A 57,671-nucleotide genomic window follows, 5' to 3' on the forward strand; every position below is an offset into this window, starting at 1 on the left:
CCAGCTCCCCTCGGGTTGTTGCATGTCCCGCCTCCGCTAGGTTCCACTCAACTGGAGGACACGCAGACCAAAACTAAAACTGATGAATCAGCTCTTGACTTAAACAGCCCCATACAAGCTCTGGGGCGGCACGGGGTCCGATCGCTACGTGTTCAACTCGGACATGGGTCAGGACATCGTCTATGACTTCAAGGTCAAGCAGGGCGAGATGCTGCTGATCCGCCATGATATCAACCATTCCAGCATCGTCGATTTCAACACGCTCAAGCCGCACATGAAGCAAGTAGGCAAGAACGTCGTCATGGATCTCGGTAAGGGCGAATGGCTCGGTGGCGATGATCAACTGACCTTGGCCAACATCCAGATGAAGGACCTGAAGGCAGAGCACTTCTACTTCTACTGGTAAGCGCTCCTCATCCACCAAATGAAAGCGGCCGAAGAGGGCATCTCCGGCCGTTTGCATTTCCATCAGGCACGCCCATCGTCTGGAACAAGCCGTCTCCCGCCATCGTTCTCCGGCGGAGCCGGGCAATTGTGCCTGGTTCAATGAGAGATGAAAGCCATGGCACGCTTGTCCTGGAAGCAGAGCGAGAACGATGCCTCCATCAGGGAAGCAATCGATCTGGTGCGCGAGCATGGGGAATCCCTGCCGTCAATTGCCGATGAAGAAGCCTTCGGCGCCATGTTCGATCGCTTTGCCGATGCCAAGGTCGTGCTCCTCGGTGAAGCCACCCATGGCACATCGGAATTCTACCGGGCGCGAGCCGCCATCACGAAGCGCCTGATAAAGCATCACGGTTTTTCCATCGTTGCCGTCGAAGCCGACTGGCCGGATGCGGCGCGCATCGATGCTTATGTCCGCCATCGCCATGTTCCCAATGGCGACGATGCCGCCTTCCAGCGTTTCCCCACCTGGATGTGGCGCAATGAGGAGGTCGCCGATTTCGTCAACTGGATGCGCGCGTACAACAAGGAGCGAGGGGAGGACGAACGCGCCGAGTTCCGTGGCCTCGACGTTTACAGTCTGAACGCTTCCATCCGCTCCGTGCTGGACTATCTCGATAAAGTCAATCCGGAGGACGCCAAAGAGGCGAGGGGGCGCTATGGTTGTCTCAGTCCCTGGCAGTCGGATCCTGCGCAATACGGCCGGGCTGTCCTGACCGGGCAGAAGAAGCCTTGCGACGAAGCGCTGCTGCGCCAGCTCCAGGATATTCTCGACAAGCGTCTGGAGTATCTTCAGGCCGATGGCGGCGAGGAATTCTTCGATGCGGTGCAGAACGCCAAGATCGTTCATGCGGCCGAGCATTATTATCGGATCATGTATGAGGGCGCGACGGAATCCTGGAACCTGCGCGACAGGCACATGTTCGAGACCCTGCAAAGCCTCCTCGCGCGACGCGACAACGCCAAGGCGGTCATCTGGGCCCATAATTCCCACATCGGCAATGCCGCTGCCACGGCCATGGGATGGCAGGGCGAGTTCAACATCGGCGAGCTTAGCCGCAAGGCCTACCGCAATGAGGCCGTGCTGATCGGCTTCGGAACCGATCGCGGCACGGTGGCGGCAGCGGACAACTGGGACGAACCGATGCAGGTCAAGGATGTGCGACCCGTCCGGCCGGACAGCCACGAGCGCATTTTCCGGGGTACGGACCTCGGCTGTTTCCTGACCGACTGGCGCGAGACCGGCCAGACAGACCTGACGGAGATTCTCTCCCGGCCACGCTTGGAGCGGGCCATCGGAGTGATCTATAGGCCGGAGACGGAACTCTACAGCCATTACTTCGAGGCCATTCTGGCAGAGCAGTTCGACGCCTTCGTCTGGTTCGAGGAGACCAGCGCGGTAACCCCGCTCACCCATGCCCATGGCAAGGGTATGCCGGAGACCTATCCGTTTGGGCTCTAACGGCAGCCGTCATCCCGGGGCGGCGAAGCGGAACCCGGGATCGCATGACGAGAATGGCGCTTGATCCTGCCGACGATCCCGGATCGGCTCTGCCGTCCGGGATGACCGCGAAAGGATGGGCGACATCCATCCGCCTTGCTCCGGCAGGCCACCCCTGCTAACTGACGCGCAACTCCATTCAACTCCATCACATCAGCAGGGCTTTTCCCGTGTCCCGTCAGTTCATCTACCACATGCGTGGCCTCTCCAAGACCTATTCGGGCGGCAAGAAGGTCTTGGATAACATCCATCTCTCCTTCTACCCGGATGCCAAGATCGGTGTGCTCGGCGTCAACGGCGCCGGTAAGTCGACGCTGCTGCGCATCATGGCCGGCACCGATACGGACTGGACCGGCGAGGCCTGGGTCGCCGAGGGCGCCCGCGTCGGCTACCTGCCGCAGGAGCCCCAGCTCGACCCGTCGAAGAATGTCCGCGAGAACGTCATGGAAGGCGTGGCCGCCAAGAAGGCGATCCTCGACCGCTACAACGAACTCGCTATGAATTATTCCGAGGAGACGGCGGACGAGATGACCCGTCTCCAGGACGAGATCGAGGCCAAGGGCCTGTGGGATCTCGATTCCCAGGTCGATCAGGCCATGGACGCCCTGCGCTGCCCGCCGGACGACTGGTCCGTGGACAAGCTCTCGGGCGGTGAGCGTCGCCGCGTGGCCCTGTGCAAGCTGCTCCTGGAGCAGCCGGAACTTCTGCTCCTCGACGAGCCCACCAACCATCTCGACGCCGAGACCACTGCCTGGCTCGAAGGTCATCTGCGCAATTATCCGGGCGCGATCCTGATCGTCACCCACGACCGCTACTTCCTCGACAACGTGACGGGCTGGATCCTCGAGCTCGACCGCGGCCGGGGCATTCCCTACGAGGGCAATTACTCGTCCTGGCTCGAGCAGAAGCAGAAGCGCCTCGCGCAGGAGGGCCGCGAGGAAGAATCGCGCCAGCGCACCATCGAGCGTGAGCGCGAGTGGGTGTCGGCCTCGCCGAAGGCCCGTCAGGCCAAGTCGAAGGCCCGTATCCAGCGTTATGAGGACCTCGTGGCCAAGGCCAGCGAGAAGGGCCCTACGACCGCCCAGATCATCATCCCGATCGCCGAGCGCCTCGGCAACAACGTCATCGAGTTCGACAACCTCCAGAAGGCTTTCGACGACAAGCTTCTCATCGACGGCCTGTCCTTCAAGCTGCCGCCGGGCGGCATCGTCGGCGTCATCGGCCCGAACGGCGCCGGTAAGACCACGCTGTTCCGCATGATCACGGGGCAGGAGCAGCCGGACGAGGGATCGATCCAGATCGGCGAGAGCGTGAAGCTCGGCTATGTCGATCAGAGCCGCGATTCCCTCGATGCCAACAAGACCCTCTATGAGGAGATTTCGGGCGGCAACGAGGTTCTCTATCTCGGCAAGCGCGAGATCAATGCCCGCGCCTATTGCTCGGCCTTCAACTTCAAGGGGTCCGACCAGCAGAAGAAGGTCGGTGTGCTCTCGGGCGGCGAGCGCAACCGCGTGCACCTCGCCAAGATCCTGAAGTCGGGCTCCAACGTCCTGCTCCTCGACGAGCCGACCAACGACCTCGACGTGGATACCCTGCGCGCGCTCGAAGAGGCGCTGGAGGATTATGCCGGTTGCGCCGTGATCATCTCGCACGATCGCTGGTTCCTCGACCGTATCGCCACCCACATCCTCGCCTTCGAGGGCGACAGCCATGTGGAATGGTTCGAGGGCAACTTCGCCGATTACGAGGAGGACAAGAAGCGCCGCCTCGGCACGGATTCCACGATCCCGCACCGGATCAAGTACAAGAAGTTCTCGCGGTAATCCTTCTCACAGGACAGATTTGGGAAAGGCGGATGCGGCTCTTGAGGCCCTCCGCCTTTTCTTTGCCCAGGCTCGCCGACGCGAATTGAATCAACCCAGTTGGGTTCTTCAACGAAACAGTGTATGACCTTTGAGGCACGAGACATAAGAAGAGAGTCCACGTGCCAGTCGATCACATCTCCACCTTCCAATCCGTTGCCACCCCTGAAGAAGCCGTCGAGCGGCTGATCGAGCTCCATGACAGCGCCATCGAGGCGCAGCGCCAGGCTCTGGAGCATTTTTTCGCCACCGGCACGCCGCCCACGCCCTTCGAGCGATCCCGCTTCCGCTATCCGGAACTGCGCCTTGATTACCGGTCGGCCTCTCTGCCGCCCGTCAAGCAGCGCGCCTATGCCAAGTTCCAGGGGCCTGGCGTCTATGCGACGACCATCACCCAGCCGGCCTTTTTCCGAAGCTATCTGCTGGAGCAGCTGAACTATCTCGTCCGCGATTACGGGGCCACCATGGAGGTGGGCGTCAGCGACCAGGAGATTCCTTACCCTTACGTCTTCGAGCGCGGCGACGAGCTGGGTCGGGGGGCACATTCCGCCTCCGAACTCGCCCAGCATTTCCCAACCCCGCTTCTTGCCAAGGTGGGCGATGAGATTGCCGACGGGACCTGGATCTTCCATGAGGACGAGCCTCGGCCGCTGGCCCTGTTCGACGCGGCCCGGGTGGATTATTCGCTGCGCCGCCTTGTGCATTACACCGGCAGCGACTGGCGTTGCGCCCAGCCCTGGATCCTGCTCACCAACTATCACCGCTATGTGGACCAGTTCATCCGCTGGGCCGTGAAGGAGCTGGCGAACGAGGAGGGGCCCTTTACCCGGCTCGTCCTGCCGGGCGGCATCACCATCGAACGAGGGCTCGATGAGGCCGTGGTCGAGGAGCTGATCGGCTCATCGCCCTGGCACCGTTTCCAGATGCCGGCCTACCACCTCATGCGCAAGGACGGGCATGGGGTGACCCTGGTCAATATCGGTGTTGGCCCATCGAATGCGAAGAACATCACCGATCACCTGGCGGTGCTGCGGCCCCATTGCTGGCTCATGGTCGGCCACTGCGGAGGCCTGCGCCAGTCGCAGTCCATCGGCGATTACGTGCTCGCCCACGGCTATCTTCGGCGCGACCACATTCTGGATAGCGCCGTCCCGCCGGAGATCCCGATCCCGGCGCTCGCCGAGATCCAGGTCGCCCTGCAGGACGCGGCTGTTCAGGTCACCGGCGAGCGGGGCGAGGAGCTGAAGCGGCGCCTGCGCACCGGCACGGTCGTGACCTATGACGACAGGAACTGGGAGCTGCGCTGGAGCCAGGAGCGGCGCCAGATCAACCTGTCCCGCGCCATCGCGGTGGACATGGAAAGCGGCACCATCGCGGCGCAGGGCTATCGCCTGCGCGTCCCTTACGGCACGCTGCTCTGCGTCTCGGACAAGCCCCTGCACGGGGAGATCAAGCTGCCGGGCGCGGCCAACGCCTTCTACGAGCGTGCCGTGAGCGAGCACCTCATGATCGGCTTGGCGGCGCTCGACATCCTGAAAGGCCAGCGGTCCTCGCTGCACTCCCGCAAGCTGCGCAGCTTCGACGAACCGCCGTTCCGCTAAGCAGCCGATTCATCGGCAGCCGCCTCGTCATCACCGGCCTTGTGCCGGTGATCTCGCTTGAATGAGGCGCAGCGCTTTCCCCTCATGGCTGGAATAAACCCGGCCATGACGTCACGATTGTCATCCCCGGCGAGCGCAGCGAGGGAAGGGGATCCACTCATACGCTCAGCGCTATGGTTTCTCTTCCCCTCCGCTGACGCTCCGGCCGGAAATGACAACGATGGTCGCCCCCGAGGCCAAGCCTCCGCTTGCCCTCTCTTCAAAATAGATATAAATATATCTTTATATGTAAGAGCGAGATTTGGAAGAGCGAGATTTGGCTGTGCCTGACACCCCGTCTCCATCGCTGGATCTGACCCTGGACGTCCTGCGGGCCGCCGCCGAGGAAACGCGCCTGCGGATCCTTGCTTTGCTGACGGAAGGGGAACTCTCCGTTTCCGACCTCACGGACATCCTCGGGCAATCCCAGCCGCGCATTTCCCGCCATCTGAAGCTTCTCGTCGAGGCCGGTCTCGTGGAACGGCACCGGGAAGGGGCCTGGGCCTTCTTCCGCCTTACCGACCGGGGCGTGGCCCTGCGCATCATCCGACCGACCCTGGAAAGCCTCGACCGGTCCGATCCGCAATTGCTGGAGGATCGCACCCGGCTTGAGGCCGTGCGGGCCCAGCGCTCGCAGGCGGCGCAAGCCTTCTTCTCCCGCCTGGCGCCGGATTGGGACCGCATTCGCTCCCTTCATGCTCCCGAAGCAGTGGTCGAGGCGGCGGTTCTGGATGCCCTGGGACCGGCCAGGATCCGCAATCTCGTCGACCTCGGCACCGGCACCGGCCGCATGGTGCAATTGCTGGCACCGCGTGCCAGTCGGACGGTCGGACTCGATGCCAGTCACGCCATGTTGTCAGTGGCACGTGCCAATCTCGAGAAGGCGGGTCTGAGGGGCATCGAATTGCGGCAGGGGGACATCTATGCGCCCCCGTTCCCGCGCAACACCTTCGACCTCGTCGTCATCCATCAGGTGCTGCATTACCTCGACGACCCGGCCCGGGCGATCCGGGAGGCCGCGCGCCTCGTCGCGCCGGGTGGACGGATTCTCGTGGTAGATTTCGCGCCTCACAATCTCGAGTTCCTGCGTGAAGCGCAGGCCCATCGCCGCCTCGGCTTCGCGCCTGCCCAGGTTGCCGGCTGGCTCGACGAGGCGGGGCTCGATTGCACGCTTAACCGGGAGATCGCTCCGCCACGGACGGGTGACGAGCAATTGACCGTATCCCTTTGGCTTGGCCAGGATCGCCGTGTGGTGACGGATTGGCCTTTGAGTGAACCCGACAGAGAGGTCGCCTGATGTCACCGCTCCTTCGCCCCAGCCGGCAGATCTCCTGTCCGATCAAGGTGTCCTTCGAATTCTTCCCGCCGAAGACGCCCGAGATGGAGACGACGCTCTGGTCTTCCATTCAGCGTCTGGCTCCGCTCAATCCGCAATTCGTTTCCGTCACCTATGGCGCTGGCGGGTCTACCCGCGAGCGCACGCACGCTACGGTCTCGCGTCTCGTGCAGGAAACCCATCTCAAGCCTGCCGCGCATCTGACCTGCGTCGCCGCAACGAAGGAGGAGGTGAACGAGGTTGTTCAGTCCTACTGGGATGCGGGCGTGCGCCATATCGTGGCTTTGCGCGGAGATCCGGTCTCCGGCATCGGCACGGCCTACACTCCACATCTCGGCGGATATCAGCAGACCTGCGATCTCGTCGCCGGCATCAAGGCCATCGGCGATTTCGAAGTCTCCGTCTCCGCCTATCCGGAGAAGCATCCCGAAGCCGCTTCGCTCGATGCGGATATCGACGTACTGCAAGCGAAGGTCGATTGCGGCGCGGACCGGGCCATCACCCAGTTCTTCTTCGACAACGACCATTACTTCCGCTATCTCGACCGCGTCCGTGCGCGCGGCATCGACATTCCCGTCGTGCCCGGCATCGTGCCCGTGCAGAATTTCAAGCAGACGGCGAACTTCGCATCGAAGACCGGCGCGAGCGTGCCCGATTGGCTCGCCGCCCGCTTCGAAGGCCTGGACAACGATGTCGAGACCCGCAAGCTCGTCGCCGCCGCCGTTGCGGCCGAGCAGGTGATCGACCTCGTCGATCGCGGCGTGAACGAGTTCCATTTCTACACCATGAACCGCGCCGATCTGGTCTATGCCATCTGTCATCTGCTCGGGCTGCGCGATCAGAGCGTGAAGGTCGCGGCTTAAGTTTTCAGGTGCCCGGTTCGCCGGGCATTCTTTGTGTGTGTCCTACAGAAATTGCGCCGACGGTCGAACAACTCGGCTGCGGTGAAACGAGAACAGATCGAATGGCTGCGTATATTCCTCGCCCCGCCAATGGCACTGACGTGATCAAGGCGCTCCGCGAAGCCGCTTCGAAGCGGATCCTCGTGCTCGACGGTGCGATGGGAACGGAGCTGCAGCGCTCGCGCTTTTCGGAAGAGGATTTCAGAGGCGAGCGCTTCAAGGACTGGAAGCAGGACGTCAAGGGCAACAACGACCTTCTGATCCTCACGCAGCCGGATGCGGTCCGCAATGTGCATCTCGACTATTTCCGTGCCGGCGCGGACATCGTCGAGACCAACACTTTCTCCGGTACCTCCATCGCCCAGGCTGATTACGGCATGGAGGAGATCGTCTACGACCTGAATTTCGAGGGCTCACGGCTCGCGCGGGAGGCCGCTCTCATCGCGCAAGAGGAAGACGGCCGTCGCCGTTTCGTCGCCGGCGCCATCGGTCCGACGAACCGCACGCTCTCGATCTCGCCGGACGTGAACAATCCTGGCTATCGCGCCGTGACCTTCGATCAGGTGCGCGACGCTTATGCCGATCAGGTGAGGGGACTGATCGACGGTGGTTGCGAGATCATCCTGATCGAGACGATCTTCGATACGCTCAACGCCAAGGCGGCCATCGTCGCGACGCATCAGGTCTTCGCCGAGAAGGGCGTGAAGCTGCCGATCATGATCTCGGGCACAATCACGGATCTCTCCGGCCGTACGCTCTCGGGCCAGACGCCCACAGCCTTCTGGCATTCGGTGCGGCACGCGGAGCCGTTCTCCATCGGCCTCAACTGCGCGCTCGGCGCACGTGAAATGCGCGCGCATATCCAGGAAATCGGCAAGGTCGCCGACACGCTGGTCTGCGCCTATCCGAACGCGGGCCTGCCCAACGAGTTCGGCCTCTACGACGAGCGCCCCGAGGCGACCGCCAAGATGCTGGCGGAATTCGCCGACGCGGGTCTCGTCAACGTGGTCGGCGGCTGCTGCGGCACGACGCCGGATCACATCCGCGCCATCGCGGAGGCTGTCGCCGGCAAGGCACCGCGCTCGGTGCCGAAGATGAAGCCGCTCATGCGCCTGTCGGGTCTCGAACCCTTCAACCTCACCTCCGACATCACTTTCGTGAATGTGGGCGAGCGCACGAACGTCACGGGCTCGGCCAAGTTCCGCAAGCTCATCACCAACAACGATTATGCCGCCGCCCTCGACGTGGCGCGCGATCAGGTCGCGAATGGCGCGCAGATCATTGACGTCAACATGGACGAGGGCCTGCTCGATTCCGAAAAGGCGATGGTCGAGTTCCTCAACCTCGTTGCGGCCGAGCCCGATATCGCCCGCGTGCCGGTGATGGTGGATTCCTCCAAGTTCCATGTGATCGAAGCCGGCCTCAAATGCATCCAGGGCAAGGCCATCGTGAACTCGATCTCCATGAAGGAGGGCGTGGAATCCTTCATCGAGCAAGCGAAGATCTGCCGGTCTTATGGTGCGGCTGTCGTCGTCATGGCCTTCGACGAGCAGGGTCAGGCGGACACGCTGGAGCGCAAGGTCGAGATCTGCACGCGCGCCTACAAGATCCTGACCGAAGAGGTCGGCTTCCCGCCGGAAGACATCATCTTCGATCCGAACGTGTTCGCGGTCGCGACCGGCATCGAGGAGCATAACGGCTACGGCGTCGCCTTCATCGAGGCGACGCGGATCATCCGCGAGACGCTGCCGCATGCGCATATCTCGGGTGGCGTGTCGAACCTCTCGTTCTCGTTCCGCGGCAACGAGCCGGTGCGCGAGGCCATGCACTCCGTGTTCCTGTTCCACGCCATCAAGGTCGGCATGGATATGGGCATCGTGAATGCCGGCCAGCTGGCCGTCTACGACGAGATCGATCCGGAACTGCGCGAGCTCTGCGAGGACGTGGTGCTCAACCGCCGTCCCGATGCAACGGAACGCTTGCTGGAGGCTGCACCCCGCTTCAAGGGCGACGGCGCGGGCGCCGTCAAGGCCGCCGATCTCGAATGGCGTTCCTGGGCGGTCGGGAAGCGCATCGAGCATGCCCTCGTCAACGGCATCACCGAGTTCATCGAGCAGGACACCGAAGAGGCGCGCCAATCGGCCGAGCGTCCGCTGCACGTGATCGAAGGCCCGCTCATGGCCGGCATGAACGTGGTGGGCGATCTTTTCGGTGCCGGAAAGATGTTCCTGCCGCAGGTGGTGAAGTCTGCCCGCGTCATGAAACAGGCCGTTGCCTATCTCATGCCGTTCATGGAGGCGGAGAAGGAAGCCAATGGCGGCGGTGGCGAGCGTTCCGCCGCCGGCAAGGTGCTGATGGCGACCGTGAAGGGCGATGTGCACGATATCGGCAAGAACATCGTTGGCGTCGTGCTCGCCTGCAACAATTACGAGGTTCTCGATCTCGGCGTCATGGTGCCGGCTCAGAAGATCCTGGAGACGGCGCGCAAGGAGAAGGTGGATGTGATCGGCCTCTCCGGCCTCATCACGCCGTCCCTCGACGAGATGGTGAACGTGGCAAGCGAGATGGAGCGGGAGGGCTTCGACATTCCGCTTCTCATCGGCGGCGCCACCACGAGCCGCGTGCACACGGCGGTGAAGATCCACCCGAACTACAACAAGGGCCAGGCCGTCTACGTGACGGATGCGAGCCGCGCGGTCGGCATCGTGTCCTCGCTGCTCTCGCCCGAGATGAGGGACGGCTATGTGGACACCCTGCGCTCCGAATACCGCAAGGTGGCCGATGCGCATGCGCGCTCCGAGGCCGACAAGCAGCGTCTGTCCATCGAGAAGGCGCGCGCCAACAGGCTTGCCATCGACTGGTCGGCCTATCAGCCGCCTAAGCCCACCTTCACCGGTGCGCGCGTGTTCCGCAGCTACGATGTGGGTGAACTCGTGCCCTATATCGACTGGACGCCGTTCTTCCAGACCTGGGAGCTGAAAGGCCGCTTCCCGGCAATCCTCGAAGACGAGAAGCAGGGCGAGGCCGCGCGCCAGCTCTGGGAGGATGCTCAAGACATGCTCAAGCAGCTCGTGGACGAGCGCTGGTTCAATCCGAAGGCGGTGATCGGTTTCTGGCCTGCCAATACAGTCGGCGACGATATCCGTCTCTTTACCGGCGAGAGCCGCTCAGAGCAGCTTGCAACCTTCCACGGCCTGCGCCAGCAGCTCTCGAAGCGCGACGGCAAGCCCAATCTCTGCCTGTCCGATTTCATCGCCCCGGCCGAGAGCGGAAAGCCCGACTGGATCGGCGCCTTTGTGGTGACTTCCGGCATCGAGGAAGTGCGCATCGCGGAGCGCTTTGAGCGCGCCAACGACGATTACCGCTCGATCATGGTCAAGGCGCTCGCCGACCGTATCGCGGAAGCCTTCGCCGAGCGCATGCACGAGCGTGTGCGCAAGGAGTTCTGGGGCTATGCCGCGGATGAGAGCCTTTCGAACCAAGGCCTGATCGGCGAGGAGTACCAGGGCATCCGCCCGGCGCCCGGCTATCCCGCTCAGCCCGATCACACGGAGAAGGCGACGCTGTTCAGCCTGCTCGGCGCCGAGCGCAGCATCGGCGTGACGCTGACCGAATCCTACGCCATGTGGCCGGGCTCCTCCGTGTCGGGCCTCTACCTGTCGCATCCGGACGCCTACTATTTCGGCGTCGCCAAGGTCGAGCGCGATCAGGTTGAGGATTACGCGGCGCGCAAGGACATGAGCGTGGCGGAAGTCGAGCGCTGGCTCGCCCCGATCCTCAACTACGATCCGGCAAGCTATCGCGTCATGGCGGCGGAGTAGCTCCGCACCACGTGCGTCATCCCGGACGGCGAAGCCGATCCGGGATCGTCTCACGAGAATAGCGCGAGAGTCCCCTCCCTCCTTGTGGGGGAGGGCTAGGGAGGGGGGTGCTGGCGCCGGAGCCTGACAGGTCAGCGCTCACACCCCCCTCTCCAACTCTCCCCCACAAGGAGGGAGAGGGCTTGGTAGCGCTTTATCCTGCAGGCGATCCCGGACCTTCGCTTCGCTCGTCCGGGATGACACGCGTAAGATATCACTCCCGCCGCAGCGCCTCGATGGGATCGAGCTTCGCCGCGCGTTGCGCCGGATAGAACCCGAAGAAGATGCCCACCAGCGCCGAGAAGCCGACTGCAAGGATGATGGCGTTGGTTGACACGAGCGAAGGCCAGCCGGCGAGTTGCGCGACCAGATAGGCAGCGCCTGCGCCGAGACCGATGCCGAGGGCTCCGCCGATGGTGGAGAGCGTCGTCGCCTCGATCAGAAACTGGCTCAGGATGTCGCGCGGGCGCGCGCCCACCGCCAGACGCAACCCGATCTCGCGGGTGCGCTCGGTCACCGAGACCAGCATGATGTTCATGATGCCGATGCCGCCGACGAGCAGCGACACGGCCGCAACAGCCGCGAGCAGCATGGACAGGGTGTTGGCGGAGGCGGAGGCGGTGTTGGCGATCTCGGTCAGGTTGCGGATCGAGAAATCGTCCTCCTGATCGCCGTTGATGCGGTGCCGCTGGCGCAAGAGCTCCGTCATGCTCTCGATACCTGGTTCGATGTCGCTCTCATTGGCGAATTTTACGAAGATCGAGCCGACGGAACCGTCTTTCGCATAGTTGCGGCCGATCACACGGCGGCGACCGGCATCGAGCGGCACGAAAACCACGTCGTCCTGGTCCTGGCCGAAGGCCGATTGGCCCTTCGGCGCCATCACGCCGATAACCCGGAAGGGCACGTTGCGCACGCGCACGATCCGGTCGATGGGATCGTCCTCTCCGAAGAGATTTTTGGCCACCGTCTGGCCGAGCAGGATGACGATGTCGCCGCGACGAACCTCTTCCGGATCGAAGGTGCGGCCGGTGGCGACATCCCATTCGCGGGCGGAGAACCAGTCGAGATCGATGCCGTAGATGCGCGTGCCCCAGTTGCTGCCGCCGGCCACAACCTGCGCACCGCCCTGCACGAAGGGCGCTGCTGCCACCACGCCGTCGACCTCGCGCCGTATCGCGTGCGCGTCGTCGTCGGTCAGCGATGAGGCCGCGCCCGCGCCGAGCCGCGCCCCGCCCTGCGTCACGTTTCCGGGCGTGACGATGGCGAGGTTGGCGCCGAGCGAGCGGATCTGCTGGTCGACGAGATTGCGTGCGCCCGAACCGATCGCCACCATGGCGATGACGGCCGCGACACCGATGACGATGCCGAGCATGGTGAGCAGGCTGCGCAGGGCATTCGCCATGATGGCCGAGAGCGCGGAGCGGATGGCTTCGATCAGTCTCATTCCGCGGCCTCCTGCGTGAGTGCGCGCGCATCGACCGGGATCTGGCGGTGATCCTCGATCACGCGCCCGTCCCGGAACCGCACGAGGCGGTGCGCGTGGCGTCCTACCTCCGCGTCGTGCGTGACGAGCACGATGGTCACACCCTCGCGGTTGAGCTCCTGGAACAGGCCCAAGATCTCGTTCGCCGTGCGGCTGTCGAGAGCGCCGGTCGGCTCGTCGGCGAGCAGCAGGCTCGGGCCGTTGACGAGCGCGCGCGCAATCGCGACGCGCTGCTGCTGTCCGCCGGACAATTGCATCGGCCGGTGATGCGCGCGCTCGGCAAGGCCGACACGGCCAAGCGCCTGCAGGGCGCGCTCGCGGCGTGTCCTGCGGTCGAAGCCCGCATAGATCATCGGCAATTCCACGTTGCCGAGTGCATCGACGCGAGGCAGCAGGTTGAACTGCTGGAAGACGAAGCCGATCTCGCGGTTGCGCAGACGTGCCAAGCCGTCGGCGTCGAGGCTTTCGACGGCGGTTCCGGCGAGCCGGTAATGGCCGCCGGTCGGCTTGTCGAGGCAGCCGACGAGATTCATGAACGTCGATTTGCCCGAGCCGGACGGACCCATGACGGCGACGAAATCGCCCTTCTCGATGTCGAGGGAAACGCCATCGAGGGCCACGACACGACCGGCATCGAGATCGTAGACCCGCCTCAGATCGCGCGTTTCGATGAGAGCCACATCGTGCTCCTTAGAACATGCGTGGCGGACGTGGGCGGCGGTTCGACGACGAGCCGTTCGCATCCTCCGCCGCATCGGCGCGCTGGGCTCCGACGATGATCGCAGCGCCTTCCTGCACATCGCCGCGCATAATCTCGGTATAGGCCCCGTCCGTCACGCCGAGCCGCACATGCACCGCCTGCGGATTTCCGTCCTGCCCGACAATGTAGATGCGTCCGCTGGTGCCTTCGTCCAGCTGTGCTTCCGTATCCTGGTTGCGCGCGCGCCGCCGCGGCGACTGTCCGTTCTGCGCAACGGTTTTGGATTCAGCTGAAGCGACAGCGATACTCGGCCGATAGCGCAGAGCCGCATTCGGAACGCGCAGCACGTCCTCGCGCTCGTCCGTGACGATCTGGAGGTTCGCCGTCATGCCGGGGAGAAGTGCCTGATCCAGGTTCCTCACGCCGATGACGGCGGTGTAGGTCACCACGTTCTGGACCGTCTGCGCGGAGAGGCGCACCATGCGCACGCTGCCCTCGAAGGTGCGGTTCGGATAGGCGTTGACGGTGAAGCTCACCTTCTGCCCGTCCTTGAGACGGCCCACATCCGCCTCATCGATATTGGCGTAGATGTCGATCTCGCGCAGATCCTGCGCGATGGTGAACAGGGTCGGGGCGGAGAGGGATGCGGCGACGGTCTGGCCGAGTTCGATGTCGCGCTTGACCACGACGCCCTCGACCGGGGATTTGATGTCCGTGCGGGCAAGATCGATCTCGATGTCCTTGAGCTTCGCCTGCCGCTGCAGGATGATCGCCTCGGCCGACTTGACGCCGGCCTCGGCCAGCGCGAGGTCCGCCTTGAGGCCTTCCGTCTCCGCCTTGTTGGAGGCGATCTGCGCTTCGGCCGATGTGAGGTTCGCTTTCTGAATGTCGAGCTGCGTTCCGGCCTGTTCCAGCGCCGTCTGCGTTCCCACCGCACGGGTGGTGAGTTCACGCTGCCGGTCGAGATTGCGCTGCGCTTCCGTCAGCTGCGCCTGCGCCCGGTCACGCTGCGCGGCAAGGTCGTTCGCCTGGGCTTCGGAGCGCTGCAGGGCGGAGCGCGCCTTGTCGATCTGCGCGCGCTTGGTCTCGAGATCGGCTCTCGCCTGGGCAAGATCTGCCAGCGCCGCGTCGCGGCGCGACTTGATCTGCTCGGCGTAAAGGCGGGCCACCACCTGGCCTTCCTTCACGGGCGTGTTGTAGTCGGCCAGGATCTCGACCACTTGACCGGAAAGCTGGGAGCCGACCAGCACCGTCGTGACGGGATTGAGCGTGCCGGTGGCGCGCACGCTTGCCGTGATCGGGCCGCGATCCACCGTGCCGAGGCGATAGGCCTGATCGGAGGCATTGCCGCCCGTCGGCTTCCACAGCACGAAGCCGGCCGTCCCTGCCACGAGCAAGATGCCGATCACCAACAACCAGACGCGACGCACCGAAAAACCCTCTCTCCTGCGCATCGTGCGGAAAAGTGGATCCGGTTTTCCGCTCCGAACGATGCGCTCTTCCAATAGATGAGCATCGAATTGATCCTAAAAGTGGTTTCCACTTTTAGGTCCGATGCTCTGACACAGGATGTCATGAAGGGTGATTGTGGCCGATTTTCCGGGACGTTACGAGTTAACTCTTTGTCATGCGGCAAGCTGTGGCCGCGTGGCGATCAAGTTGCGCAGGGTCATGATGGTCGAGGCATCCGCCACGCCGTCGACGCGCTCGGGCCGGAAATGGCGCTGGAAGGCGGCGACGACCTTTTCCGTGTCCTCGTCGAAGACACCGTTGATCTTCACGCCGTAGCCATACATGGCAAGCATCGCCTGCAGGGCTTCGATGGGCATGCCCTGATCGCCGCGCGAGAAGAAGCGGCCGTCGCTCGTGGCGGAAGGAGTGACCCAGTGGCCGACACCAGCCTCGTGCAGGCGCTGCCAGGGAAAAAGCTCGCCCGGATCGACCTTGCGGCCGGGCGCGACGTCGGAATGGCCGAGCACCCGGGTCGCGGGAATGCGCCAGCGGGAGACGATGTCCTTGGCCAGTGCGGCAACGCTTTCGATCTGCGCATCGGGGAAGGAGGGAAGGCCGCCCGGATGGCCGGGATTGGCGATCTCGATGCCGATGGAGCTGGAATTGATGCCGGCCTCGCCGTCCCAATAGGAGAGGCCCGCATGCCAGGCCCGGCGCATCTCAGGCACGAGCTGGAGAACGCGCCCGTCGCCGAACACGAAGTAATGGGCCGAGACCTGCGAAACCGGATTGCACAGCCATTGCAGGGCTTCGCCTTCGTCCGGCATGCCCGTGTAGTGGAGGATGAGCATGCTCGGGCGCTGGCCGTCCTTGCGCTCCCCATGGTTGGGCGACGGAAACACCTTGCCGGCGACCGGGCTTTCCGGGGAAAGAGCGCTCATGCCGTCACCTGAGGTTCCGCTCGGCGGCGATGCGTTCCCAGGCGGCGTTGATGGCGGCCACGCGCTCGGTTGCGATCTTCACGGCTTCGGGCGGCAGGCCGCGGGCGATCTCCCGGTCGGGATGGTTTTCGGCGACGAGCCTGCGGTAATGCCGCTTGAGCTCCTCGTCGCTCATGCCCCGGTCGGCCTTGAGGATGAGATAGGGATCATCCGGTCGCCGCACATGGCGCGCCGCGATGCGCTCGAAATCCTTGTCAGAGAAGGAAAAGATCGTCGCCACGTCCCTGAGATAGACGTACTCGGCCTCGTGGATCGCCTCGTCCGCCTTGGCGATGTGGAACAGGCCGTCGAGCACGTCCTCGAGCAGGGCAGGCTCTTCCTTGAATTCGTCGCCGATCTGGCGGGCATAGGCCTCGAAACCATCGGAGGTCTGCATGGCGAGGTTGAACAGGCGCTCGACCTTGCTGTGCTCGTTTTCCGGCACCTCGACGATCTGCTCGAAGGCCCTGACCTCGACATCGACCACGACGCCGTCGGCCTTTGCCATCTTGGCGGCGAGCGCCACGAGACCCATGGTGAACAGCACATCGCGCGGCGGCTTTCCGAAAGGAGCGCCCTCGCGGTCAATGAGAACGTGGCCTGCCACACCGCCCAGGAGAGCACCGATCGGCCCGCCCAATGCGAGCCCGATGCCAGCGCCACCCAGCTTACCCCAAATCGACTGAATCATCTTGCGATTAGTCGTACGCTCAAGTGCAGGCAAAAGAAAAGGGGCCGGGAATGTCCCGACCCCTGAATTCGGTCCCGAATGCGCGATCAGCGGCAGTAAACGTTGCCGTAGACGTCCTGATACGTGCCGTAGGGGCAGGCCGGGCGAGCCGGAGTGGTTGCCGCGCCGACGATCGCGCCACCGGCAGCACCGATGGCCGCACCCGCCAGAGCGCCGCTGCCACGGCCCGTGGCTGCACCGCCAATGGCCGCACCGGCAAGGCCGCCGATCGCCGCGCCACCGACTGCGCGCTCGCCGGGGGTATTGCAGGCTGCCATCGAGAGGGTGAGGGCACCGGCGGCAATGGCTGTCATGATCTTCTTCATGGAGGCTTCCCTGTTGTTGAGCGGGCTGTAGGCTGCCCATTCCTGTTTAGCTTGACCTTACGCTGTCGCCAACTCCCGGGAGGAGAAAGAGTTCCTCCCCATTCCGGATAAGCTGTCGAAAAATTTTCAAATTCGGCCGAGGCTAGAATCGAGGCCGCAAAGCCAGGCAGCGTAGAGGGAACACGGTCAAGCTTGAACGTTTTCTGAACAAATATGCGGCCTGCGGAGCCACATCTTCGCCTTATTTGGCCGTCACCGACCGCGCCTTCCGATTTATGCCGGCTGGAGTCTCGGTTTGACTTGGCAACATCTGCTCAGACCCCTCGCGATTGCGTTTCTTGGTGCCGCGGCACTGATCTTGGCTGCAGAGGCCCGGGCGGAGGGAGGGAATGCCGATAACGTCATTTCCCCCGACAAGGCCGAGGAATTCCTGAATGCTGCGGCCGCCGAGGCTGCAGCCGTCGCCGAGGAAGAAACCGCCGCGGCAGCCGAGTCCGAGAAGCCTGCGAAGGCCGCCAAGGGATCGGACAAGAAGAAGCCAAAGGACAACTCTATCGCGGCCAAGGCCGACAAGGCTCAGGATGGCAAATCCCAGTCCAAGAATGCCGTAAAGGCTGCCGCTTCGTCGGACGAAGAGGAGGCTGGCAACCAGACCGCTTCGCTTCCATCAACGCCAATGGATGCCAGGCTGAAGCTCCGGCAATCCGACGCCGTTCGTGGCAATGCGATCAAGCCGCTGATCGTCCGCTATGCATCCGAGAACGGCTTGCCCTATGAGCTGGCGGATGCCGTGATCCGACTCGAGAGCCGCTACAATGCCGGCGCCCGCAACGGCCCGAACATGGGCCTGACCCAGATCAATGTCCGCACTGCGCAATCGCTCGGCTATCAGGGTCCGGCAACGGGCCTTCTCGATGCGGAAACCAATCTCCGTTACGGTTTGAAATATCTTGCCAAGGCGTACAAGCTCGCCGGCGGTGACACCTGCGGCACCATCCTGCGCTATCAGTTCGGTCACCGCACGCAGGCCATGACGGGTGCATCGCGCGCCTATTGCGCCAAGGTGAAGGTGTTGACGGCCGCGGCCGATTAACCTTCGGCCTTGACGCGGGGCTGCCTTTTGCACCACATCCCTACCGTCAGCTGGCCGGGCGGCCGCTTCGAGTTCATCTCGGGGAGGAAAGTCCGGGCTCCATGGAAGCAAGGTGCCGGATAACGTCCGGCGGGGGAAACCCCAGGGAAAGTGCCACAGAGAGCAGACCGCCCCGCAAAGGTTCTCGGATCTCGGGGTAAGGGTGAAAGGGTGCGGTAAGAGCGCACCGCGGACGCAGCAATGCGGACGGCAAGGTAAACCCCACCAGGAGCAAAACCGAATAGGGACGACAGGCGTTCGCGCCAGGCCTGCTTCCAGGCTCGTCGTCCGGGTTGGTTGCTTGAGGCGGTCAGCGATGACCGTCCCAGAGGAATGGTCGCCACGTCCAAGGTCTTAGACTTTGGGCTCTACAGAACCCGGCTTATAGGCCGGCTGACCCCATCTTTCCACAGGCCTGAAATTTGCAGGAAAGCGGAGCAAACCTTTGCTCTGCTTACGATTCATTAACCGTAAATGCGTCTCATGGAGAGAGCATGCCATGAGGCGTGTGCTCCACCTCCGTTCCGTTGACGCCCATAGTATCCCATGTTATCCCAAATCATCCCGTCGACGGTGTCTTCCGAAGGGGGCGTCAAGCACTCAAGAAATGCTGACACCCTGCTTCTGAAAGTAGCGTCATCACCGGCTGCGGGTGGCGGATCCTCAAGATCTGCCTTGGGGCTGACAATCAGGAGCGTGCGAGCTGCGGCCAATGAACCGCTTCGTGTCCAATTTCACCAACAAGTTGGATTCGAAGGGTCGCGTCTCGATCCCAGCATCCTTCCGGGCCGTGTTGGCCAGGGACGGATTCGAGGGGCTCTACGTTCATCCGGCGCTGGATGCGCAGGCCTTGGACGCAGGCGGCAATACGCTTCTGAACGAGATCGATGCGTTCTTGTCGACGCTGTCGCCCTATTCGGACGAGCGGGATCAGCTGTCGACGGCGTTGTTCGGGACAAGCGAGATTCTGAAAGTCGATCCGGAAGGGCGTGTCATCCTGACGGATACGGTAAAAGTGCATGCCGGGATTGGCGATACGGTGACGTTCGTCGGACTCGGTCACAAGTTCCAGATTTGGGAGCCCGAGCGTTTCCGTGCGCACTTGGAGGAGGCGCGCACGAAGGTCCGAGACCTGAAGAAAGCATTGGGAAGTCGAGTTATGGAGCCAAGGTTAGTGCAGAACACCTCACCAGGCGTACGGGAACGATGATGGGACGCGGCGACGGCCCAGGAGCCGGAGCCGCTGGCGGACCGTCCCGTCACGTTCCTGTTCTCCTGGAGGAGGTGTGCACGGCGCTTGATGTGAAGCGCGGCGGCACATTCATCGATGGCACGTTCGGCGCCGGCGGATATACCCGCGCCATTCTCGATGGGCATCCCCAGAACAAGGTTGTTGCGATCGACCGCGATCCCGATGCGATCACGGGCGGGGCTTCCCTTGCCGTCAAGTTCAAGAAGCGCCTGATGCTCGTTCCCGGTCGCTTCGGCGATCTCGATGAACTTGCGCAATCGCAGGGTTTCGAGAGCGTCGACGGTGTCGTGCTCGATATCGGCGTGTCGTCCATGCAGCTCGATCAGGCCGAGCGCGGCTTCTCGTTCCGCAACGAGGGCCCGCTCGACATGCGCATGGAGCAAAGCGGCCCGAGCGCGGCCGATCTCATCAACGAATCATCCGAGGCCGAGCTTGCCGACATCTTCTACCATTACGGCGAGGAGCGTCGCGCCCGCGCGGTCGCCCGCGCCATCATCGAGATGCGCCGCCGCCAGCCGTTCGAAACCACGCGCCAGCTGGCCGATCTCGTCGCCTCGCTGATCCGGCAGGAGCCTGGCGGCATCCATCCGGCGACACGCGTGTTCCAGGGCCTGCGCATCGCGGTCAACGATGAACTCGGCGAATTGGTGCGCGCGCTGCACGCGGCTGAGCGCATTCTGAAGCCCGGCGGTCGTCTCGTCGTCGTCACGTTCCATTCGCTCGAAGACCGCATCGTGAAGCAGTTCTTCGCTGCCCGTACCGGGCGCGCGGCCACCGGCTCGCGCCATCTGCCGACGGCTGCCGCACCGGAGCCCACTTTCGATGCGATCACCAGAGGTCCTGTTGGACCGAGCGAGCAGGAAATGGCGCGCAATCCGCGGGCGCGTTCCGCGAAGCTGCGGGCCGGTGCACGCACCGACACGCCGCCGCAGGAGCCTTTGAGCGCCATCACCATGCTGGCCGAGCTGCCGCAGACGGCTGAAAAACGGGGAGGGCGCCGATGATCCGGCTGCTCCACATCATTGCGATCTCTGTTCTCATCGCATCGGCAGGCTATGCCTATTCGATCAAGTACGACACGCTCTATTATGCCGAGCAGGTCGCGAAGCTGAAATCCAAGGTGCAGCGCGAGCGCGAAGCCATCGCGGTGCTGCAGGCCGAATGGCAATATCTCGACCGCCCCGACCGTCTGCAGGAAGCCGCCGACAAGCATCTCGATCTCCAGCCCCTGAAGATCCAGCAGCTCGCGCGCCTGTCCGACCTGCCGAACCGTCCCTCGCGTGAGGACGAGATCGGCCGCAAGCTCGAAGCGCTCGGGCTTCTCGGGCCGACATCGACGCCGAAGGACAAGAATTCGGACGCCCGCACCCCGACGACCCAAACCCCGAGACGGTGAGCCTCGTGTTGCAAGAGCCCCAAACCGAATGGCAGGATAAGAAACCCATACAGAAACGTGGTGTGCTCGGTCACGCCCGCGAGCTGTTTCGTCTGCGTCACGACAAGAGCACATCACGCGTCGGCCTTGCGGCGGCCTGCTTCGTCGGACTGTTCAGTCTCATTGGCGGACGCCTCGTCTATCTCGCGGTTACCAGCGAGAACACCAGCGAGATGCGCCGCGTCGCGTCTTCCGAGATTTCCGCTGCGCGTCCCGACATCGTCGACCGCAACGGCGAGATCCTCGCCACTGACGTGAAGATGGTCTCCGTCTTCGCCGAGCCGCGCAACATCGTCGACAAGGACGAGGCGGTCGAACTCTTGACCGCCGTTCTGCCCGACCTCGACGCCACGGATCTGCGCAACAAGCTCGGCACCAAGAAGGGCTTCGTCTGGGTCAAGCGCGAGATCACGCCGCGCCAGCAGGCGGAGGTGCATCGCCTCGGCATTCCCGGCATCGGCTTCCTGCCGGAGAACAAGCGCGTCTATCCGAACGCGGAGGCGGCCGCGCACGTGCTCGGCTTCGCCAACGTGGACAATGTGGGCATCGCCGGCATCGAGAAATACATCGACAGCATGGGCCTGCAGGATCTCAACGGTGCAGGATTCAACATCTCCGCCGCCGACCTGAAACCGATCCAGCTTTCCCTCGATCTGCGCGTGCAGCACGCGCTGCGCGACGAGCTTGCCAAGGGCATGGCGAAGTTCAAGGCCAAGGCCACCGCCGGCGCGATTCTTGACGTCAACACCGGCGAGATCATCGCCCTCGTGTCGCTGCCGGACTACGACCCGAACAACCCGGTCGATGCGCTCGACAAGGACCGGATCAACCGCATCAATGTCGGCGTGTTCGAGATGGGTTCGACCTTCAAGGCCCTGACGGTCGCGATGGCGCTCGATTCCGGCAAGTACAATATCAACTCGACCTTCGATGCGCGCTCGGGCCTGCGCTATGGCCGCTTCACCATCGGCGATTACCACCCGACGCGGCGCGTTCTCAGCACGCCGGAAGTATTCGTGCATTCTTCCAACATCGGCACCGCGCGCATGGCGCTCGGCATCGGCGTTGAGGGACACAAGACGTTCCTGCGCAAGATGGGCCAGCTCTCGCGTCTCGAAACCGAGATGCCGGAAAACGCCCTGCCGATCATTCCGCCGCGCTGGGGCGAGCTCAACACCATGACCATCGCCTTCGGCCACGGCCTCGCGGTCGCACCGCTCCAGGCGCTCATGGCTGTCGGCGCGCTGGTCAATGGCGGCGTGCTGATCAAGCCGACCGTTCTCAAACGCAACGAGGCCGAAGCGCGCCAGAACGCGCTGCAGGTTCTGAAGCCCGAGACGAGCGAGGCCATGCGCTATGTGATGCGCCTCAACGCATCGACCCCGGAAGGCTCGGCGGGCTCCGCCTCCGTCGCGGGCTTCTTCGTCGGCGGCAAGACCGGCACCGCCGAGAAAGTGATCAACGGCCGCTACGCCAAGAACAAGAACTTCACCACCTTCACCGCCGTCGTTCCGGCCGACAAGCCGAAATACGTGTTCCTCACCATCATGGACGAGCCGCAGGCGGTGGAAGGCACCTATGGCTTCTCGACCGCAGGCTGGAACGCAGGCCCCGTGACCGGCAACGTGATCGAGCGCGTGGCGCCGCTGCTCGGTGTGCCGCCGCGCTTCGAGCCGCCGGCGCAGCCGTTCCCGCTGATGTCGCGCCTCGGCGCCTGGGGCAGCAACCGATGAGCGCGCGGACCATGCATCTCGGCGATCTTGTCGATCTGGCGCAGGGGCATGAGCATGCCCCTCTCGCCATTTCGAAGATCGCTTCCGACAGCCGCAAGGTGGAGCCCGGCACCCTGTTCTTCGCCATGCCCGGCACGAAGGTGGACGGCATGAGCTTCGTGCCGCAGGCCGTGGCGGCAGGCGCCGTCGCCATTGTCGGCGAGGCGGAGCGTCCGTCGGACCTGTCGGATCATATCGCTTATGTTCAGGTGGACGATGTGCGCCGCACGCTGGCGCTTGCGGCCGCACGATTCTATCCGAAGCAGCCGGAAAAGATCGTCGCCGTCACGGGCACCAGCGGCAAGAGCTCGGTGGCCGATTTCGCGCGCCAGCTGTTCGCCCATCTGGGACACAAATCCGCCAGCGTCGGCACGCTCGGCATCATCACGTCGGATGGAGCGGCCTATGGCTCGCTCACGACGCCCGACCCGATTTCCCTGCACGAGAGCTTCGACCGTCTGGCGAATGATGGTGTGACCCGGCTTGCCATGGAAGCCTCCTCGCACGGCATCGATCAGCGCCGACTCGACGGCGTGCATTTGGATGCTGCGGGTTTCACCAATCTCGGCCGCGATCATCTCGATTACCATGCCACGACGGAAGCCTATGCGGCGGCGAAGATGCGCCTGTTCGACACTCTTCTGCCAGGCGATGCGCCTGCCGTCATCAACGCAGACGGGCCTTATGCCGATGTCTTCCTGCAAGGCGTGCGGAATCGCGGTCTGAAGCTCGTCACCACCGGCAGTATGGGCGAGACGCTTCGTCTCGTCGAAGCCCGCGCAGAAGGTTTCACGCAGGCGCTGACAGTCGAGGCCTTTGGGAAAACCATCCGGACGACCCTGCCGCTTCTCGGAGCCTTCCAGGTTGAGAACGCGCTTGTCGCCGCAGGCCTCGTGCTCGCCGTCGAAGGCGAGAGCAGGGCGGCAGAGGTGTTCGAGGGCTTCAAGTCTCTCAAGGGCGTGTCCGGCCGTCTGGAGCAGGTCGGCGAGGTGGACGGTGCCATTTGCATCGTCGATTACGCGCACAAGCCTGATGCGCTCGCCCATGTGCTCGATGCCCTGCGTCCCTTCGTCAAGGGACGTCTCGTCTGCATCGTCGGCTGCGGCGGCGATAGGGATCGTGGCAAGCGCCCGCTCATGGGACGCATTGCCTCCGACAAGGCGGATGTTGTCATCGTCACGGATGATAATCCTCGCTCGGAAGACCCGGCCGCAATCCGCGCCGAAGTTCTCAAAGCTGCGCCCGGCGCCCGTGAGATCGGCGATCGGGCTCAAGCCATCCGCACGGCCGTGAACGAGCTTCGCGGAGGCGATATTCTGGTCGTGGCCGGAAAAGGCCATGAAACGGGCCAAATCATCGGCGACCGGACCCTGCCGTTCTCGGACCACGACGAGGTCCGGGCGGCCATTGCGGAGAGGCAGGGATGAATTCGCCCCTTTGGACACGAGACGAGATCGCAGCCGCCACCGGCGCCCGCATCGGCGCCGGCTTCGCGAAAGGCACAGGCGCGTCCATCGATACGCGCACGCTGGAGCCGGGCGATCTCTATTTCGCCATCAAGGGCGACGTTCATGACGGGCACGATTTCGTGCGGGCCGCGCTGGATAAAGGCGCATCTGCCGCCGTCGTGTCAGAGGAAAAGGCTCCTGCCTTTCAAGGCTCCGACAAGCTCATCGTCGTGCCGGACGTACTCGAGGCCATGCGCCAGATGGGCCGTGCCGCGCGCAAGCGCACCGATGCGAAGATCGTTGCCATCACCGGCTCCGTCGGCAAGACCGGCACGAAGGAGGCCATGCGCCTCGCATTGTCGCGCCAGGGCGCGACGCATGCGTCGGTCGCGTCCTACAACAATCATTGGGGCGTGCCGCTGACGCTGGCCCGGATGCCGCGCGAGACCGCATTCGGCGTGTTCGAGATCGGCATGAACCACGCCTACGAGATCTTGCCGCTGACCGGCATGGTGCGCCCGCATGTGGCGGTGATCACGACCGTCGAGCCGGTCCATATCGAGTTCTTTCCCTCGCTCTGGGGCATCGCCGATGCCAAGGGCGAGATCTTTTCCGGCCTTGAGCCCGGCGGCACGGCGGTGATCAGCCGCGACAACGCCTATTTCGAGCGCATGCGCGCCCATGCCTCTGCATCCGCGGCAGGCCGTGTGATCACCTTCGGCGAGCACGAGGCGGCGGATATCCGCGCTCACCGCATCATCGTGAAGCCCGATCATTCCGTGGTCGATGCCACGATCTTCGGTCAGCCTCTGACCTACAAGATCGGCACGGCGGGTCGGCACATCGCGCTCAATTCCTTGAGCGTGGTCGCAGCCTCCCACGCGCTCGGCGCCGATCTTGCGCTGGTGGCGCTCTCCTTCGCCGAACTCAAGCCCCCGGTCGGGCGCGGCGAGCGGACCATGCTCACCATCGGCGACGGTGAGGTGCTGCTGATCGATGAGAGCTACAATGCCAATCCGGCCTCCATGCGCGCGGCACTCGCCAATCTCGGCGCCGTCGAACTCGGCCGCGGCGCGCGGCGCATCGCCGTTCTCGGCGACATGAAGGAATTGGGCGAGACGGGTCCGCGCCTGCATGCGGAACTCGCAGAGGCGATCGAAGCGAACAAGATCGACTTGCTGTTTGCCGCCGGTCCCCTGCTGAAAAGCCTCGTCGATGCTTTGCCGAAGGCGAAGGTCGCAGCATATGCACAGACTTCCGCCGAACTGGTCGATGCGGTCTGCGCGGCTGTGCGTCCCGGTGATGCCGTCACCGTCAAGGGCTCGCTCAGCATGAAGATGGCCCTGGTTGTCAAAGCTTTGAAAGACCATTACGGCGCGAGCCCGACCGCCCACGCGCTGAAAGGATGATCGATGTTCACCTGGTTGGCTGAGCTCAGCCCTTACTTCAGCCCCCTCAACGTCTTCCGCTACATCACGTTCCGCACCGGCGGCGCGACCGCGACCGCCATGCTGATCGTCTTCCTGTTCGGCCCGTGGATGATCTCGCTCCTGCGCCTGCGCCAGGGCAAGGGCCAGCCGATCCGCGAGGACGGGCCGCAATCGCACCTGCTGACGAAGCGCGGCACGCCGACCATGGGCGGATTGATGATCCTCGCGGGCGTGCTGATCTCGACCCTGCTCTGGGCGAATCTCGAAAACCATTATGTCTGGATCGTTCTCTTCGTCACCGTGGGCTTCGGCGCCATCGGCTTCTATGACGATTATCTGAAAGTCACGAAGCAGTCGCACAAGGGCTTTTCCGGCCGCTCGCGCCTTGCCATCGAGGCGCTGATCGCGGCCCTTGCCTGCATCGCGATTTCCTACATGGCGACGCCCGGCCTTGCCAACAAACTGGCGCTACCCTTCTCGAAGGACCTGATCTTCAATCTCGGCTGGTTCTACATCGTCTTCGCCGGCTTCGTCATCATCGGCGCCGGCAACGCGGTGAACATCACCGACGGCCTCGACGGCCTTGCCATCGTGCCGGTGATGATCGCGGCAGGCACCTTCGGCTTCATCGCCTACCTGTCCGGTAACGCGGTGTTCTCCAACTACCTGCAGATCCATTTCATCCCCGGCACCGGCGAGTTGGCAGTGCTCTGCGGCGCGCTCATCGGCGCGGGGTTGGGCTTCCTCTGGTTCAATGCGCCGCCGGCTCAGATCTTCATGGGCGATACGGGCTCGCTGGCGCTCGGCGGCATGATCGGCACCATCGCGGTCGCGGCCAAGCACGAGATCGTGCTTGCCATCGTCGGCGGCCTCTTCGTGCTGGAGATCATGTCCGTCATCATCCAGGTCACGTCGTTCAAGCTCACGGGCAAGCGCGTCTTCAAGATGGCGCCGATCCACCATCATTTCGAGCAGCTGGGCTGGACCGAGCCGCAGGTGGTGATCCGCTTCTGGATCATCGCCGTCGTGCTCGCGCTCACCGGTCTCGCCACCCTCAAGCTGCGGTAAGACGCATGATCCCCGTCACCACCTTCGCTGGCAGAACGGTCGCGCTCTTCGGCCTCGGCGGCTCGGGGCTCGCGACAGCGCTTGCCCTGAAGGAGGGCGGGGCGCATGTGATCGCCTGCGACGACAACCCGGCAAAGATGGCCGAGGCCAACGCGAAGGGCATCGAGACCGCCGACCTGCGCAAGGCCGACTGGTCGCGCTTCTCATCCCTCATCCTCTCGCCAGGCGTGCCGCTGACCCATCCCGAGCCGCACTGGTCGGCGACGCTGGCGAGGCAAGCCAGCGTCGAGATCATCGGCGACATCGAGCTGTTCTGCCGCGAGCGGGCAAAGATCGCCCCGAATGCGCCCTTCGTTGCGATCACCGGCACGAACGGCAAGTCCACCACGACGGCCCTCGTCGCGCATATCCTGCGCGAGGCCGGCCGCGACGTGCAGATGGGCGGCAACATCGGCACCGCGATCCTGTCGCTCGAGCCGCCGTCGGACAGCCGCATCCACGTGGTCGAGTGCTCCTCGTTCCAGATCGACCTCGCGCCGTCGCTCGCGCCGACGATTGGTGTTCATCTCAACCTGTCGCCGGATCACATCGACCGGCACGGGACGATGGACCTCTACGCGGCCATCAAGGAGCGACTGGTCGCGAGGGCGGGCCTCGCCGTCATCGGCGTCGACGACCCGATGAGTCGTGCGATTGCCGATGCCTGTGCGGCGAAGGGTGTGAATGTCGCCCGCATCTCGGTCGAGCCGTTAAGCGGGAAGGGCGTCTTTGCGGACGGTGAAACGCTTGTCGGCGTGACGGATTCCGACGCTGCTCCCATCGCCAATCTGTCGGGCATCGGTTCTTTGCGCGGTGCACACAATGCGCAGAACGCCGCCGCGGCAGTCGCGGTCGCTTTGGCGTTGAATGTTTCTCCGGAGCAGATCCGCTCCGGCCTGCAGACCTTCCCTGGCCTGCCGCATCGCATGGAGGAGGTCGGCCGCATCGGATCGACCCTTTTCATCAACGACTCGAAGGCCACCAACGCGGATTCCACCGAGAAGGCATTGAAGTCCCTCGACGACATTTTCTGGATCCTCGGCGGCAAGGCGAAGGAAGGCGGCATCGAGCCGCTGACATCCTATTTCCCGAAGATCCGCAGGGCCTATCTCATCGGCGCGGCCTCGGATGAGTTTGCCGAGACGCTCGGCAGCGCCGTTCCCCATGTCCAGAGCGGCACTCTCGATAAGGCTGTGGCACAGGCGGCAGCGGATGCCCAGGCGCTCGGTAGCTCCGCCGTTGTGCTGCTGTCGCCGGCCTGTGCGTCCTACGATCAATTTCCGAATTACGAAGTGCGCGGAAATCATTTCCGCGATCTGGTCCGGGCGTTACCCGGCATCGAAGCCAAGGGGGCTTAGACATGGTGTCACGTGCGGAACGCTCGGCCTTCGGCGATTGGTGGTGGACTGTCGATCGTCTGCTCCTCGCAGGTCTCGCCATCCTCATGCTGGCGGGCCTTGTCTTCCTCATGGCGGGCGGCCCGCCTGTCGCAGAGCGGCTCGGCCTCTCCACCTTCCACTTCGTGAACCGGCAGGTGATGTTCCTCATCCCGGCGCTCGCGATCATGATCCCAGTCTCGTTCCTGTCGCTTCGCCACATCCGGCGTCTGGCGCTGCTGGTCTATGCGGTCGGCATGGTGCTGATCCTGCTGGCGTTCCAATACGGTCCCGAGATCAAGGGTGCGCATCGCTGGATCATGATCGGCCCGCTCGGCCTGCAGCCGTCGGAGTTCGTGAAGCCCGCTTTCGTCGTGCTCTCCGCCTGGGCCTTCTCGGAAGGCGCGCGGCGCAAGGACGTACCGGGCACCCTGCTGGCTTTCCTGCTTCTGCCCGCCACCATCATCCCGCTCATCCTCCAGCCCGATTTCGGCCAGACCATGCTCGTCACCATCGTGTGGTGCGGCCTGTTCTTCATCGCGGGCCTGCACTGGTTCTGGGTGATGGGCCTCGGCAGCGCCGGGCTTGTCGGCATTGTGGCGGCCTATGAATTCCTGCCGCACGTGCGTGCCCGCATCGAGCGCTTCCTCGACAAGGAATCCGGCGATACCTTCCAGGTCGACACGGCGATGGAATCCTTCTCACGTGGCGGCTGGCTCGGGCGCGGGCCGGGCGAGGGCACGGTCAAACGCATCCTGCCCGATGCGCATACGGACTTCATCTTCGCCGTGACGGCCGAGGAATTCGGCATCGTCGTGTGCATCGCGCTCCTGGTGGTCTTCGCCTTCATCGTGCTGCGCGGCCTGACGCTCGCGCGGCGCAGCGAGGATACGTTCTGCCGCCTCGCGGCCACAGGCCTCATCTTCATGTTCGGCCTGCAGGCCTGCATCAACATGATGGTGAACGTGCATCTCATGCCGGCCAAGGGCATGACGCTACCCTTCATCTCCTATGGCGGCTCGTCGCTTCTGTCGCTCGCGCTCGGCATGGGCTTCCTCATCGCGCTCACACGGCGGCGTCCGCGCGCCGAGATGATGGACCATTACGGCCAGGACAGGGCGCATTGATGAGCGCTCCTCTCATCCTCCTGACCGCCGGCGGCACTGGCGGTCATCTGTTTCCGGCCGAAGCGCTGGCGAATGCGTTGAAGGCCTCCGGCGCCAAGGTGGCGCTCGCCACCGACAAGCGCGCCAATGCCTATGCCGGCTCGTTCCCGGCCGACGAGATCGTTGAGGTCTCTTCCGCGACGCCCTCCGGCCGCTCGCTGCCGCAGATAGCGAAGGCCGCGCTGTTGCTGGGGCGGGGAACATTGAAATCGGCTTCTCTCATTCGGCAGATGAAGCCCGATGTCGTCGTCGGCTTCGGCGGCTATCCCACCGTGCCGCCGGTTCTGGCCGCATCCTTCCTCAAGGTGCCGACAGTGATCCACGAGGCGAACGGCGTAATGGGCCGCGCCAACCGCCTGCTCGCCCGCCGCGCCAGCGTGATCGCCACGGGCTTCGCCGACATCAAGGGCGTTCCCGCGAATGTGCCGGGCAAACTCGTCCACACGGGCAACCCGATCCGTCCCGCGGTTCTGGAGGCGGCGAAGCATCCCTATGCGAGCCTGACGCCGAACGGAAAGCTTCATCTCCTCGTGGTCGGCGGCAGCCAGGGCGCGCGGGTGATGAGCGATGTGGTGCCGTCCGCAATCGAAATGCTTCCACCGGATCTGCGCGCACGCCTCGTCGTCACTCAGCAGGCAAGGGGCGAGGATCTGGATCGGGTGCGCGAGCATTACCGGAATCTCAATGTGGAATTCGAGGCAGAGCCCTTCTTCAAGGACCTGCCGCAAAGGCTGGCCCAGGCCCATCTCGTGGTCTCGCGGTCGGGCGCCTCGACGGTGGCGGAACTGGCGGTGATCGGCCGCCCCTCGATCCTTGTGCCCCTGCCGGGCTCCCTCGATCAGGACCAGGCGGCCAACGCCAAAACCCTTGGAGATCTGGGCGCTGCCATCGTTTGTCCGCAATCGGACTTCACCCCTGAGCGCTTGGCAAACGAAATTCAGCTCTTTTTTCAAGAGCCTGACCGCTTGACCAAAGCCGCCGCCGCTGCACATAGCGCCAGGATTACGGATGCGGCGGAGCGTCTGGCGCAAGCCGTTCTTACCCTCATTCCTTCGAACAATAACGGAAAAAAACCATGAAACTGCCGCCGAAGCTTGGTCCCATTCACTTCATCGGCATCGGCGGCATCGGCATGTCGGGCATCGCCGAGGTCATGCACAATCTGGGCTACACGGTGCAGGGCTCGGACGCTGCCGACAATTACAACGTCAGGCGCCTCAACGATAAGGGCATCAAGACCTTTATCGGCCACAAGGCCGAGAATGTGGACGATGCGGAAATCGTCGTGGTCTCGACCGCGATCAAGCGCGACAACCCGGAGCTGATCGTCGCCCGCGAGAAGCGCCTGCCCGTCGTGCGCCGCGCCGAGATGCTGGCCGAACTCATGCGCTTCAAGTCCTGTGTCGCGGTGGCCGGCACCCACGGCAAGACCACCACGACCTCGTTGGTTGCGACTCTGCTCGATGCAGGCGGGCTCGATCCGACTGTCATCAACGGCGGCATCATCAATGCCTACGGCACCAATGCCCGCATGGGCGACGGCCAGTGGATGGTGGTCGAGGCGGACGAATCCGACGGCACCTTCCTGAAGCTGCCGGCGGACGTCGCCATCGTCACCAACATCGATGCCGAGCATCTCGACCATTTCGGCACGTACGACGCGATCAAGGACGCGTTCCATTCCTTCATCAACTCGATCCCGTTCTACGGTTTCGCGGTGATGTGCATCGACCATCCGACCGTGCAGGATCTCGTGGGTCGCATCGAGGACCGGCGCATCATCACTTATGGCGAGAACCCGCAGGCCGACGTGCGCATCATGGATGTCGATCCGCGCGGCGGACAGACCAAGTTCCGTGTCATGATCCGCGACCGCCGCCCCGGTTTCCGTCTCGAGCTGGAAGACCTCGTGCTGCCGATGCCGGGCGCCCATAACGCGCTCAACGCAACCGCTGCGATTGCCGTCGCGCACGAGCTCGGCGTCTCACCCGATGCGATCCGCAAGGCACTTGCCGGCTTCGGCGGCGTGAAGCGCCGCTTCACCCGCACCGGCGACTGGAACGGCATCACCGTGTTCGACGATTACGGCCACCATCCCATCGAGATCGCAGCGGTGCTGAAAGCTGCACGCGCCGCGACGGACGGACAGGTCATCGCCGTGGTGCAGCCGCACCGCTACTCGCGCCTGTCGTCCCTGTTCGACCAGTTCTGCACCTGCTTCAACGATGCGGATGCGGTCATCGTCGCTCCCGTTTATGCGGCGGGCGAGCAGCCGATTCCGGGCGCCGACCGCGACGGCCTCGTGTCGGGCCTGAAGGCGCGCGGCCATCGCAACGTGATGGCGCTCGAAAAGTCGGAGGACCTCGCAGGCCTCGTGAGGGGCATCGCACAGCCGGGTGACTACGTGATCTGTCTCGGGGCCGGCAACATCACCCAATGGGCCTATGCGCTGCCGGGCGAGCTCGAGCATCTGGGTGAGAAGGCTGCCTGATGTTTGCCGATATCGTTCCCGACCTGAAAGCCAGCATGCCCGAACTGCGCGGTAAGCTGGAGGCGAATGCGCCGACGGCGCCGCTGTCGTGGTTCCGCACAGGCGGTCCGGCGCAGGTGCTGTTCACACCGGTCGATGCGGACGATCTCGCATACTTTTTGCAGCACCTCGATCGCAGCGTGCCGGTTCTCGTCGTGGGCCTCGGCTCCAATCTTCTCATTCGCGACGGTGGATGGGAAGGTGTGATCATCCGTCTGGGCAAAGGCTTTGCCGATGTGTCGGTTGAGCCGGGGCATCGCGTGCGTGCCGGCGCCGGCGCGCCCGACGTGAAGGTGGCGCGCGCGGCGGCTGAGGCTGGCATCGCTGGTCTCTCGTTCCTGCGCGGCATTCCCGGTGCCATCGGCGGGGCGCTGCGCATGAATGGCGGCGCCTATGGCGGCGAGACGAAGGACGTGCTCGTCGAGGCGAAGGGCGTCACGCGGACCGGTGAGGCGGTGAGCTTTACCAATGCGCAGATGGGCTTCACCTATCGCCATTCGAGCGTGCCGGACGATGTGATCTTCACGGAAGCTCTCTTCGAGGGCCGATCCGGCAATCCGGACGAGATCCTCGCCGAGATGAACGCGATCACCGAGGCGCGTTCCTCGACGCAGCCGGTCAACACCCGCACGGGCGGCTCCACCTTCAAGAATCCGCCGGGCAGGAAGGCGTGGGAGCTGGTCGACGCTGCGGGCTGCCGCGGGCTTCGCATCGGCGATGCTCAGGTCTCCGAGATGCATTGCAACTTCCTGATCAACCATGGCTCCGCCTCCGCGGCCGATATCGAAGGCTTGGGCGAGGAGGTACGCCGCCGCGTCCGCGAGGCGTCGGGCGTGGAGCTCGAATGGGAAATCAAGCGGGTCGGACTGGCGAAGGCCTGATCCGAATCACTTAATCAATCATCCCGGCTTGCCGGGGCGCATGACGGGAGAGACCCATGGCGAAGCATGTTGCCATCCTCTATGGCGGCTGGTCGGCGGAGCGCGAGGTGAGCCTGGCGTCGGGCCGGGCCTGCTGCAAGGCTCTCGAAGAGCTGGGCTACAAGGTCACCCCCATCGACGTGCAGCCCGACATCGCCACCGTGCTTCAGGCCGTAGCGCCGGATGTGGTGTTCAACGCGCTCCACGGCCGTGTGGGCGAGGACGGAACCATCCAGGGTCTGCTCGAAATCTTAAGGATTCCCTACACCCATTCCGGCATTCTCGCCTCGGCGCTCGCCATGCAGAAGGACAAGGCCAAAATGGTTATGGCCGCGGCCGGTGTGCCGGTTCCCCGGGGCATGGTCGTTAACCGTTTGGAGGCGGCGAAAAGCCACGTCCTGCCGGCGCCCTACGTGATCAAGCCGGTCAACGAAGGCTCGTCCGTCGGCGTCATCATCGTCCGCGAGGACCGCTCCCATCCGCCCCAGGAACTGACCCGTGAGGACTGGGCCTTCGGCGAGCAAGTCCTTGCGGAATCATATGTTGCGGGCCGGGAACTCACCTGCGCGGTCATGGGTGACAGGGCCCTTGGGGTCATCGATATCCAACCCGCCACCGGGGTCTTCTACGATTACGATGCGAAATATGTGAAGGGGGGCTCCATTCACGTCCTCCCGGCAGAAATTAAACCGAATATTTACCAAAAGGTCCAAGAGTTGGCGTTAACGGCGCATCAAGCGCTCGGCTGTCGGGGAATCAGCCGCGCCGACTTGCGGTACGACGACACTCCTGAAGGAACCGGGGAACTCGTCGTTCTGGAGGTCAACACGCAACCCGGCATGACCGAGACGAGCTTGGTGCCAGAACTGGCAGCCCATGCGGGCTATTCATTTGGCGAGCTTGTGCAATGGATGGTGGAGGACGCTACCTGCAACCGATGACGGCCTACCCGGCCGGATTCGCCGTTGCGCGTTCTGCCTCCGGAGGCAGGGCGGCAGGTGCCTCCCACTTCAAGAAGCCCTCGCGAATCAAAAAGATCTTCGGCTCCTCGCGCAGCGTGCGCCGGCGCTCGGCGAGCGTCCCGCTCGAGCGGCGTCTTCCCCGCTTTCTCGGAACGGGCTTAGCTCTCGGCTTCTTCGGTGCTGTGGTCGGATTCGGTCTCTGGCAGGGTGGTCATATCGATGGCTTCATCCATGAGCACGGCGAGCCGCATCATGCCCTGGCCCGTGTGGTCGGCCTCGGCCTCGAGCAGGTGACGATCTCCGGCATCTCGCAGATGACCGAGAGCGAGGTTCTCGCAGCAGCGGGCATCAATTCCAAGCTGTCGCTGGCCTTCCTCGACGTGAGCGATCTGCGCGAACGCCTGGAACGCGTGCCGATGGTCAAGTCGGCGACCGTGCGCAAGCTTTATCCGAACGAACTCGTCATCACGCTCACCGAGCGCGAGGCGCACGGCATCTGGCAGCATAACGGCGAGCTCTTCGTCATCGCCGCCGACGGTACGGTGATCGACCTGATGCAGGACGAGCGCTACCTCGATCTGCCTTTCGTCGTGGGCGAGGGCGCCAACACCCGCAGCAAGGATTATCTCGCGCTGCTCGAAGCCGCAGGCCCGCTCAAGAGCCGCATTCGAGCCGGCACGCTCGTCGCCGGACGGCGCTGGACGCTCAAGATGGATAACGGCATGGACGTGCGCCTGCCGGAGCTCGGGGCCGCCGATGCGCTGGCCCGACTCGTGAAGCTCGAACACGAGCAGAAGATTCTGGAAAAGGACGTGTTGGCGGTCGATCTGCGCATGGCGGATCGTGTCGTCGTCCGCTTGACGGAAGAGGCAGCCCTGGCCCGCGCCGAGGCACTCAAGAAAAAACCAATGCGCGGCAAGGGGGTCGATACATGAGTCTCTCGGGTCACGGTTTGACGCCTCGCTTGAAGCCGCTGTCCGCGCGCAAGAGCGCCATCCTCTCGGTCCTGGATGTGGGCACGAGCAAGGTCGTCTGCGTCGTGGCGGAATTGAAGCCGGCCGACGAGGTCGAGTCGCTGCGCAGCCGCACCCACGTGGCGCGCATTCTCGGCATCGGTCATCAGCGCTCCATGGGCCTGAAGGGCGGCGTGGTCGTCGATCTCGAAGCCGCCGAAAGCGCGATCCGTCAGGCGGTTCACGCTGCCGAGCGCATGGCGAAGGTCGAGATCCAGTCGGTGATCGTCAATCTTACCGGCGGGCGTCTCGCGTCGGAGCATTTCGAAGCGCATATCCCCGTGCGCGGTGCGGTCAGCTCCGGCGACATTCATCGTGTGCTCGATGCCGCATCGAGCTACGACCTGCGTCGTGGAAGGACCGTTCTTCACGCGCTGCCGACCGGATTCTCGCTCGATCAGCAGAACCACATCGTCGATCCCGCCGGCATGATCGGCGAGCGTCTCGGCGCGGACCTGCACGTGGTCACCTCCGAGGCGGCGGCCGCACGCAATCTCATGCTCGCGGTCGAGCGCTGCCATCTCGGCGTCGAGGCCGTGATCGCCACGCCCTATGCGGCAGGTCTCTCGGCTCTCGTTGACGACGAGGCCGATATGGGCTGCGCGGTGGTCGACATGGGCGGTGGCACCACGAGCGTCGGCATCTTCTCCAACGGCCATCTGGTGCATTCCGATGCCATCGCTGTCGGCGGTCATCACGTGACCATGGACATCGCGCGCGGTCTCACGACCCGCGTGTCCGCAGCCGAGCGGCTCAAGACTCTCTACGGTTCCGCCATCACTTCGAGCGCGGATGACCGGGATATGATCGCGGTGCCGCAGGTCGATGAGGACGAACGTGACGTTCCGAATCATCTGCCGAAATCGCACCTCGTTCGCATCATCAAGCCGCGGGTCGAGGAAGTTCTCGAACTCGTGCGTGACCGGTTGAAGGGCGCGGGCTTTGCGGCCCAGGCCGGACGACGGGTTGTGCTGACGGGCGGCGCAAGCCAGCTCGTCGGGCTGCCGGAAACGGCGCGCCGCATCTTGCAGGGCCAGGTTCGTGTCGGGCGTCCGCTCGGCATCAAGGGTCTGCCTGAAGCGGCAAAGGGCCCTGCCTTTTCGGCAGTGGTCGGCCTCCTGGTTTATCCGCAGGTGGCACATATCGAGTATTTCGAGCCGCGCTCCAGCGGCTTGTTTCAGAGTACGGGAACCGACGGCTATTTCTCGCGAATGGGCCGGTGGATTCGCGAGAGTTTTTAAGACGAGTAACGCGTTGGCGCGGCGGGCCATCGTGATGAGTTCAAGTCAACAAGGGTCAGCGTCCGCCAAACGCTCATCAGTATAAAGGCCAGAAGAGGCACAGGTCATGGCTATCAATCAGCAAGCTCCGGACATCCGGGAACTCAGGCCGCACATCACGGTTTTCGGCGTCGGCGGTGCCGGCGGCAATGCCGTGAACAACATGATTGAATCCGGTCTCGAAGGCGTCGAGTTCGTGGTCTCGAACACCGACGCTCAGGCACTGGCCTCCTCAAAGGCTCAGCGCGTGGTCCAGATGGGCATTCAGGTCACCGAAGGCCTCGGCGCCGGCTCGCAGCCGGAAGTCGGCCGCGCGGCGGCTGAAGAGGTGATCGACGAGATCCGCGATCAGCTCGCAGGCTCGCACATGGTGTTCATCACCGCCGGCATGGGCGGCGGCACCGGCACGGGCGCAGCCCCTGTCGTGGCCCGTGCGGCCCGCGAACTCGGTATACTGACCGTCGGCGTCGTCACCAAGCCGTTCCAGTTCGAAGGCGTGCGCCGCATGCGTCTGGCGGAAGCCGGCATCAACGAGCTGCAGCAGGCGGTGGACACGCTCATTGTGATCCCGAACCAGAATCTGTTCCGTGTCGCCACGGAGAAGACGACCTTCGCGGACGCCTTCGCGATGGCCGACCAGGTGCTCTACTCCGGCGTTGCCTGCATCACCGACCTGATGGTGAAGGAAGGCCTCATCAACCTCGACTTCGCCGACGTGCGCTCTGTCATGCGCGGCATGGGCAAGGCCATGATGGGTACGGGCGAAGCGTCCGGCGAGAAGCGCGCCATCCGCGCGGCTGAAGCGGCCATCGCGAACCCGCTCCTCGACGACGTGTCGATGAAGGGTGCGCGTGGTCTGCTCATCTCGATCACCGGCGGCAACGATCTCACCCTCTACGAGCTCGACGAAGCAGCCACCCGCATCCGCGAGGAAGTGGACCAGGATGCCAACATCATCCTCGGCGCGACCTTCGACGAGAGCCTGGAAGGCATCATCCGCGTCTCCGTCGTGGCGACAGGAATCGACCATGCCATGCTGGAGAACGGCGGCGATCTGACGGCGACCGAGCAGCGCATCTCCGAAGTGGCCGAGCGCCTGCGCGCCGAGGCCCGGGCCCGCGCCACGACCACCCAGGTGACGCCAACTTTTCGTTCCGCCGCCCAGCCTGAACCGGTGAAGGCGGCTCCGATCCTGACCCAGGGCACGCCCGTTCTGGCTCCGGCCCCCGTTGCGGCTCCTGTCGCGGCGGCTCAGCCGGTCGAGTCCGCTCCGCAGCCCATGATTCGCGACGACGTGGTTCTCACGCCGGCTCAGCCCCGCCAGGCGGTGGCCTACGAGGCTCCGGCTCCGCAAGCGCCGATCTATGAAGAGCCGGTGGAGCAGGGCGCTTTCATCCCGCCGCAGGCGGAGCGCGCCATGCGTCCGGCCCGGATGCCGCGAATCGACGAGCTGCCGATGCCGGCGCAGAATCAGATCCGTGCCAGCCGTGGCGAGGAGACCGCTCATGAGCATAAGCCTTCGCTGATCCAGCGCCTTGCGACCATCGGCTTCGGCCGCCGCGAGGAGCCCCAGCACGCTCCGGCCGAGCCACGTCAGGAAGCGCCGCGTCAGGCCATGTCTTCGGTCCATGCCGAGTATGCCCGCCGGCCCATGCCGCCCCAGGCCCAGCGTCCTCAACAGGCCCCGATGGCCCCGGCTCCCCGGGCTCAGTCGGAAGACGATCAGCTGGAGATTCCCGCCTTCCTGCGTCGCCAAGCCAACTAAGCTTGGCCTGACGCCTGGTCATAGATGTTACAAAAGGCCCCCAGCCCGATACGGCTGGGGGCCTTCTTCGTTAAAAAATCATTAATATCAATGGCTTGCGAGTTATCCAAATTGTAACACAAAGTAAGAAAGCGTGATTTGGCCTAGCCTGACAGCAGGACTAAGGTGCCTCCACGTTAAAGGGGCAGCGCTAATGAGAAGCCTGCCGGTCGGAAGTCACAACGCAGCAACTGCACCTTCCCCGGCGAAATAGGCTCAGTTTGGCGACAAGGGTAGTTGAGGTTCAGGAATAATGAAGCAAAGCCAGCAAACCACGCTTCGCGCTGCCGTGACCCTCGTTGGAACCGGAGTTCATTCCGGGGATGAAGTGAAGATGATCCTTCATCCGGCTGAAGTGAATCATGGTATTGCTTTCCTCCGCACCGGCTTGCCGGGCGGCCTGGACCGACTGATCGACGCTCGGCATCTGGCGGTGACCGCCACCGAGCTTTGCACGGTGATTGGCGACCGCGATACGGGCGCGGTCGCCACCATCGAACACCTCATGGCGGCGCTTGCCGGCCTCGGCATCGACAACGTGCTCGTCGAGATCGACGGGCCGGAGGTTCCGATCCTAGACGGCAGCTCCGCCCCCTACATCGATGCCATCGACCAGGTCGGCATCGCAATTCAGGGCGCCACCCGCCGTTATCTGAAGGTTCTCAAGCCGGTCCGTGTCACGCAGGGTAAGGCGTTTGCCGAGCTTCTTCCCAATGACCGCGCCTTCCGCCTGGACGTGGAGATCGATTTTCCGACTCCGGTGATCGGTCGCCAGCGCAAGGTCGTCGACCTTTCTCCCTCCGTCTTCCGTCGTGAGATCTCCCGCGCCCGCACCTTCGGCTTCATGCGCGATGTGGAGAAGCTCTGGAGCGCCGGCTTCGCCCTCGGTGCCTCCCTCGAGAACACGGTCGCCATCGGCGACGACGGCATCATGAACCCCGAGGGCCTGCGCTATGCGGACGAGTTCGTCCGTCACAAGCTGCTCGATGCGGTCGGCGACCTGTCCCTCGCCGGTCTGCCGCTGCTCGGCACCTACCGGTCCTATTGCGGCGGCCACCGCATGAACTTCTCGGTGCTCGAGGCTCTGTTCTCGAACCGTTCCAACTACGCCATCGTGGACGCCATTCCGCGCCGCGAGACGGGCTATGCCGATATCGGCAACGTGGCGGCTTCGGTTCTCGCCCCCGAGATGCACTGAGGTCGCTTTCGGGCGGCACTCACCCCGCGGCGAAGCCCGAGCGCCCATTGGCCGCATGATGTCATGCAGGCTTTCTTAATTCCTGTTGGATAAAACCCTAACGTATGGGCTTGGCTCTGCCCCTATGCTTGGGCTAAAGAACCCTGGTGCATCGTTAAAACATCGGGCACGGTTTTTGGAGGACCGCGAGGCATGTCGTTCGCGAAGGCTTATGCAGGTATGAAAGGCGCGTCCGCCCGCGCTCTAATCCTTGGCGTCTGCGCCTTGGGGCTCGCGGGCTGCGAATCCCTTTCGTCGCTGAACCCGTTCGACAAGAGCGAAACCTACAAGCCCGAGATCGTGACGGGTGCCCCCGCAGAGGAGATCTATAACGACGGTCTCGCCCGGGTGCAGAAAGGCGATTTCGACGGTGCGGTGAAGAAATTCGCCAGCCTCGATAAACAGTACCCGTATTCCGAATGGTCCCGTAAGGGGCTGATCATGGAGGCCTACGCCAATTACGAGGGCGGCTTCTATGAGGAATCGATCACGGCATCCCGCCGCTATCTCCAGAGCTACCCGAACACGTCCGATGCGGCCTACGCCTATTACCTGATGGCGTCGTCCTATTACGACCAGATTCCGGACATCACCCGCGATCAGGAGAAGTCCGAGCGTGCCATCCTGACGCTGCAGGAGCTGATCCAGCGCTATCCGACTTCCGAATACGTCGCGGATGCCCGCAAGAAGCTCCAGGTCGCCAGCGACCAGCTCGCCGGCAAGGAGCTCGAGGTCGGCCGCTTCTACCTGCAGAAGCGCAACTACGCGGGCGCCATCAACCGCTTCCGCAATGTCGTTTCGCGCTATCAGACGACCCGCCACGTGGAAGAGGCTCTCGAGCGTCTCACCGAGGCCTATATGGCCATGGGCATCGTCAACGAGGCGCAGACGGCTGCTGCCGTTCTCGGTCACAACTTCCCTGACAGTCCCTGGTACAAGGACGCTCATGCTCTGCTGACCAAGGGCGGCGTCGAGCCGCGCGAGGATTCCCAGTCCTGGATCAGCAAGGCTTTCCGCGGCGTTCCCCAGGTCGGTCAGCGCACGGGTTAAGCTCACCTTCCATGCTGATCCAGCTGGCGATCCGCGATATCGTCCTCATCGACAGGCTTGAGCTTCACTTCCATGAGGGGCTGAGCGTCCTCACGGGTGAGACCGGTGCTGGCAAATCCATCCTGCTCGATGCCTTCGCTCTGGCCCTCGGCGGCCGCGGCGACGGCAGCCTCGTGCGCCATGGCGAGAACCAAGGCCAGGTCACGGCCGTCTTCGACTGTCCCCTCGACCATCCGGCCCGTCGCATCGCCACGGAGGCCGATATCGATGTCGACGGCGACCTGATCCTGCGCCGCGTGCAGGTGGCCGATGGGCGCACCCGCGCCTTCGTCAATGATCAGCCTGTCAGCGTGCAGGTGCTCAAGGCCATCGGCGCGACCCTGGTCGAGATCCACGGCCAGCACGACGACCGCGCCCTGGTCGATCCTGCGACGCACCGCACCATCCTCGATGCCTTCGGGGGCCTATCGGGTGAAATTCAGGCCGTGGGTGAGGCTTCGCGCCGTGTCCGCGAGGCGCGGCATGCCCTGCATGAGCACCGCAGCCGCATCGACAAGGCGCGCAAGGAAGCCGATTTCCTGCGCCATGCGGTCGAGGAGTTGACGACGCTCAACCCGCAGGCGGGCGAGGAGGAAGCCCTCGCCGAGCGCCGCGTGATCATGATGCAATCGGAAAAGGTGGCCCAGGACCTCAACGAGGCCTATGAGGTCGTCGCCGGCAACACGTCCCCGGTCAACGAGCTCTCGGCCGCCGTGCGCAAGCTGGAGCGCCGCGGCGCCCAGGCGCCGGCTCTCGTGGAGCCCAGCGTGAAGGCCTTGGATGCGGCGCTCGTCGCCATCGACGAGGCGAGGGCGGCCCTCGAAGAGGCGATCCGCGCCACCGAATATGACCCGCGCGAGCTGGAACAGACGGAGGAGCGCCTCTTCGCCCTCCGCGCCGCCGCCCGCAAGTACGACGTTCCCGCCGACGAGCTCGCCGCCCTGCGCCAGCGCTTCGAGGAGGATGTCGCTGCCATCGATGCGGGTGAGGAGCAGCTGGGAACTCTGGAGAAGGCCCTGAAGGAAGCCGACGAGGCCTATGTGAAGGCCGCCAAGGCGCTCTCCGCAGGCCGCAAGAAGGCCGCCCAGGCCCTCGATGCCGCCGTCCAGACCGAGCTGCCGCCCCTCAAGCTGGAGCGGGCACGGTTCATCACGGATATCCAGATCGACGAGACCAGCCGCGATCCGAGCGGGTTCGAACGGGTCGAGTTCTGGGCCCAGACCAATCCGGGCACCCGCCCGGGTCCTCTCATGAGGGTGGCTTCGGGCGGCGAGCTCTCCCGCTTCATGCTGGCCCTGAAGGTCGTGCTGGCGGACAAGGGCTCGGCCCCAACCCTGGTCTTCGACGAAATCGACACCGGCGTTGGCGGCGCGGTGGCGGACGCCATCGGCCAGCGCCTCGCGCGCCTGGCGGGGAAGGTTCAGGTCATGGCCGTCACCCACGCGCCCCAGGTCGCCGCCAAGGCCGGCAGCCATTTCCTCATCGCCAAGGAAGGCGTGCGCGGAAAAGAGGACCGGGTCGCGACGCGGGTCATTCCGCTTGAAGCGACCCCCCGTCGCGAAGAAATCGCCCGCATGCTTGCGGGTGCGACGATCACCGAAGAAGCCCGCGCGGCTGCGGCGCGGCTGCTGGAAGCCGCCGCGCACTAACCTCTACCTTCTTCATTGCCGAGTTGCCCACCCGGTGGCGGACATATCGTGCGAAAGGTGGATCCGGCTTTTCGCACGATATCCATTTAAGATGAGCATCGGCTCGATCTCAAAGTGAGCTTGTTCTCGGGGCCGATGCGCTCTTCAAAGAGTGGAGCACCGGATTAGGTCCACTTTTGGGGCCGATGCTCTAGCGGATGGCACCTGTCGATGACGGGTGGCAGGCCGCGTTCGTCGACCCGGCAGGACATGAAACGTTCTTCTTCGCCTCGTTGATGTGACCCTTCTTCGCGGCTGTATGATGCCGGACGGTGGCGTGCTTGGAGTTTTGTGACGGCATCGCCGAAGCTCCTGATGTTGCCGCCTGTGCGGTCAGCGGAGCCGCTGCGAGAAAAGCCAGGGTCGAAGCGGCGATGAGAAGCTTTTTCATGGGATCTCTCCATTCAATGACAGCACCTCGGGGGTACCGGATAGAAACCTTAGGACGTGCGACTTAGGAGAGAATGAGGGCGAAGGACGACCGCTTCAGGCGGCAAATTGCATCGTTGAATTTCCGCCGGATTTGGATTGAACTCACCTTGCATCGTGAGCAACCATCATGCGGGTTTTGCTGGTCGAAGATGATCCGTTGATCGGACGCAGCCTGACGCGAGCCTTCGAGGGCTCCGGCGCCGCAATCGACTGGATCCGCTCAGGGGACGACGCGCTCACTGCCTTGAGCGCGAACTGCTACTCGGCGGTCCTGCTCGATCTCGGTCTTCCGGGTACATCCGGTCTCGATGTGCTGAAGGAAATGCGGCGCAGCAAGGATGGGACGCCGGTGCTGATCATCACGGCGCGCGATGATGTCGAAATCCGCGTCGCGGGCCTGGATCTGGGAGCGGACGACTTCATCGTGAAGCCGTTCGATTTCGATGAACTCGCAGCCCGGATTCGGGCTGTCGTCAGGCGCCATGCGGGACATTCGACATCGCAAATCCGATCCTCTGAAATCGTTCTCGATCTCGCAGCCCATGAGGCAAGCTATAAAGGAATCACGCAGCTTCTCCCTGCGCGAGAGTTTGCACTCCTTCAAGCGCTGCTTAAAAGACCCGGAGCCATCCTGTCGCGCAAGCAGCTCGAGGATGCTCTCTACGGTTGGGGAGATGAGGTTGAGAGCAACGCGGTGGACGTGCTGATCCACTACATCCGCCGGAAGTTCGACAATGATATCATCCGCAATGTCCGCGGAGTCGGCTGGATGGTGATGAAATGAAGCATCGCAACTCGCTCCGCGCGCGCCTGACGGTTTGGTTCACCGCTCTCTTGATTCTGTTCGGATTGTTCGGTGGTTTGGGAGCTTACATTGCGGCTCAGCAGGATCCGGACAACTTCCTCGATAATCAGATGCGCGAGATCGCTTTCAATGTGGTCAGTTCGGTTGACGATCTGGCACAGATGCCGACGCCACCGCTCGAACCGGACGATATGATTGTCGTTCAAAGCTGGGACGCCGACGGACGCCTGCTGAAATCTTTTCCTCCAGGATTCGATTTGCCGCGTCAGGCGGCGACCGGATTCGCGAATTTCGATGCACCGAGCGGGCAGTGGCGCAGCTACACCTGGGTCTTGGACGACGGCACCGTTCAGGTTTCTCAAAGGGCCAGTGTGCGTCAGGAACTTGCCCTGATGGCGGCCTTGCCAGCGATCATCATCGTCCTATTCCTCATCCCCGTATCGGCGCTTCTCGTGCGCTGGCTCGTGGGCCGGATCCTCACGCCTGTGGATGCCTTGACCAGCCAACTCATGGCTCGCAAGCCCGATTCCACACGGCAACTGGCCACAGCGGATGTGCCTAGCGAAATCGCTCCCCTCATCCAGGCGATGAACAAGGCGCTCGAGCGACTCGCGGAATTGCTTGCATCGCAGCAGCGCTTTGTCTCCAACGCGGCGCATCAGCTGCGCACGCCACTGACAGCTCTTCGAATTCAGGCCGGTACTCTGCGACACGCGTCGAATGGCGAAGCGACGACAGAAATTCTGGATGATATGGATCTTGCGCTTCGGAGGATGTCGACTCTGACGAATCAGCTTCTGACGCTTGCCCGCGCGGAGACCCCCGTGTCGATAGAGGCGCCACAGCGGGTTGAGCTTGCCGACGCGCTGCAGGAAGCGATGCGTGGCGTCGCTCCCTTGGCAGAGAGCAAAAGCATCAGGCTTGATTCCATCGCGTTACCGACCGGAGTGGTGCATGCCGAACGGCAGGATCTCGTCGCGATGTTTTCCAACCTCCTCGACAATGCCATTCGCTACACGCCACCTGGTGGTCAGATCACCGTCTCTGCCCGACGGGCAAAAGAACAGGAGCAGATCGAGATTGCCGATACCGGCCCTGGGATCTCGAACGAATTGCTCGAACGTGTGTGCGACCCTTTTGTTCGCGGCGATCATGAACAGGAAGGAACGGGCCTTGGGCTTTCAATCGTCAAAGCCTTGGCGGCCCGGATGGGAGGCCGCATTTCGCTGCAAAACAAACCGGATCGATGCGGGCTCGTCGTCCGCATCGAACTTCCCCTTCGTCCAGAAACTCACATCCCGTAATTCAGCTTCGGATACCAATCCGTGCCACGCCCTTCCGGCGTCATGTCGAGAACGTTCCAGAGTGGAGCCAGGTCAGGAGCGCCGCGCGGGTCCTGGCCGGGATCGGCGGAATCGCCGGTCATCTCGCCGCTCCAGAAATGGCGGATGGTTCCGTCGCGGCGGGTGAAGACGTTGAAGCTCGGGATCTCGGACCCGTCCGGCAGCACGCCGTGATAATCGCGGGAATAGTTGCCGTTGAGATCCGTGTAGAGCCGCAGGTTCTTCCAGCCGCGTTCCTTCTTCCAGGCAATCAGCCGCTCGATCGGAGAGCGGGCAACGACGGCGAGCGCCATGCGCTGCTGGACATCGGCCGCGTTGCCTTCGAGCGCACCGAGAAGATTGGTGCACATGGGGCAGGGGCGCTCGCGCTGCGGGCCGAACATGTAGCTGTAGACGGCGAGCGACTGCTTGTTGCCGAAGAGGTCGGCAAAGCTCGCCGGGCCGTTCTCGCCTTCGAAACGGTAATCGCCTGTCACCTCGCCGCCGGGCGGCAGGGCGCGCCGCTGCGCCGCCACGCGTTCCAGATGGCGGCGCAAGTCGATCTCTTCCGCCAGCAGAGCCGTGCGTGCGGCACGGTATTCTGCGCTTTCGTTCGGAAAGCGCACCGGCGAGCGGCGCGCCAGCTCTGCGGCGGGAACAAGTTTATCGGCCATGGAATGCTCCTCTGGAGATCGTGCTGTTCTCTTTGTTCAAAAGTCCGCCTGACAGCGCCGACACTCACGCCGCCGGTGGATTGTCCCTGAAGGCCTTCAACTGCGCCTCCAACGCACGGCTGAAGGCCGGTCGTGCGGTGCACCGACGGACATAGGCGTCGAGATCGGGGAAGCGCGCGAGAAGGCCGGATTCGCCAAGATTGCGGAGCACCGTTGTCATCATGAGATCGCCGGCCGTGAAGCGGCCTTCCAGATAGTCTTTGCCCCCGAGCCATGTGCTGACGTCGGCCAATCGCGTGCAGATCATGGCCTCCACCTGCGGGCGGCGTTCCTTCGTCCAGGCTTCTCCCTGGTGGAAGATATCGATATCAGCCAGTTCCATGACAGATGGCTCGACCGAGTTCAGCGCTGCCAGCACCCAGGTGGTCACGCGGGCACGCCCGGCCTCATCCCTTGGCGCGAGAGCCTCCGACCGTTCGGCGAGATGCAGAACGATCGCGCCGGATTCGAAGATCTCGACCTTGTCGTCGCGATAGGCAGGGACCTGGCCGAAAGGCTGCCACCCGCGATAGGTCTCAGAAGCCTGGATCTTCGGATCGATCAGGTTGGCCTCGTAGGGCAGGCCGACCTCTTCCAGGGCCCAGCGCACGCGGAGGTCGCGCACATAGCCCTGCGCGAACGGCGGCACCCAGCGGAAGGCCGATACGTGGATGGTCATGAAACTCGCTCCTGCATGCAATCAGTTGCGCGGACCGACGAGGCCGAACATGGCTCCCTGCGGATCGCTGGCGACGATGATGAAGATGTTGCCCGGCACTTCGGCAGGGCCGTAATGGATCGTGCCGCCATGGCCGGATACGGCCCGCGCGGCCACATCGATGTCATTGACGCCGAAGTAGAAGTTCCACGCCGGTGGCGGTCCGTCGGGCGTGCGTCGCATGACAGCGCCGATCGTCTGGCCGTGATGGTTGATGAACTGGTAGTCACCCATCTCGCCCATGGGCATCGCATCGCCCTTCTCCCAGCCGAAGCGGGATTTGTAGAAGGCAAGTGCCGCGGCCTGATCTGAGGTGGAAAGCTCGTTCCACTGGCAATGCCCGGTTTCGTTCGGCGAGAAGGACGTGCTCGTTCCTTCCATTGTGCCGCGCATCACGTAGAACACGACACCTTGCGGATCCGCGACCATCGCGAAGCGGCCGACGCCGGGAATGTCGGTCGGCGGCATATGCTGCGTGCCTCCGGCCTGGACGATCTCGGCCGCGATGGAATCGACGTCGTCGACCCCGACATAGCCCAGCCATCCCGGACGCATGCCTTTGGCGTCAGCCGGGATCGGCATGAAACCGGCAATGTCTGTGCTCCCTATCGCGAAGAGCCTGTAGCCGATGTCGGAGCCTTCGAAAGCCCGGGCCTTCCAGCCAATAACTGTCTCATAGAAACGGGCCGCTGCATCGGCGTCGGTGGTCAGGAGCTCATACCAGATGAAATCGCCATGTCTGTTGGCCATGGTGCATCTCCTTGCTGAAAAGTGGACCGGGTTTTCTTCGGCAGATCTTGGCTCGCGAGAGGCTAGCGCATCGTGCGAAAAAGTGGACCCGGTTTTCCGCTTCGAACGATGCGCTCTTCAAAGGGTGGAGCATCGGGCCCAAAAGTGGGCCCGATGCTCTAGACGTCGAGGATCGGCATGAAGCCGCCGAAGATCATGCGCTTGCCGTCGAAGGGCATCTGCTCGCCCATCGCCTTCATGCGCGGATCGGTCATGATCTTCTCATTGGCGGAATCGCGCACTTCCTTGGACGGATACTCGATCCAGCTGAACACCACGACCTCGTCGTCCTTGGCCTGCACCGAGCGGCGGAAATCGGTGATCTTGCCGTCCGGCACGTCGTCGCCCCAGCATTCGACCATGCGGGTGGCGCCGAATTCCTTGAACAGGGGCGCAGCCTCGGCGGCGTGCTTACGGTAGGTTTCCTTCTTGTCAGCCGGCACGGCGAGCACAAAGCCATCGACATACTTCATCGCGTATCTCCCTTGGGTTTTGGGGCAGTAAAGCTTGAGTTTGTGACGCTTTGGCGTCTGTTCTTCTTGACAAATAAGTTGATATCAACATAATTGGCGCATGTCAAACCCCCGGGACGTTCCCTTCGAGACAACCCATCTGGTACGCGATACCTGCCTGTGTCTGCATGTCCAGCGCGCCGCCCGCGCGCTCTCGCGCCTGTTCGACGATGCTCTGCGGCCGGTCGGCCTGACCTCCGGGCAATTCTCACTGCTGAACGCCCTCAACCGCCCGGCGCCACCGCCCATCGCACCGGTGGCCAAGCTCCTGGCCATGGACCGGACCACCCTGACCGCAGCCCTGAAGCCGCTCGAGCGCGACGGCTTGGTCGCCATTGCCAAGGATCCGGATGACCGCCGCAGCCGTCTGTTGCGCCTCACCGACAAGGGGAGGGAGGTCCTGGCCTTAGCCATTCCGATCTGGCGCGACCTTCACGGTGATATCGAGGCCGGCATGTCGGGATTGGGGCCGGACAATCTGCGCAGCGCGTTGAACGGCCTTTCGCGGTCGAAACCCGCGATTTCTGTGTGAGCTGAACGCGCTCCTCTCTGCCAAGCGAGAGAAGAGACGAGCGACCCGCTATCATTTCCGGCGAGCGCAGCGAGGGAAGGGGATCCTTGGCGCCGAGCGTGCAGGTGGATTCTCGCTCCCCTTCGCTGCGCGTCCTTCCGGGAATGACACCGGAGCCAAACCCTCCACCGTCATCCCCGGGTCTGTCCCGGGGATCCACGTCTTTGCAACGCTGCGGTTCCGAAGACGTGGATGGCCGGCACGAGGCCGGCCATGACGTCGAGGAGAGGATCGGCAGAGCAGAGCAATGTTATGTTCTCATTTTGTTCTTGACAATCATCCTAACCTCGGCTATATCATTGCGTAGATCTGCTCCTGGCGAGGGGCGCGCTCGCGAGGCGTCGCAGTGTGGGAGCAGGCACGGTCCCGTGGCTGAGGTGACGCAGCCTCATCCGACGGGAGGCCCAGGATGTGGGTTGGTGGTCGGGATCGGTCCAAGGCCGTCGCCGAGCAGGCGGTCAACGCCTGCGGCGGTTGACTGAGCCGGCCTCTCCTGTCCACCTCAAGAAGCCGTGCGCGAAGAGGCTTCCCGGCTCTTCCATCCCACACCAGCGCATATCGAGCCGGGCTGCCTGTCGCGCCACCCTCGATCGACCGTCAGGCTCGCAGCGCAACGCTGCGGGCCCCACGGTGCTGGCTCTTTGACATAGACCCATCCCCACCCACACCCGTCATGGCCGGACTTGATCCGGCCATCCACGCCTTTATCCAAGAGCCGAAGCAGACGTGGATCCCCGGGACTGATCCCCGGATCAAGTCCGGGGACGGGGATGACGCCAGAGAGGCGGATGAAGGAACGTCATCCCGGACGAAGCGCAGCGGAGATCCGGGATCGGGCAAACCAGTCCAGCGCGGTCATCCCGGGGCTGCGCAGCGGAGCCCGGGATCCATAACCACGACGTTCAATCAGTCCGGCACCGTCGGCGGTTCTGGATCCCCGCCTGCGCGGGGATGACTGCGTCGAGGCTCAGAAGCCACATCCTGTCAACGATCCCGGATCGGCTTCGCCGTCCGGGATGACGGTGGATGGCGGGCGCAAGTGTTTCCTCACCCCTGGAGACTCTGTCGCGGAGCGCTATGGTTCAAACACCCACATGTACGATTCGATCATGCCCCCACGCAGCAACATCTCTCAAAAGCCTGTCGACCACCTGACGCCCGATGAGGCGCAGCGCGAGCACGAGGCGCTCGGCGCCGAAATCAAGGAGCACGATCGGCTCTATTATGAAGAGGATGCGCCGAGCATCTCGGATGCGGACTACGATGTCCTGCGCAAGCGCTACGAGGCCGTCGAGGACCAGTTCCCCGAGCTGAAATCGCCCGAGAGCCTGACCGAGAAGGTCGGCTCCAAGGTGTCGGAGAAATTCGGCAAGATCCGGCACCGGGTGCCGATGCTCTCGCTCGGCAATGCCTTCGCGGACGAGGAGGTGGAGGAGTTCGTGGAGCGCATCCGTCGCTTCCTGCAGTGGAAGGCCGATGCACCGCTGGCCTTCACGGCCGAGCCGAAGATCGACGGCCTGTCGCTCAGCCTGCGCTACGAGGACGGCAAGCTCGTCTCCGCCGCCACCCGCGGCGACGGTGCTGTGGGCGAGGACGTGACGAACAACGCCCGAACGGTGGGGGACATTCCGCACAGGCTGCGAGGCAAGGATATTCCCGAGACCCTGGAAGTGCGCGGCGAGGTCTATCTCTCGCACGAGGATTTCGCGGCGATCAATGCGCGGCAGGAAGCAGCCGGCAAACCACTCTTTGCCAATCCGCGCAACGCGGCGGCGGGCAGCCTGCGTCAGCTCGATTCGTCGATCACCGCGTCGCGCCCCTTGCGCTTCTTCGCCTATGCCTGGGGCGAGGTGAGCAAGATGCCGGCAACGACCCAACATGGCATGATGGAGTGCTTCAAGAGCTTCGGACTCAAGGTCAATCCGCTCACGCGTCGCTGCACGAGCATCGCTGAGATGCTCGAGCATTATCATGCCATCGAGACCGACCGCGCCAATCTCGGCTACGACATCGACGGCGTCGTCTACAAGGTCGACGAGTTGGGCCTGCAGCAGCGTCTCGGCTTCGTGTCTCGCTCGCCGCGCTGGGCGCTAGCACATAAGTTCCCGGCGCAGAAAGCCGTGACGGTGCTGGAAGACATTGAGATCAATGTGGGCCGCACGGGATCGCTCAATCCCATCGCGCGGTTGAAGCCCGTCACCGTCGGCGGCGTCGTCGTGTCGAATGCGACCCTGCACAACGAGGATTACATCAAGGGCATCGGCGGCAACGGCGAAAAGATCCGCAACGGAATCGACATCCGCATCGGCGATACGGTGATCATCAATCGAGCCGGTGACGTGATTCCAAAGGTGCTCGACGTGGTGCTGGAGAAGCGTCCCGATGACGCGAAGCCGTACAAGTTTCCGACCACATGCCCGATTTGTCACAGCCACGCCGTGCGCGAGGTCAATCCGCGCACCGGCAAGGAGGATGCGGTGCGCCGCTGCACCGGCGGTCTCATCTGCGCGGCCCAGGCCCGCGAGCGACTGAAGCATTTCGTGTCGCGCAATGCTTTCGACATTGAAGGCTTAGGCGGACAGCGCATCGACGAATTCTACGACGAAGGTCTCGTCCAGCGGCCGCAGGATATTTTTACGCTGCAGGCTCGCAATGCGAAGAGCCTCAAGCGTCTGGAGAACCGGGAAGGCTGGGGCGAGACGAGCGCGAAGAATCTCTTCGCCGCCATCGAAGAGCGCCGCTCGATTGCGCTCAACCGCTTCATCTTCGCGCTCGGCATCCCGCATATCGGCGAGACTTCGGCGCGTTTGCTCGCGCGCCATTTCGGCACCTTCGAGCATTTGCGCGAAACGGCGCAGGCGGCAGCGGATGAGACTTCGGAAGCGCATGCGGAGCTCACCGCCATCGGCGGCATTGGGCCGGTAGTGGCGGAAGCCGTCGTCGAATTCTTCAAGGAAAAGCACAACGAGGAGCTGCTCGATGCGCTTCTCGCCGAAGCGACCGTCGAGCCGATGGAGGCGCCCGCCGCCGCGAATTCGCCCGTGGCGGGCAAGACCGTGGTGTTCACCGGCTCGCTGGAGCAGATGACCCGCGAGGAGGCCAAGGCCATGGCCGAGCGCCTTGGGGCCAAGGTGGCGGGGTCCGTGTCCAAGAAGACGGATATCGTGGTGGCCGGGCCCGGCGCGGGCTCGAAGCTCGCCAAAGCAGCCGAGCTCGGACTTCAGGTCATGGACGAGGACGGCTGGTTCGCCCTCGTCGGGCGGGGGTGAGACTTCTGTCCAAGACTTGTGCGCAATGATGTGGCATGGTGGCGGCCATGACGGTGATCACCCCCGAGGTCTCGCTCGACCCTGAACTGGTCGGAGCGGGAGACGTGACGCATTTCTGGCGAGTGCCGCGCTTTCGCGATCTCGATTGCCTGCGCGCGACCTTCCGCCGTCATGCCTATGCCCGCCACAGCCACGACACCTACGCCATCGCGGCGGTCCTGGCGGGCTGCGAGACCTTTTTCCACCGCGGCGAGCAGCATTATGCGCCGGCGGGTTCCGTGGCGGTCGTCTGCCCTGACGAGATCCATGACGGGGAGCCCTATGGTGGCGGGTTCGAGTACCGAACCTTCTATCCCTCGTCCGAGTTGATGCAGGAGATCGCCGAAGATGTGGCCGGGCGGCCGCTCTCGCGCGCTCCCTGGTTCCCACATTCGGTGATCAAGGATCCAGAGCTTTTCCACGCCCAGGTCAAGCTCCATGCCTGCCTTCGCCAGGACGACGGCTGGACCTCCGAGATGGAGCAGGACACCCGGTTGATCGATTTCCTGAGCCGTCTGATCGCCCGCTGGGCCGATCTCGATGCCCTGCCGGCCGTCCGCTACGGTTCGAAGAGCATCCTGCGGGTCCGCGACTATCTCGATGCCCATATCGGAGAGGAGGCGGATCTCGCCAATCTCGCGAATCTGGCAGGATTGTCCCGCAGCCACTTCATCCGCGCCTTTGCCAAGGAAACCGGCCTGACCCCGCACGCCTATCTCCTCGACCGGCGCTTCCGCGCCGCGACGCGGCTGTTGGCGCAGGGCGAGGCGCCCGGCGATGTGGCCGCCGCCTGCGGCTTCTTCGACCAGAGCCATCTCAACCGGGTCTTCAAGGCCCGGATGGGCGTGACGCCTGGGGCTTACCGGGCCGCATAAAACCGCACTTTCATCCAAGACGGCTCGTCGTCCGTCCTGCATAAGGCCGGGAAAAGAGCATCGTCATGGATCAATCGAGTCCCTTCGCCACCAATTATCGCCGCGAAATCAAAGCCGGCCTGCGTGATATCGCGCCGGTCGCCGTTGCGGCCGTTCCCATCGGTCTTCTCTTCGGCGCGGTTGCGGCTGCCAAGGGAATGTCACCTCTCGAAGTCATACTGATGTCCGCCCTGGTCTTTGCCGGCGGCGCGCAGTTCGCCGCCATCGAAACCTGGGTCAGCCCGGCACCCATCGCGGCCTTGGCCTTCGCGACGCTGCTGATCAATGTGCGGCACGTGCTGATGGGCGCGTCGCTTACGCCGAAGATCCGCATGTCGCGGTTCCAGACCCTGCTGGCCTATTTCTTCCTCACCGATGAGGCCTGGGCCCTCTCCGAGCGCCGCGCTCTGGAGCGCCCGGTGACGGGCACTTATTGGGCGGCCATGGCGGTCGTGCTCTGGGCAAACTGGACCCTGTCCTCGACCATCGGCGCCATTCTCGGCTCGTTCCTGGGCGATCCCGAGCGCATCGGCGCCGATTTCGCCTTCACGGCCCTGTTCATCGGCCTCGTCGCCGGCTTCGGCCGCAGCCGCGTGACGCTGGTGACTGTGGCCGTCAGCGCGGGCGTCGCGGCTCTCGTCCACTACTTCATCGGTGCGCCCTGGCATGTGGCCTCGGGTGCGCTCGCCGGCATTGCTGCCGCCTATCTGGCCGCTCCCGAGGAGACGCGCTCATGACCCTCGACACGACGACCCTGCTCGCCATCATCGCCATGGCGGCCGTGACCTATTTCACCCGCATTGCAGGTCTGTTCGTCGCCGACCGTCTTGTGCTCACGGGCCGCGCCAAGGCTGCGTTCGACGCCATTCCGCCGGCCGTGCTGGTGGCCGTGATCGCGCCGACTGCGCTCACCACCGGATGGGCGGAAGCCATTGCTGCGGCGATCACGGCAGTTGCGGCGTTCAGACTTCCGCTGCTCGGGACGGTAGCGGTCGGCGTGGTTTCCGTCGTGGTGCTGCGGAACCTGCTCTAGCGCATCGTGCGGAAAAGTGGATCCGGTTTTCCGCGCCGAACGATGCGCCGCTTATAGGAGGGAGCATCGGAATTGATCCCAAAAGTGGAGCCCACTTTTGGGTCCGATGCTCTAGCCAATCGCCCGCGTCCCATTCTCCAGCCACGTCCGCGTCTCGGCATCGAGCTTCGGCCCGATCTTCTCACGCACCGCGGCGTGATAGGCGTTGAGCCATGCGATCTCGTCGGCGGTCATGATCGCGGGCTCGACGAGGCGCAGGTCGATGGGGGTAAAGGTCAGCGTCTCAAAGCCCATCATCTCGCGGTCGCCGCCGGGAATGGTGCGCGGCTCGACGAGGATCAGGTTCTCGATGCGGATGCCATAGGCACCCGGCTTGTAGAAGCCTGGCTCGTTGGACAGCATCATGCCGACTTCGAGCGGCGTGTGCCCGGTTTTGGCGATGCGCTGCGGACCCTCGTGCACGGAGAGGTAGCTGCCGATGCCGTGGCCGGTGCCGTGATCGAAATCGAGGCCTGCCTCCCAGAGCGGCCTACGGGCGAAAGAATCGATCTGGGCGCCCGTCGTGCCCTTCGGAAACACGGTCTGCGCGATAGCGATATGGCCCTTCAGCACGCGGGTGAAGCGGTCCTTCATCTCAGGAGTCGGTTCGCCCACGATGATCGTGCGGGTGATGTCCGTGGTGCCATCCTCGTATTGCGCGCCGGAATCGATCAGGAAGATCTGGTTCGGCTCGAGGGTACGGTTGCTTGAACTCGTGACGCGGTAATGGGGCAGCGCAGCATTGGGGCCCGCGCCTGAAATGCTCGGGAACGAGATGTTCTTCAAAGCGCCGGTCTCGACGCGGAAGGCCTCAAGCGACTCGACCACATCGATCTCCGTCAGCTTGCCTGAAGGCGCCTCGCGGTCGAGCCAGGCCAGGAAACGCGCGACTGCCACGCCATCGCGCAGATGCGCCGCATGGGAGCCCGCGATCTCGGCCTCGTTCTTGACCGCCTTCATGAGGGCAATGGGATCGGCCCCGACATCAACCTTACCGCCAGCCGCCTCGATGCGCCGGATCAGAGCGACGGCTCCGGTCGCGGAGTCGATGCGGATCTTGCCGCCTGTCTGGCCGAGTGTATCGAGAGCGCTCTGGAAGGTCGCGATGGGCGCAAATTCCGCGAGGTCGCCCACAGCATTACCGGCCTCGTTCGTGACCTTCACCGGATCGAAGAAGAGGCTCGCACGGCCTTGCTTGGGAAGGATGGCATAGCCGAGGGGGAGGGGCGTGTGTCCCACATCGCCGCCGCGCAGATTGAAGGCCCAGGCGAGATTGTGCGGGTCGGAGATGACGAGGGCGTCGATCTTCGCCTCCGCCATCTTCTTCCGGATGCGCTCCAACTTGGCGGGGGCAGCTTCGCCCGCACAGTCCAACGGATGCGGCCGTACGGGAGCATGCGGCGGAGCTGGACGGTCGATCCAGATCACGTCAACCAGGTTGATGTCGACCGGAGCAAGTTTCCCGCCGGCGCGGTTCACCGCCTCCTCCAGCTTCTTCAGGCCCTCGCTGGTATGGAGCCACGGATCGTAGGCCAGGGTACCATCCGGAGGCAGATGATCGGCGATCCAATCCTCAGGCGTTGAACTGGCCAGTTGAACCGGCGTGATGACGGAGGTGTCCACCTGCTCGGCGGCTTGGACCGTGTAGCGCCCATCGACCACGAGCGCAGCCTCGTTCTGAAGGATGATTGCCGTGCCTGCGGAGCCGGTGAAGCCGGTGAGCCATGCCAAGCGCTCAGCGCTCTTCGGAACGTATTCTCCTTGGTGTTCGTCGGCGCGCGGGACAATGAAGCCATCGAAGCCGCGCCGGGCCATTTCGGCCCGCAACTTGGCGATATGCTGAGGTCCTTGAGCGGGAGAAGTCGTGTCGTCGAAGAACTGGAACTGAGCCATGGAAAGCAGCACCGAAGATCGGAATTGAAGACGGCGACACGCTAGAGCATCGGACCCAAAAGTGGAAACCACTTTTGGGATCCATCCAGCGGGAATGGAGGCTGCCGAAACCTCCAGCAGACGGTGCTCCAGCCAGCGCCAGCTCGCCTACAAAATATGCGCCGGATGCCTAGAAGTTGATCTTTTATGATCGCGTACTGCAATAGATGCATGGCGCGCATGTGATTCTGTGACTTCAACTAAAGTCTGACCGAGCTTATCTTCCTGACAACGATAACAGAGGAACGCTGAAGGGTCTCAGCGCCAATCTGTTGGAGATGAGCCCATGATCACAGCCGTTTTTTCTTCCGCCCTCTTCGGTAGCCCAGAGAAGCCGTCCAAGTTTTCACAAATCGCAACGTGCGTCTTCAACGCCGTCGTCGAAAGCCGCACCAGAAGCGCCCGACTGGAACTGCGCCGCCACGAGGCCTTCATCGACGATCTGAACCGCAGGCAGGATAACTCGGCGCTCTTCCTCGATCAGTCCGAGCTCTTGCCCGCCAAGATCTGACCATCCCATTTTTCGAAACGAGACAGCACCATGATCATCATCACCGCCATGAAGGCCATCCGCGAAGTCTGGGCCGAAACCCTCAAGCTTCGTCGCGAACTCGCCAAGCGCTATCCGGGCGTTCTGGCCGAGTAAGACCGATTAGCGCATCGTGCGGACCCGAAGGGCCACGCCAGTGAAAATTGGATCCGGTTTTCCGCTCTCAACGATGCGCTCGTCAAACAGTGGAGCATCGAGTTGAATCCCAAAAGTGGAAGCCACTTTTGGGTCCGATGCTCTAGCAGCGGGGCAGCGGACGAGCGTTGCCCCGCTTCAAGACCAGCGCCGCCCACCCGTCGAGGTCGTAGCGGCGCCGCAGATACCAGCCCTGATGGGCATAGGTGGACAAGACCCCGGGAACGTCGCGAGCCAGCAGGCCGGACAGGATGATCGTCCCGTCCCGGCTCGCCACGCGCGCCAGGGACGGCGCCAGCATCCGCAGGGGCTTGGCCAGGATGTTCGCGAAGACGAGATCGAAATGCCCCACGCGGTCGGCCTCCGCATGGCGGATGCCCGGACCCACAAAGAGCTTCATAAACGCTCCGATCCCGTTCAGCCGCGCATTCTCACGCGCCACGCGCACCGCTTCCGGATCGATATCACCCGCCACCACGGGACGTTTCAGAATCTTCGCAGCCGCAAAGGCCAGAATGCCCGTGCCAGTGCCGACATCGAGCACATGGCGGGGCGTACGCGTCTTCAGCTCATCCACGAAAGCGAGCAGGCAGCCCTTGGTGGTGCCGTGATGGCCCGTGCCGAAGGCAAGGCCCGCTTCGATCTCGATGGCGAAGTCGCTCGGGCGGCGCTCATGACGATCATGCGAGCCATGGACGAAGATGCGGCCCGCACGGACAGGCTTCAGGCCTTCCAGCGAAGCTTTCACCCAGTCCTTCTGTTCGAGAGGGAGGAAAACGCCCTTGTCCGCCTCCGCGCCGACGATGGGGCGCAGCAGATCCCGGATCGCGGCCTCATTGGGCTGATGCGCGAAATAGGCCTCCAGCATCCACGGCCCGCCATCCTCTGTCTCGAAGGAGGCGACGGCACTCTCGGCAGGATCGAAGATCTCGCCGATCATGTCGGTCATGGCGCGCGCAGAATGCTCGTCTGTGGTGATGCGGAAGACGTGGGTGGGGCGATTGGGGTGCAGACCTTCAAGCATGATCTCGCTTTAGAGCATCGCACCTGAAAGTGGAACACCTGAAGCCGTCTTTCTAAAGGTCTCCGGGAGCCGGTTTCAGCCGTCAGGCCGGGCTCAACTCCCGTGCCGGCTCCAGCACCCTGAGACGCTCGGTTTCCTTGAGCTTGTACTCGCGCTGCACGTCTGTGATGTAGTCGCGCACGATGGGCGCGGCATCGCGCTTGCGTGCCAGCTGCATGTGGAACACGAGCTGACTGCCGGTGGTGAACATGGTCTCCGCGCTGATCAGATAAAACTCGAACATCCGGCAGAAGCGCTCGTCGTACATGGCCGCGATCTTCTCCCGGTTGGCTTCGAAACGCCGATGCCAGTGGTTGAGCGTCTTGGCGTAGTGAAGGCGCAGGAATTCGAGATCGGTCACCCATAGCTGGTTCTGCTCGACGACAGGAAAAACCTCCGACAGGGCAGGGGAGTAGGCGCCGGGGAAGATGTACTTGCGCAGCCACGGGCTCGCGGTGCCGGGCGGGCTCATCTTGCCGATGGAGTGCAGCACCATCAATCCGTCATCGTCGAGAAGCGCGTTGATCTTCTTGAAGAACTCGCCGTAATGGTGCACGCCCACATGCTCGAACATGCCGACGGACACGATCCGGTCGAACTTCCTGTCCACCTTGCGATAGTCGAGCAGTTCGAAGCGTACACGATCCGACAGGCCAGCGCGCCGCGCCTTCTCGTTCGAGAGTTCATATTGCTCCTTCGAGAGCGTGACGCCTGTGACGTCCACGTCCTCCATGGCGGCAAGATAGAGCGCGAGATCGCCCCAGCCGCTGCCGATGTCGAGGATCTTCAGGCCGGGCTTGAGCCGCAGCTTCGAGGCGATGAGACGGAGCTTGTTCTGCTGCGCCTCCTCCAGCGTGTCATCGTCGTTGATGAAATAGGCGCATGAGTACTGCATGCCTTTGTCGAGGAAGAGCTTGTAGAAGTCGTTCCCGAGATCGTAGTGATGCGCCACGTTCTGCTGCGCTTTGCCCACGG

Annotated in this window: 49 protein-coding genes and 1 other RNA gene (1 of these 50 running past the window's edge); 36 read left to right on the top strand and 14 right to left on the bottom strand. The window is 63.7% G+C overall.

Translation table 11 applies throughout. The features are described 5' to 3' along the window. Positions 1-148: 148 nt before the first annotated feature. The 7 genes from ACS5Q1_RS14155 to metH all read left to right on the top strand — a co-directional run bounded on the left by ACS5Q1_RS14155 (position 149) and on the right by metH (position 11,506). The gene (locus ACS5Q1_RS14155; protein WP_473098803.1) at positions 149-406 is read left to right on the top strand and encodes a hypothetical protein; all 258 of its coding nucleotides are present in this window, start codon (positions 149-151) and stop codon (positions 404-406) included. A 156-nt stretch (positions 407-562) separates the two neighbouring features. Beyond that, positions 563-1,906: an erythromycin esterase family protein gene (locus tag ACS5Q1_RS14160; protein ID WP_473098804.1), complete on the top strand. Its 1,344-nt coding sequence runs from the start codon at positions 563-565 to the stop codon at positions 1,904-1,906. 209 nt (positions 1,907-2,115) lie between these two features. Then, positions 2,116-3,768, top strand: coding sequence for an energy-dependent translational throttle protein EttA (ettA, locus tag ACS5Q1_RS14165; RefSeq protein WP_203443046.1), 1,653 nt, complete (start codon positions 2,116-2,118; stop codon positions 3,766-3,768). Between the two features lie 161 nt (positions 3,769-3,929). After that, on the top strand, positions 3,930-5,408 hold the full coding sequence (locus ACS5Q1_RS14170) for an AMP nucleosidase (protein ID WP_203443047.1): 1,479 nt from the start codon (positions 3,930-3,932) through the stop codon (positions 5,406-5,408). Between the two features lie 322 nt (positions 5,409-5,730). Further along, entirely contained in the window at positions 5,731-6,744 is a 1,014-nt protein-coding gene (locus tag ACS5Q1_RS14175) for an ArsR/SmtB family transcription factor (RefSeq protein ID WP_203444099.1), read from the top strand. Continuing rightward, positions 6,744-7,646, top strand: coding sequence for a methylenetetrahydrofolate reductase [NAD(P)H] (gene metF / locus ACS5Q1_RS14180; protein ID WP_473098806.1), 903 nt, complete (start codon positions 6,744-6,746; stop codon positions 7,644-7,646). The genes ACS5Q1_RS14175 and metF overlap by 1 nt, the downstream gene beginning before the upstream one ends. A gap of 101 nt (positions 7,647-7,747) precedes the next feature. Continuing rightward, positions 7,748-11,506 (top strand): methionine synthase, encoded by a 3,759-nt coding sequence (metH, locus tag ACS5Q1_RS14185; RefSeq protein WP_473098807.1) that lies wholly within the window; start codon positions 7,748-7,750, stop codon positions 11,504-11,506. Positions 11,507-11,759: 253 nt separating this feature from the next. Here the strand turns inward: metH and ACS5Q1_RS14190 are convergent, their stop codons facing one another. The 6 genes from ACS5Q1_RS14190 to ACS5Q1_RS14215 all read right to left on the bottom strand — a co-directional run bounded on the left by ACS5Q1_RS14190 (position 11,760) and on the right by ACS5Q1_RS14215 (position 17,219). Continuing rightward, the gene (locus tag ACS5Q1_RS14190; RefSeq protein WP_473098809.1) at positions 11,760-12,992 is read right to left on the bottom strand and encodes an ABC transporter permease; all 1,233 of its coding nucleotides are present in this window, start codon (positions 12,990-12,992) and stop codon (positions 11,760-11,762) included. Next, positions 12,989-13,711, bottom strand: a complete 723-nt coding sequence (locus ACS5Q1_RS14195) for an ABC transporter ATP-binding protein (RefSeq protein WP_473098810.1) — start codon at positions 13,709-13,711, stop codon at positions 12,989-12,991. The genes ACS5Q1_RS14190 and ACS5Q1_RS14195 overlap by 4 nt, the downstream gene beginning before the upstream one ends. 10 nt (positions 13,712-13,721) lie before the next feature. Continuing rightward, positions 13,722-15,161 carry an efflux RND transporter periplasmic adaptor subunit gene (locus tag ACS5Q1_RS14200; RefSeq protein WP_473098811.1) on the bottom strand — a complete coding sequence of 480 codons (1,440 nt, stop codon included), beginning with the start codon at positions 15,159-15,161 and terminating at the stop codon, positions 13,722-13,724. A 195-nt stretch (positions 15,162-15,356) separates the two neighbouring features. Next, positions 15,357-16,124, bottom strand: coding sequence for an N-acetylmuramoyl-L-alanine amidase (locus tag ACS5Q1_RS14205; protein ID WP_473098812.1), 768 nt, complete (start codon positions 16,122-16,124; stop codon positions 15,357-15,359). A gap of 4 nt (positions 16,125-16,128) precedes the next feature. Continuing rightward, positions 16,129-16,854 carry a TerB family tellurite resistance protein gene (locus ACS5Q1_RS14210; protein ID WP_203443054.1) on the bottom strand — a complete coding sequence of 242 codons (726 nt, stop codon included), beginning with the start codon at positions 16,852-16,854 and terminating at the stop codon, positions 16,129-16,131. Positions 16,855-16,940: 86 nt separating this feature from the next. Beyond that, complete coding sequence (locus ACS5Q1_RS14215) at positions 16,941-17,219, bottom strand: glycine zipper domain-containing protein (protein ID WP_203443055.1); 279 nt, start codon at positions 17,217-17,219, stop codon at positions 16,941-16,943. Positions 17,220-17,514: 295 nt separating this feature from the next. Between ACS5Q1_RS14215 and ACS5Q1_RS14220 the strand changes: the two genes are divergently transcribed. From ACS5Q1_RS14220 to recN, 21 genes are all read left to right on the top strand, one after another. Continuing rightward, the gene (locus ACS5Q1_RS14220; protein WP_473098814.1) at positions 17,515-18,312 is read left to right on the top strand and encodes a transglycosylase SLT domain-containing protein; all 798 of its coding nucleotides are present in this window, start codon (positions 17,515-17,517) and stop codon (positions 18,310-18,312) included. A 46-nt stretch (positions 18,313-18,358) separates the two neighbouring features. Next, positions 18,359-18,752: RNase P RNA component class A (gene rnpB / locus ACS5Q1_RS14225), an RNA gene on the top strand. A 311-nt stretch (positions 18,753-19,063) separates the two neighbouring features. Beyond that, positions 19,064-19,561, top strand: a complete 498-nt coding sequence (mraZ, locus tag ACS5Q1_RS14230; protein WP_114943002.1) for a division/cell wall cluster transcriptional repressor MraZ — start codon at positions 19,064-19,066, stop codon at positions 19,559-19,561. After that, positions 19,558-20,607 (top strand): 16S rRNA (cytosine(1402)-N(4))-methyltransferase RsmH, encoded by a 1,050-nt coding sequence (rsmH, locus tag ACS5Q1_RS14235; RefSeq protein WP_473098815.1) that lies wholly within the window; start codon positions 19,558-19,560, stop codon positions 20,605-20,607. Before mraZ ends, rsmH begins: the two co-directional genes overlap by 4 nt. Beyond that, a complete protein-coding gene (gene ftsL / locus ACS5Q1_RS14240; protein WP_473098816.1) occupies positions 20,604-20,999 on the top strand; it encodes a cell division protein FtsL in 396 nt (131 codons plus the stop codon). The genes rsmH and ftsL overlap by 4 nt, the downstream gene beginning before the upstream one ends. A 5-nt stretch (positions 21,000-21,004) precedes the next feature. Continuing rightward, a complete protein-coding gene (locus tag ACS5Q1_RS14245; RefSeq protein ID WP_473098817.1) occupies positions 21,005-22,771 on the top strand; it encodes a peptidoglycan D,D-transpeptidase FtsI family protein in 1,767 nt (588 codons plus the stop codon). Continuing rightward, a complete protein-coding gene (locus tag ACS5Q1_RS14250) occupies positions 22,768-24,237 on the top strand; it encodes a UDP-N-acetylmuramoyl-L-alanyl-D-glutamate--2,6-diaminopimelate ligase (RefSeq protein WP_473098818.1) in 1,470 nt (489 codons plus the stop codon). The genes ACS5Q1_RS14245 and ACS5Q1_RS14250 overlap by 4 nt, the downstream gene beginning before the upstream one ends. Continuing rightward, positions 24,234-25,667 carry a UDP-N-acetylmuramoylalanyl-D-glutamyl-2,6-diaminopimelate--D-alanyl-D-alanine ligase gene (locus tag ACS5Q1_RS14255; protein ID WP_473098820.1) on the top strand — a complete coding sequence of 478 codons (1,434 nt, stop codon included), beginning with the start codon at positions 24,234-24,236 and terminating at the stop codon, positions 25,665-25,667. The genes ACS5Q1_RS14250 and ACS5Q1_RS14255 overlap by 4 nt, the downstream gene beginning before the upstream one ends. 3 nt (positions 25,668-25,670) lie before the next feature. Beyond that, positions 25,671-26,756, top strand: coding sequence for a phospho-N-acetylmuramoyl-pentapeptide-transferase (gene mraY, locus ACS5Q1_RS14260; RefSeq protein WP_473098821.1), 1,086 nt, complete (start codon positions 25,671-25,673; stop codon positions 26,754-26,756). A gap of 5 nt (positions 26,757-26,761) precedes the next feature. Next, positions 26,762-28,153: a UDP-N-acetylmuramoyl-L-alanine--D-glutamate ligase gene (gene murD / locus ACS5Q1_RS14265; protein WP_473098822.1), complete on the top strand. Its 1,392-nt coding sequence runs from the start codon at positions 26,762-26,764 to the stop codon at positions 28,151-28,153. 2 nt (positions 28,154-28,155) lie between these two features. Continuing rightward, positions 28,156-29,298, top strand: a complete 1,143-nt coding sequence (locus tag ACS5Q1_RS14270; RefSeq protein ID WP_473098823.1) for an FtsW/RodA/SpoVE family cell cycle protein — start codon at positions 28,156-28,158, stop codon at positions 29,296-29,298. Beyond that, positions 29,298-30,416: an undecaprenyldiphospho-muramoylpentapeptide beta-N-acetylglucosaminyltransferase gene (murG, locus tag ACS5Q1_RS14275; protein ID WP_473098825.1), complete on the top strand. Its 1,119-nt coding sequence runs from the start codon at positions 29,298-29,300 to the stop codon at positions 30,414-30,416. The genes ACS5Q1_RS14270 and murG overlap by 1 nt, the downstream gene beginning before the upstream one ends. Next, on the top strand, positions 30,413-31,828 hold the full coding sequence (murC, locus tag ACS5Q1_RS14280) for a UDP-N-acetylmuramate--L-alanine ligase (protein WP_473098826.1): 1,416 nt from the start codon (positions 30,413-30,415) through the stop codon (positions 31,826-31,828). Before murG ends, murC begins: the two co-directional genes overlap by 4 nt. Next, positions 31,828-32,748: a UDP-N-acetylmuramate dehydrogenase gene (murB, locus tag ACS5Q1_RS14285; RefSeq protein ID WP_473098827.1), complete on the top strand. Its 921-nt coding sequence runs from the start codon at positions 31,828-31,830 to the stop codon at positions 32,746-32,748. Before murC ends, murB begins: the two co-directional genes overlap by 1 nt. A gap of 56 nt (positions 32,749-32,804) precedes the next feature. Next, positions 32,805-33,728, top strand: coding sequence for a D-alanine--D-alanine ligase (locus ACS5Q1_RS14290; protein ID WP_473098828.1), 924 nt, complete (start codon positions 32,805-32,807; stop codon positions 33,726-33,728). Continuing rightward, positions 33,695-34,684 (top strand): cell division protein FtsQ/DivIB, encoded by a 990-nt coding sequence (locus tag ACS5Q1_RS14295; RefSeq protein ID WP_473098829.1) that lies wholly within the window; start codon positions 33,695-33,697, stop codon positions 34,682-34,684. Before ACS5Q1_RS14290 ends, ACS5Q1_RS14295 begins: the two co-directional genes overlap by 34 nt. Then, positions 34,681-36,003 carry a cell division protein FtsA gene (ftsA, locus tag ACS5Q1_RS14300; RefSeq protein ID WP_203443069.1) on the top strand — a complete coding sequence of 441 codons (1,323 nt, stop codon included), beginning with the start codon at positions 34,681-34,683 and terminating at the stop codon, positions 36,001-36,003. The genes ACS5Q1_RS14295 and ftsA overlap by 4 nt, the downstream gene beginning before the upstream one ends. Positions 36,004-36,109: 106 nt before the next feature. Then, positions 36,110-37,807, top strand: coding sequence for a cell division protein FtsZ (gene ftsZ, locus ACS5Q1_RS14305; protein ID WP_473098830.1), 1,698 nt, complete (start codon positions 36,110-36,112; stop codon positions 37,805-37,807). A gap of 292 nt (positions 37,808-38,099) precedes the next feature. Further along, entirely contained in the window at positions 38,100-39,044 is a 945-nt protein-coding gene (lpxC, locus tag ACS5Q1_RS14310; protein ID WP_473098831.1) for a UDP-3-O-acyl-N-acetylglucosamine deacetylase, read from the top strand. A 192-nt stretch (positions 39,045-39,236) separates the two neighbouring features. Further along, positions 39,237-40,133: an outer membrane protein assembly factor BamD gene (locus ACS5Q1_RS14315; RefSeq protein ID WP_473098832.1), complete on the top strand. Its 897-nt coding sequence runs from the start codon at positions 39,237-39,239 to the stop codon at positions 40,131-40,133. Positions 40,134-40,144: 11 nt separating this feature from the next. After that, entirely contained in the window at positions 40,145-41,821 is a 1,677-nt protein-coding gene (recN, locus tag ACS5Q1_RS14320; RefSeq protein ID WP_473098833.1) for a DNA repair protein RecN, read from the top strand. A gap of 190 nt (positions 41,822-42,011) precedes the next feature. Here recN and ACS5Q1_RS14325 read toward each other — a convergent pair whose 3' ends face one another. Then, the gene (locus ACS5Q1_RS14325) at positions 42,012-42,251 is read right to left on the bottom strand and encodes a hypothetical protein (protein WP_203443074.1); all 240 of its coding nucleotides are present in this window, start codon (positions 42,249-42,251) and stop codon (positions 42,012-42,014) included. Positions 42,252-42,419: 168 nt separating this feature from the next. Here ACS5Q1_RS14325 and ACS5Q1_RS14330 point away from each other — a divergent pair, with 168 nt between their 5' ends. Both ACS5Q1_RS14330 and ACS5Q1_RS14335 read left to right on the top strand, forming a co-directional pair. After that, a complete protein-coding gene (locus ACS5Q1_RS14330) occupies positions 42,420-43,076 on the top strand; it encodes a response regulator transcription factor (protein ID WP_203443075.1) in 657 nt (218 codons plus the stop codon). Further along, entirely contained in the window at positions 43,073-44,401 is a 1,329-nt protein-coding gene (locus tag ACS5Q1_RS14335) for a sensor histidine kinase (RefSeq protein WP_473098834.1), read from the top strand. Before ACS5Q1_RS14330 ends, ACS5Q1_RS14335 begins: the two co-directional genes overlap by 4 nt. Here the strand turns inward: ACS5Q1_RS14335 and ACS5Q1_RS14340 are convergent. From ACS5Q1_RS14340 to ACS5Q1_RS14355, 4 genes are all read right to left on the bottom strand, one after another. Further along, a complete protein-coding gene (locus ACS5Q1_RS14340; RefSeq protein ID WP_473098835.1) occupies positions 44,389-45,093 on the bottom strand; it encodes a DUF899 family protein in 705 nt (234 codons plus the stop codon). The genes ACS5Q1_RS14335 and ACS5Q1_RS14340 overlap by 13 nt on opposite strands. Positions 45,094-45,157: 64 nt before the next feature. Further along, positions 45,158-45,811 carry a glutathione S-transferase family protein gene (locus ACS5Q1_RS14345; protein WP_473098836.1) on the bottom strand — a complete coding sequence of 218 codons (654 nt, stop codon included), beginning with the start codon at positions 45,809-45,811 and terminating at the stop codon, positions 45,158-45,160. Positions 45,812-45,832: 21 nt separating this feature from the next. Then, a complete protein-coding gene (locus tag ACS5Q1_RS14350) occupies positions 45,833-46,600 on the bottom strand; it encodes a VOC family protein (RefSeq protein ID WP_473098837.1) in 768 nt (255 codons plus the stop codon). Positions 46,601-46,758: 158 nt separating this feature from the next. Next, entirely contained in the window at positions 46,759-47,112 is a 354-nt protein-coding gene (locus tag ACS5Q1_RS14355) for a DUF1428 domain-containing protein (protein WP_473098838.1), read from the bottom strand. 100 nt (positions 47,113-47,212) lie between these two features. Here ACS5Q1_RS14355 and ACS5Q1_RS14360 point away from each other — a divergent pair, with 100 nt between their 5' ends. The 5 genes from ACS5Q1_RS14360 to ACS5Q1_RS14380 all read left to right on the top strand — a co-directional run bounded on the left by ACS5Q1_RS14360 (position 47,213) and on the right by ACS5Q1_RS14380 (position 52,977). Then, positions 47,213-47,683 (top strand): MarR family winged helix-turn-helix transcriptional regulator, encoded by a 471-nt coding sequence (locus ACS5Q1_RS14360; protein WP_473098839.1) that lies wholly within the window; start codon positions 47,213-47,215, stop codon positions 47,681-47,683. 1,148 nt (positions 47,684-48,831) lie between these two features. Beyond that, complete coding sequence (ligA, locus tag ACS5Q1_RS14365) at positions 48,832-50,991, top strand: NAD-dependent DNA ligase LigA (RefSeq protein ID WP_473098840.1); 2,160 nt, start codon at positions 48,832-48,834, stop codon at positions 50,989-50,991. A 47-nt stretch (positions 50,992-51,038) separates the two neighbouring features. Beyond that, entirely contained in the window at positions 51,039-51,905 is an 867-nt protein-coding gene (locus tag ACS5Q1_RS14370; protein WP_473098841.1) for a helix-turn-helix transcriptional regulator, read from the top strand. Positions 51,906-51,970: 65 nt separating this feature from the next. Continuing rightward, a complete protein-coding gene (locus ACS5Q1_RS14375; protein ID WP_473098842.1) occupies positions 51,971-52,681 on the top strand; it encodes an AzlC family ABC transporter permease in 711 nt (236 codons plus the stop codon). Continuing rightward, on the top strand, positions 52,678-52,977 hold the full coding sequence (locus tag ACS5Q1_RS14380) for an AzlD family protein (protein WP_203443084.1): 300 nt from the start codon (positions 52,678-52,680) through the stop codon (positions 52,975-52,977). Before ACS5Q1_RS14375 ends, ACS5Q1_RS14380 begins: the two co-directional genes overlap by 4 nt. Positions 52,978-53,088: 111 nt before the next feature. Here ACS5Q1_RS14380 and ACS5Q1_RS14385 read toward each other — a convergent pair whose 3' ends face one another. Then, the gene (locus tag ACS5Q1_RS14385) at positions 53,089-54,909 is read right to left on the bottom strand and encodes an aminopeptidase P family protein (protein WP_473098843.1); all 1,821 of its coding nucleotides are present in this window, start codon (positions 54,907-54,909) and stop codon (positions 53,089-53,091) included. Positions 54,910-55,234: 325 nt separating this feature from the next. Here ACS5Q1_RS14385 and ACS5Q1_RS14390 point away from each other — a divergent pair, with 325 nt between their 5' ends. Continuing rightward, entirely contained in the window at positions 55,235-55,459 is a 225-nt protein-coding gene (locus ACS5Q1_RS14390) for a hypothetical protein (RefSeq protein WP_473098844.1), read from the top strand. Between the two features lie 277 nt (positions 55,460-55,736). Here the strand turns inward: ACS5Q1_RS14390 and ACS5Q1_RS14395 are convergent, their stop codons facing one another. Beyond that, complete coding sequence (locus ACS5Q1_RS14395) at positions 55,737-56,657, bottom strand: 50S ribosomal protein L11 methyltransferase (RefSeq protein ID WP_473098845.1); 921 nt, start codon at positions 56,655-56,657, stop codon at positions 55,737-55,739. An 82-nt stretch (positions 56,658-56,739) separates the two neighbouring features. Continuing rightward, on the bottom strand, positions 56,740-57,671 hold the 3' portion of the coding sequence (locus tag ACS5Q1_RS14400; RefSeq protein ID WP_473098846.1) for a class I SAM-dependent methyltransferase. Its footprint extends 340 nt past the window's final position; 932 of the gene's 1,272 nt are visible here — the last part of the coding sequence; the start codon falls outside the window, past its right edge; it ends in the stop codon at positions 56,740-56,742.

It is taken from the genome of Microvirga sp. GN3 (assembly GCF_055792825.1).

Excerpts from the sequence above, each read along its gene's own strand:
- ligA (WP_473098840.1), top strand. The coding sequence starts at position 48,832 with ATGCCCCCACGCAGCAACATCTCTCAAAAGCCTGTCGACCACCTGACG.
- mraY (WP_473098821.1), top strand. The coding sequence starts at position 25,671 with ATGTTCACCTGGTTGGCTGAGCTCAGCCCTTACTTCAGCCCCCTCAAC.
- ACS5Q1_RS14190 (WP_473098809.1), bottom strand. The coding sequence starts at position 12,992 with ATGAGACTGATCGAAGCCATCCGCTCCGCGCTCTCGGCCATCATGGCG.
- metH (WP_473098807.1), top strand. The coding sequence starts at position 7,748 with ATGGCTGCGTATATTCCTCGCCCCGCCAATGGCACTGACGTGATCAAG.
- ftsZ (WP_473098830.1), top strand. The coding sequence starts at position 36,110 with ATGGCTATCAATCAGCAAGCTCCGGACATCCGGGAACTCAGGCCGCAC.
- ACS5Q1_RS14270 (WP_473098823.1), top strand. The coding sequence starts at position 28,156 with ATGGTGTCACGTGCGGAACGCTCGGCCTTCGGCGATTGGTGGTGGACT.
- ACS5Q1_RS14385 (WP_473098843.1), bottom strand. The coding sequence starts at position 54,909 with ATGGCTCAGTTCCAGTTCTTCGACGACACGACTTCTCCCGCTCAAGGA.
- ACS5Q1_RS14250 (WP_473098818.1), top strand. The coding sequence starts at position 22,768 with ATGAGCGCGCGGACCATGCATCTCGGCGATCTTGTCGATCTGGCGCAG.
- murG (WP_473098825.1), top strand. The coding sequence starts at position 29,298 with ATGAGCGCTCCTCTCATCCTCCTGACCGCCGGCGGCACTGGCGGTCAT.
- ACS5Q1_RS14355 (WP_473098838.1), bottom strand. The coding sequence starts at position 47,112 with ATGAAGTATGTCGATGGCTTTGTGCTCGCCGTGCCGGCTGACAAGAAG.
- ACS5Q1_RS14335 (WP_473098834.1), top strand. The coding sequence starts at position 43,073 with ATGAAGCATCGCAACTCGCTCCGCGCGCGCCTGACGGTTTGGTTCACC.
- murD (WP_473098822.1), top strand. The coding sequence starts at position 26,762 with ATGATCCCCGTCACCACCTTCGCTGGCAGAACGGTCGCGCTCTTCGGC.
- ACS5Q1_RS14330 (WP_203443075.1), top strand. The coding sequence starts at position 42,420 with ATGCGGGTTTTGCTGGTCGAAGATGATCCGTTGATCGGACGCAGCCTG.
- mraZ (WP_114943002.1), top strand. The coding sequence starts at position 19,064 with ATGAACCGCTTCGTGTCCAATTTCACCAACAAGTTGGATTCGAAGGGT.
- ACS5Q1_RS14350 (WP_473098837.1), bottom strand. The coding sequence starts at position 46,600 with ATGGCCAACAGACATGGCGATTTCATCTGGTATGAGCTCCTGACCACC.
- murB (WP_473098827.1), top strand. The coding sequence starts at position 31,828 with ATGTTTGCCGATATCGTTCCCGACCTGAAAGCCAGCATGCCCGAACTG.
- ACS5Q1_RS14315 (WP_473098832.1), top strand. The coding sequence starts at position 39,237 with ATGTCGTTCGCGAAGGCTTATGCAGGTATGAAAGGCGCGTCCGCCCGC.
- metF (WP_473098806.1), top strand. The coding sequence starts at position 6,744 with ATGTCACCGCTCCTTCGCCCCAGCCGGCAGATCTCCTGTCCGATCAAG.
- ACS5Q1_RS14390 (WP_473098844.1), top strand. The coding sequence starts at position 55,235 with ATGATCACAGCCGTTTTTTCTTCCGCCCTCTTCGGTAGCCCAGAGAAG.
- ACS5Q1_RS14380 (WP_203443084.1), top strand. The coding sequence starts at position 52,678 with ATGACCCTCGACACGACGACCCTGCTCGCCATCATCGCCATGGCGGCC.
- murC (WP_473098826.1), top strand. The coding sequence starts at position 30,413 with ATGAAACTGCCGCCGAAGCTTGGTCCCATTCACTTCATCGGCATCGGC.
- ftsL (WP_473098816.1), top strand. The coding sequence starts at position 20,604 with ATGATCCGGCTGCTCCACATCATTGCGATCTCTGTTCTCATCGCATCG.
- ACS5Q1_RS14360 (WP_473098839.1), top strand. The coding sequence starts at position 47,213 with ATGTCAAACCCCCGGGACGTTCCCTTCGAGACAACCCATCTGGTACGC.
- ACS5Q1_RS14325 (WP_203443074.1), bottom strand. The coding sequence starts at position 42,251 with ATGAAAAAGCTTCTCATCGCCGCTTCGACCCTGGCTTTTCTCGCAGCG.
- recN (WP_473098833.1), top strand. The coding sequence starts at position 40,145 with ATGCTGATCCAGCTGGCGATCCGCGATATCGTCCTCATCGACAGGCTT.
- rsmH (WP_473098815.1), top strand. The coding sequence starts at position 19,558 with ATGATGGGACGCGGCGACGGCCCAGGAGCCGGAGCCGCTGGCGGACCG.
- ACS5Q1_RS14295 (WP_473098829.1), top strand. The coding sequence starts at position 33,695 with ATGGATGGTGGAGGACGCTACCTGCAACCGATGACGGCCTACCCGGCC.
- ACS5Q1_RS14395 (WP_473098845.1), bottom strand. The coding sequence starts at position 56,657 with ATGCTTGAAGGTCTGCACCCCAATCGCCCCACCCACGTCTTCCGCATC.
- ACS5Q1_RS14375 (WP_473098842.1), top strand. The coding sequence starts at position 51,971 with ATGGATCAATCGAGTCCCTTCGCCACCAATTATCGCCGCGAAATCAAA.
- ACS5Q1_RS14255 (WP_473098820.1), top strand. The coding sequence starts at position 24,234 with ATGAATTCGCCCCTTTGGACACGAGACGAGATCGCAGCCGCCACCGGC.
- ACS5Q1_RS14290 (WP_473098828.1), top strand. The coding sequence starts at position 32,805 with ATGGCGAAGCATGTTGCCATCCTCTATGGCGGCTGGTCGGCGGAGCGC.
- ftsA (WP_203443069.1), top strand. The coding sequence starts at position 34,681 with ATGAGTCTCTCGGGTCACGGTTTGACGCCTCGCTTGAAGCCGCTGTCC.
- ACS5Q1_RS14215 (WP_203443055.1), bottom strand. The coding sequence starts at position 17,219 with ATGAAGAAGATCATGACAGCCATTGCCGCCGGTGCCCTCACCCTCTCG.
- ACS5Q1_RS14345 (WP_473098836.1), bottom strand. The coding sequence starts at position 45,811 with ATGACCATCCACGTATCGGCCTTCCGCTGGGTGCCGCCGTTCGCGCAG.
- lpxC (WP_473098831.1), top strand. The coding sequence starts at position 38,100 with ATGAAGCAAAGCCAGCAAACCACGCTTCGCGCTGCCGTGACCCTCGTT.
- ACS5Q1_RS14210 (WP_203443054.1), bottom strand. The coding sequence starts at position 16,854 with ATGATTCAGTCGATTTGGGGTAAGCTGGGTGGCGCTGGCATCGGGCTC.
- ACS5Q1_RS14205 (WP_473098812.1), bottom strand. The coding sequence starts at position 16,124 with ATGAGCGCTCTTTCCCCGGAAAGCCCGGTCGCCGGCAAGGTGTTTCCG.
- ACS5Q1_RS14370 (WP_473098841.1), top strand. The coding sequence starts at position 51,039 with ATGACGGTGATCACCCCCGAGGTCTCGCTCGACCCTGAACTGGTCGGA.
- ACS5Q1_RS14340 (WP_473098835.1), bottom strand. The coding sequence starts at position 45,093 with ATGGCCGATAAACTTGTTCCCGCCGCAGAGCTGGCGCGCCGCTCGCCG.
- ACS5Q1_RS14160 (WP_473098804.1), top strand. The coding sequence starts at position 563 with ATGGCACGCTTGTCCTGGAAGCAGAGCGAGAACGATGCCTCCATCAGG.